General features: G+C 57.5%; 55 protein-coding genes, 1 tRNA gene, 1 rRNA gene and 1 pseudogene (1 of these 58 only partly in view). 34 read left to right on the plus strand and 24 right to left on the minus strand.

Going from position 1 to position 57,396, the window contains the following annotated elements; all coding sequences use genetic code 11:
* Nucleotides 1-185: 185 nt before the first annotated feature.
* From rrf to FJV47_RS06295, 7 genes are all read left to right on the plus strand, one after another.
* Nucleotides 186-302, plus strand: a 5S ribosomal RNA gene (gene rrf / locus FJV47_RS06270).
* A 174-nt stretch (nt 303-476) separates the two neighbouring features.
* A complete protein-coding gene (locus tag FJV47_RS06275) occupies nt 477-2,450 on the plus strand; it encodes a M13 family metallopeptidase (protein WP_159611151.1) in 1,974 nt (657 codons plus the stop codon).
* Between the two features lie 71 nt (nt 2,451-2,521).
* Nucleotides 2,522-4,081: a lysine--tRNA ligase gene (lysS, locus tag FJV47_RS06280; protein WP_159611153.1), complete on the plus strand. Its 1,560-nt coding sequence runs from the start codon at nt 2,522-2,524 to the stop codon at nt 4,079-4,081.
* A gap of 2 nt (nt 4,082-4,083) precedes the next feature.
* Nucleotides 4,084-4,251, plus strand: a complete 168-nt coding sequence (locus FJV47_RS16445; RefSeq protein ID WP_200831964.1) for a hypothetical protein — start codon at nt 4,084-4,086, stop codon at nt 4,249-4,251.
* Between the two features lie 139 nt (nt 4,252-4,390).
* On the plus strand, nt 4,391-4,711 hold the full coding sequence (locus FJV47_RS06285; RefSeq protein WP_159611155.1) for an Lsr2 family protein: 321 nt from the start codon (nt 4,391-4,393) through the stop codon (nt 4,709-4,711).
* Nucleotides 4,712-4,979: 268 nt separating this feature from the next.
* Nucleotides 4,980-7,493 (plus strand): ATP-dependent Clp protease ATP-binding subunit, encoded by a 2,514-nt coding sequence (locus FJV47_RS06290; protein WP_159611157.1) that lies wholly within the window; start codon nt 4,980-4,982, stop codon nt 7,491-7,493.
* 92 nt (nt 7,494-7,585) lie between these two features.
* A complete protein-coding gene (locus tag FJV47_RS06295) occupies nt 7,586-8,050 on the plus strand; it encodes a hypothetical protein (RefSeq protein WP_159611159.1) in 465 nt (154 codons plus the stop codon).
* A gap of 5 nt (nt 8,051-8,055) precedes the next feature.
* Here FJV47_RS06295 and FJV47_RS06300 read toward each other — a convergent pair whose 3' ends face one another.
* Nucleotides 8,056-9,282 carry an MFS transporter gene (locus tag FJV47_RS06300; RefSeq protein ID WP_200831965.1) on the minus strand — a complete coding sequence of 409 codons (1,227 nt, stop codon included), beginning with the start codon at nt 9,280-9,282 and terminating at the stop codon, nt 8,056-8,058.
* A gap of 127 nt (nt 9,283-9,409) precedes the next feature.
* Here FJV47_RS06300 and FJV47_RS06305 point away from each other — a divergent pair, with 127 nt between their 5' ends.
* On the plus strand, nt 9,410-9,922 hold the full coding sequence (locus tag FJV47_RS06305; protein ID WP_235026374.1) for an amino-acid N-acetyltransferase: 513 nt from the start codon (nt 9,410-9,412) through the stop codon (nt 9,920-9,922).
* 3 nt (nt 9,923-9,925) lie between these two features.
* On the opposite strand, the gene FJV47_RS06310 is transcribed toward FJV47_RS06305, so the two are convergent.
* Complete coding sequence (locus tag FJV47_RS06310; RefSeq protein WP_159611163.1) at nt 9,926-10,726, minus strand: DUF1206 domain-containing protein; 801 nt, start codon at nt 10,724-10,726, stop codon at nt 9,926-9,928.
* A 13-nt stretch (nt 10,727-10,739) separates the two neighbouring features.
* On the minus strand, nt 10,740-11,648 hold the full coding sequence (locus tag FJV47_RS06315) for an A/G-specific adenine glycosylase (protein ID WP_159611165.1): 909 nt from the start codon (nt 11,646-11,648) through the stop codon (nt 10,740-10,742).
* An 86-nt stretch (nt 11,649-11,734) separates the two neighbouring features.
* Between FJV47_RS06315 and FJV47_RS06320 the strand changes: the two genes are divergently transcribed.
* Nucleotides 11,735-12,340 carry a hypothetical protein gene (locus FJV47_RS06320; RefSeq protein ID WP_159611167.1) on the plus strand — a complete coding sequence of 202 codons (606 nt, stop codon included), beginning with the start codon at nt 11,735-11,737 and terminating at the stop codon, nt 12,338-12,340.
* 4 nt (nt 12,341-12,344) lie between these two features.
* On the opposite strand, the gene disA is transcribed toward FJV47_RS06320, so the two are convergent.
* From disA to FJV47_RS06335, 3 genes are read right to left on the minus strand one after another with little or no spacing between them, the layout of a single operon-like run.
* The gene (gene disA / locus FJV47_RS06325; protein ID WP_159611169.1) at nt 12,345-13,418 is read right to left on the minus strand and encodes a DNA integrity scanning diadenylate cyclase DisA; all 1,074 of its coding nucleotides are present in this window, start codon (nt 13,416-13,418) and stop codon (nt 12,345-12,347) included.
* A 34-nt stretch (nt 13,419-13,452) separates the two neighbouring features.
* The gene (gene radA / locus FJV47_RS06330; RefSeq protein ID WP_159611171.1) at nt 13,453-14,847 is read right to left on the minus strand and encodes a DNA repair protein RadA; all 1,395 of its coding nucleotides are present in this window, start codon (nt 14,845-14,847) and stop codon (nt 13,453-13,455) included.
* A 35-nt stretch (nt 14,848-14,882) separates the two neighbouring features.
* Nucleotides 14,883-16,025, minus strand: coding sequence for an aromatic acid exporter family protein (locus FJV47_RS06335; RefSeq protein WP_159611173.1), 1,143 nt, complete (start codon nt 16,023-16,025; stop codon nt 14,883-14,885).
* A gap of 217 nt (nt 16,026-16,242) precedes the next feature.
* On the opposite strand from FJV47_RS06335, the gene pstS reads away from it, so the two are divergent.
* The 6 genes from pstS to FJV47_RS06365 all read left to right on the plus strand — a co-directional run bounded on the left by pstS (nt 16,243) and on the right by FJV47_RS06365 (nt 21,300).
* A complete protein-coding gene (gene pstS / locus FJV47_RS06340) occupies nt 16,243-17,358 on the plus strand; it encodes a phosphate ABC transporter substrate-binding protein PstS (RefSeq protein WP_159611175.1) in 1,116 nt (371 codons plus the stop codon).
* A 97-nt stretch (nt 17,359-17,455) separates the two neighbouring features.
* The gene (gene pstC / locus FJV47_RS06345; protein ID WP_159611177.1) at nt 17,456-18,391 is read left to right on the plus strand and encodes a phosphate ABC transporter permease subunit PstC; all 936 of its coding nucleotides are present in this window, start codon (nt 17,456-17,458) and stop codon (nt 18,389-18,391) included.
* The gene (gene pstA / locus FJV47_RS06350) at nt 18,391-19,533 is read left to right on the plus strand and encodes a phosphate ABC transporter permease PstA (protein WP_159611179.1); all 1,143 of its coding nucleotides are present in this window, start codon (nt 18,391-18,393) and stop codon (nt 19,531-19,533) included. The genes pstC and pstA overlap by 1 nt, the downstream gene beginning before the upstream one ends.
* A 45-nt stretch (nt 19,534-19,578) precedes the next feature.
* The gene (pstB, locus tag FJV47_RS06355) at nt 19,579-20,358 is read left to right on the plus strand and encodes a phosphate ABC transporter ATP-binding protein PstB (RefSeq protein ID WP_159611181.1); all 780 of its coding nucleotides are present in this window, start codon (nt 19,579-19,581) and stop codon (nt 20,356-20,358) included.
* 215 nt (nt 20,359-20,573) lie between these two features.
* Complete coding sequence (locus FJV47_RS06360; RefSeq protein WP_159611183.1) at nt 20,574-21,047, plus strand: hypothetical protein; 474 nt, start codon at nt 20,574-20,576, stop codon at nt 21,045-21,047.
* 55 nt (nt 21,048-21,102) lie between these two features.
* The gene (locus FJV47_RS06365) at nt 21,103-21,300 is read left to right on the plus strand and encodes a helix-turn-helix transcriptional regulator (RefSeq protein ID WP_159611185.1); all 198 of its coding nucleotides are present in this window, start codon (nt 21,103-21,105) and stop codon (nt 21,298-21,300) included.
* Here the strand turns inward: FJV47_RS06365 and FJV47_RS06370 are convergent.
* The 4 genes from FJV47_RS06370 to FJV47_RS06385 all read right to left on the minus strand — a co-directional run bounded on the left by FJV47_RS06370 (nt 21,297) and on the right by FJV47_RS06385 (nt 25,123).
* Nucleotides 21,297-22,325 carry an inorganic phosphate transporter gene (locus FJV47_RS06370; protein WP_159611187.1) on the minus strand — a complete coding sequence of 343 codons (1,029 nt, stop codon included), beginning with the start codon at nt 22,323-22,325 and terminating at the stop codon, nt 21,297-21,299. The genes FJV47_RS06365 and FJV47_RS06370 overlap by 4 nt on opposite strands.
* Before the next feature lie 5 nt (nt 22,326-22,330).
* Entirely contained in the window at nt 22,331-22,945 is a 615-nt protein-coding gene (locus FJV47_RS06375) for a hypothetical protein (RefSeq protein ID WP_200831966.1), read from the minus strand.
* A gap of 238 nt (nt 22,946-23,183) precedes the next feature.
* Nucleotides 23,184-24,359, minus strand: coding sequence for an MFS transporter (locus tag FJV47_RS06380; RefSeq protein WP_159611189.1), 1,176 nt, complete (start codon nt 24,357-24,359; stop codon nt 23,184-23,186).
* Nucleotides 24,360-24,457: 98 nt separating this feature from the next.
* A complete protein-coding gene (locus tag FJV47_RS06385; RefSeq protein WP_159611191.1) occupies nt 24,458-25,123 on the minus strand; it encodes a hypothetical protein in 666 nt (221 codons plus the stop codon).
* A gap of 160 nt (nt 25,124-25,283) precedes the next feature.
* Here FJV47_RS06385 and FJV47_RS06390 point away from each other — a divergent pair.
* A tRNA-Lys gene (locus FJV47_RS06390) sits at nt 25,284-25,356 on the plus strand.
* A gap of 67 nt (nt 25,357-25,423) precedes the next feature.
* Here the strand turns inward: FJV47_RS06390 and FJV47_RS16690 are convergent.
* The 10 genes and pseudogenes from FJV47_RS16690 to FJV47_RS06440 form a co-directional block, all read right to left on the minus strand.
* Nucleotides 25,424-26,086, minus strand: a pseudogene (locus tag FJV47_RS16690) (nucleotidyl transferase AbiEii/AbiGii toxin family protein).
* Nucleotides 26,017-26,244, minus strand: coding sequence for a hypothetical protein (locus FJV47_RS16450; protein ID WP_200831967.1), 228 nt, complete (start codon nt 26,242-26,244; stop codon nt 26,017-26,019). Before FJV47_RS16450 ends, FJV47_RS16690 begins: the two are co-directional and overlap by 70 nt.
* The gene (locus FJV47_RS06405) at nt 26,241-26,777 is read right to left on the minus strand and encodes a hypothetical protein (protein ID WP_159611197.1); all 537 of its coding nucleotides are present in this window, start codon (nt 26,775-26,777) and stop codon (nt 26,241-26,243) included. Before FJV47_RS06405 ends, FJV47_RS16450 begins: the two co-directional genes overlap by 4 nt.
* Nucleotides 26,778-27,174: 397 nt before the next feature.
* Entirely contained in the window at nt 27,175-27,765 is a 591-nt protein-coding gene (locus FJV47_RS06410) for a dienelactone hydrolase family protein (RefSeq protein WP_159611199.1), read from the minus strand.
* Between the two features lie 20 nt (nt 27,766-27,785).
* The gene (locus FJV47_RS06415) at nt 27,786-28,037 is read right to left on the minus strand and encodes a hypothetical protein (protein WP_159611201.1); all 252 of its coding nucleotides are present in this window, start codon (nt 28,035-28,037) and stop codon (nt 27,786-27,788) included.
* Between the two features lie 75 nt (nt 28,038-28,112).
* Nucleotides 28,113-29,717, minus strand: coding sequence for an ABC-F family ATP-binding cassette domain-containing protein (locus FJV47_RS06420; protein WP_159611212.1), 1,605 nt, complete (start codon nt 29,715-29,717; stop codon nt 28,113-28,115).
* Between the two features lie 217 nt (nt 29,718-29,934).
* Nucleotides 29,935-31,167: an MFS transporter gene (locus FJV47_RS06425; RefSeq protein ID WP_235026375.1), complete on the minus strand. Its 1,233-nt coding sequence runs from the start codon at nt 31,165-31,167 to the stop codon at nt 29,935-29,937.
* A gap of 90 nt (nt 31,168-31,257) precedes the next feature.
* Nucleotides 31,258-31,959, minus strand: a complete 702-nt coding sequence (locus tag FJV47_RS06430) for a demethylmenaquinone methyltransferase (protein ID WP_159611214.1) — start codon at nt 31,957-31,959, stop codon at nt 31,258-31,260.
* Nucleotides 31,960-32,018: 59 nt separating this feature from the next.
* Complete coding sequence (locus FJV47_RS06435; protein WP_159611216.1) at nt 32,019-32,990, minus strand: SRPBCC family protein; 972 nt, start codon at nt 32,988-32,990, stop codon at nt 32,019-32,021.
* 11 nt (nt 32,991-33,001) lie between these two features.
* A complete protein-coding gene (locus FJV47_RS06440) occupies nt 33,002-33,340 on the minus strand; it encodes a helix-turn-helix transcriptional regulator (protein WP_159611218.1) in 339 nt (112 codons plus the stop codon).
* Nucleotides 33,341-33,488: 148 nt separating this feature from the next.
* Here FJV47_RS06440 and FJV47_RS06445 point away from each other — a divergent pair, with 148 nt between their 5' ends.
* The 6 genes from FJV47_RS06445 to FJV47_RS06465 all read left to right on the plus strand — a co-directional run bounded on the left by FJV47_RS06445 (nt 33,489) and on the right by FJV47_RS06465 (nt 38,669).
* Complete coding sequence (locus FJV47_RS06445; RefSeq protein ID WP_159611220.1) at nt 33,489-34,709, plus strand: transcriptional regulator; 1,221 nt, start codon at nt 33,489-33,491, stop codon at nt 34,707-34,709.
* A gap of 342 nt (nt 34,710-35,051) precedes the next feature.
* Nucleotides 35,052-36,575, plus strand: coding sequence for an aldehyde dehydrogenase (adh, locus tag FJV47_RS06450; RefSeq protein WP_159611222.1), 1,524 nt, complete (start codon nt 35,052-35,054; stop codon nt 36,573-36,575).
* A gap of 91 nt (nt 36,576-36,666) precedes the next feature.
* Nucleotides 36,667-37,698 carry an alcohol dehydrogenase AdhP gene (gene adhP / locus FJV47_RS06455; protein ID WP_159611224.1) on the plus strand — a complete coding sequence of 344 codons (1,032 nt, stop codon included), beginning with the start codon at nt 36,667-36,669 and terminating at the stop codon, nt 37,696-37,698.
* 20 nt (nt 37,699-37,718) lie between these two features.
* Nucleotides 37,719-37,841 carry a hypothetical protein gene (locus tag FJV47_RS16695; RefSeq protein ID WP_255474746.1) on the plus strand — a complete coding sequence of 41 codons (123 nt, stop codon included), beginning with the start codon at nt 37,719-37,721 and terminating at the stop codon, nt 37,839-37,841.
* Between the two features lie 3 nt (nt 37,842-37,844).
* Entirely contained in the window at nt 37,845-38,258 is a 414-nt protein-coding gene (locus FJV47_RS06460) for a DUF779 domain-containing protein (protein WP_159611226.1), read from the plus strand.
* Between the two features lie 9 nt (nt 38,259-38,267).
* Nucleotides 38,268-38,669, plus strand: coding sequence for a VOC family protein (locus tag FJV47_RS06465; protein ID WP_159611228.1), 402 nt, complete (start codon nt 38,268-38,270; stop codon nt 38,667-38,669).
* Here the strand turns inward: FJV47_RS06465 and FJV47_RS06470 are convergent.
* The gene (locus FJV47_RS06470) at nt 38,666-39,298 is read right to left on the minus strand and encodes a TetR/AcrR family transcriptional regulator (RefSeq protein WP_235026376.1); all 633 of its coding nucleotides are present in this window, start codon (nt 39,296-39,298) and stop codon (nt 38,666-38,668) included. The genes FJV47_RS06465 and FJV47_RS06470 overlap by 4 nt on opposite strands.
* Nucleotides 39,299-39,347: 49 nt before the next feature.
* Here FJV47_RS06470 and FJV47_RS16570 point away from each other — a divergent pair, with 49 nt between their 5' ends.
* Genes FJV47_RS16570 through FJV47_RS06480 form a run of 3 tightly spaced genes read left to right on the plus strand, consistent with a single transcriptional unit; the run spans nt 39,348 to nt 41,275 of the window.
* On the plus strand, nt 39,348-39,548 hold the full coding sequence (locus FJV47_RS16570; RefSeq protein WP_235026377.1) for a hypothetical protein: 201 nt from the start codon (nt 39,348-39,350) through the stop codon (nt 39,546-39,548).
* Nucleotides 39,549-39,569: 21 nt separating this feature from the next.
* Nucleotides 39,570-39,896: a DUF308 domain-containing protein gene (locus FJV47_RS16575; RefSeq protein ID WP_235026378.1), complete on the plus strand. Its 327-nt coding sequence runs from the start codon at nt 39,570-39,572 to the stop codon at nt 39,894-39,896.
* On the plus strand, nt 39,893-41,275 hold the full coding sequence (locus tag FJV47_RS06480) for an NAD(P)/FAD-dependent oxidoreductase (protein WP_159611230.1): 1,383 nt from the start codon (nt 39,893-39,895) through the stop codon (nt 41,273-41,275). Before FJV47_RS16575 ends, FJV47_RS06480 begins: the two co-directional genes overlap by 4 nt.
* Here FJV47_RS06480 and FJV47_RS06485 read toward each other — a convergent pair.
* Nucleotides 41,252-41,932, minus strand: a complete 681-nt coding sequence (locus tag FJV47_RS06485) for a GntR family transcriptional regulator (RefSeq protein ID WP_235026379.1) — start codon at nt 41,930-41,932, stop codon at nt 41,252-41,254. The genes FJV47_RS06480 and FJV47_RS06485 overlap by 24 nt on opposite strands.
* Nucleotides 41,933-42,041: 109 nt before the next feature.
* Between FJV47_RS06485 and FJV47_RS06490 the strand changes: the two genes are divergently transcribed.
* The gene (locus FJV47_RS06490; RefSeq protein ID WP_159611232.1) at nt 42,042-44,873 is read left to right on the plus strand and encodes an FAD-binding and (Fe-S)-binding domain-containing protein; all 2,832 of its coding nucleotides are present in this window, start codon (nt 42,042-42,044) and stop codon (nt 44,871-44,873) included.
* Between the two features lie 128 nt (nt 44,874-45,001).
* Nucleotides 45,002-45,811, plus strand: a complete 810-nt coding sequence (locus FJV47_RS06495) for a nitrilase-related carbon-nitrogen hydrolase (RefSeq protein ID WP_159611234.1) — start codon at nt 45,002-45,004, stop codon at nt 45,809-45,811.
* Between the two features lie 33 nt (nt 45,812-45,844).
* On the opposite strand, the gene FJV47_RS06500 is transcribed toward FJV47_RS06495, so the two are convergent.
* Complete coding sequence (locus tag FJV47_RS06500) at nt 45,845-47,305, minus strand: HNH endonuclease (protein WP_159611236.1); 1,461 nt, start codon at nt 47,303-47,305, stop codon at nt 45,845-45,847.
* 76 nt (nt 47,306-47,381) lie between these two features.
* The gene (locus FJV47_RS06505) at nt 47,382-48,965 is read right to left on the minus strand and encodes a PucR family transcriptional regulator (protein WP_159611238.1); all 1,584 of its coding nucleotides are present in this window, start codon (nt 48,963-48,965) and stop codon (nt 47,382-47,384) included.
* Nucleotides 48,966-49,062: 97 nt separating this feature from the next.
* Between FJV47_RS06505 and FJV47_RS06510 the strand changes: the two genes are divergently transcribed.
* From FJV47_RS06510 to FJV47_RS06540, 7 genes are all read left to right on the plus strand, one after another.
* Entirely contained in the window at nt 49,063-50,556 is a 1,494-nt protein-coding gene (locus FJV47_RS06510; protein WP_159611240.1) for an amino acid permease, read from the plus strand.
* Nucleotides 50,557-52,227: an NAD(P)/FAD-dependent oxidoreductase gene (locus FJV47_RS06515; RefSeq protein WP_235026380.1), complete on the plus strand. Its 1,671-nt coding sequence runs from the start codon at nt 50,557-50,559 to the stop codon at nt 52,225-52,227.
* Between the two features lie 211 nt (nt 52,228-52,438).
* Complete coding sequence (locus FJV47_RS06520; RefSeq protein ID WP_159611242.1) at nt 52,439-52,594, plus strand: hypothetical protein; 156 nt, start codon at nt 52,439-52,441, stop codon at nt 52,592-52,594.
* Nucleotides 52,595-52,818: 224 nt separating this feature from the next.
* Nucleotides 52,819-54,018 (plus strand): RtcB family protein, encoded by a 1,200-nt coding sequence (locus tag FJV47_RS06525; RefSeq protein ID WP_159611244.1) that lies wholly within the window; start codon nt 52,819-52,821, stop codon nt 54,016-54,018.
* Nucleotides 54,019-54,089: 71 nt separating this feature from the next.
* The gene (locus FJV47_RS06530; protein ID WP_159611246.1) at nt 54,090-55,412 is read left to right on the plus strand and encodes a TIGR01777 family oxidoreductase; all 1,323 of its coding nucleotides are present in this window, start codon (nt 54,090-54,092) and stop codon (nt 55,410-55,412) included.
* 164 nt (nt 55,413-55,576) lie between these two features.
* Nucleotides 55,577-57,229, plus strand: coding sequence for a thiamine pyrophosphate-binding protein (locus tag FJV47_RS06535; protein ID WP_159611248.1), 1,653 nt, complete (start codon nt 55,577-55,579; stop codon nt 57,227-57,229).
* 41 nt (nt 57,230-57,270) lie between these two features.
* On the plus strand, nt 57,271-57,396 hold the 5' end (the start) of the coding sequence (locus FJV47_RS06540) for an endonuclease/exonuclease/phosphatase family protein (RefSeq protein WP_159611250.1). The gene runs 951 nt beyond the window's last position; the window shows 126 of its 1,077 coding nt (coding positions 1-126); the start codon lies at nt 57,271-57,273; the stop codon falls past the right edge of the window.

Genomic DNA, 57,396 nt, shown 5'->3' on the forward strand with positions numbered 1-57,396 from the left:
GCTGACCTGTACTAATAGGCCGATGACTTTCAACACACAATAAATATAATCAGTAATAACAAAATTGTTTATGCTGTTCGCGTTCACTATGCGGTTACGAGACAACAACTCGACAACCACAAAACACAAGACGTTTTAACACCGAAAAACACATTCACCAAGTGGTTTGTGTGCTTCGTGATTGTTACGGCGGTCATAGCGTGGGGGAAACGCCCGGTCCCATACCGAACCCGGAAGCTAAGGCCCATTGCGCCGATGGTACTGCACTCGTGAGGGTGTGGGAGAGTAGGTCACCGCCGGACTTAACTTAATAATGTGTGGTTTGAGGCCCTGGACACAGTAGTGTTCAGGGCCTCACCCGTTTAACGTAGCTTTAAGCCGTCCGCGCACCCACGGTGCTCGAGGGTTTTATCGTCGGAGAACTGGCTACAGTGTGTAGTAGATAGAACAAGGCCTACTACACAGGGAGCCCCGCTTTGACTACCGAGACAACCAGCCCGCTGCGTTACCGCGACGAATCGGTTCGTCCGCAGGACGATCTATACCGTCACAGCAACGGCAAGTGGTTTGAATCTGCCAGTATCCCTGGTGACCAAGGGCTTTATGGTTCGTTCATGGAATTACGTGACCAGGCCGAAGAGGCGGTTCACGCCATCATCAAAGAATCAGTCAAGGCCTACGAGTCTGGTGAGAAAACCGACGGGGCCACCAAGCGCATAGCCAATCTTTACGGTTCATTCATGAACGAAGCAGCGGTCGAAGAACGCGGTGCCGAACCGATCGCCGGCTATCTAGATGCCATTTCTGTCGTGGACTCACCTGAAGCACTGCTGAAGCTCTCCGGCACTTTCTACCGCAAGGGCATCAGCGGCTTCATCGAAATTGGAGCAATGAATGACGCGGGAAACCCAGAACGCAACCTGCTGACCTTCTTGCAGGGCGGACTCGGCCTGCCCGACGAGTCCTACTACCATGATGAACAGCTGGCCGAAACCCTCGCTGACTATCAAGAGCACCTAACACGTTTGCTGACCCTAGGCGGTAGCAACGATGCCGAGCAAGCCGCGACCGGCGTCGTAGCCCTCGAGAAGGCTATCGCCGAATTCCACTGGGACCGCGTGAAGGTTCGAGACGCTCAGGCCCGCTATAACCTCATGTCCGGCGATGAGCTGTTCGCACTCTTTGACGGTCTGAAGATTTGGCTGTCCGGGGCTGGAATTGACCCTAAGTACTACGGCGAAGTTGTCGTGTGGCAGCCAAGCTATCTTCAGGGTCTCACCGGGTTGCTTTCTTCCCAGCCACTCGAAGCCTGGAAGAACTGGTTGCGCGTTCAGGTGCTACGGTCCTTTGCACCGTATCTGTCCAGCGACTTCGTGAACGAAAACTTCTCTTTCTACTCCGCAAAGCTTGGCGGTGTGGAACAAATCCGCGATCGCTGGAAGCGCGGCGTTTCCTTCACCGAAGGGGCTGTGGGTGAAGACATCGGCCAGCTCTACGTGGCCAAAAACTTCCCGCCAGAAGCCAAAGATGCCATGGACCAGCTAGTTCAGCGGCTGACCGAGGCCTACCGGATCTCCATCTCCGAGCTGTCGTGGATGGGTGAGGCAACAATCGAAAAGGCACTGGATAAGCTCTCGAAGTTCCGTCCAAAGATCGGCTACCCGGATCAGTGGATTGACTACTCGTCCATTGCCACCGATGAGTTGGATGTTATTGCCAACCTGGCCGCAGCCAACGAGTTCGAGTTTAAGCGCGAGCTGAAGAAGATCGACGACGGAGTGGACCGTGAGCTCTGGTTCATGTACCCACAGACCGTCAACGCCTACTACCACCCACTGCTGAACGAAATTGCCTTCCCAGCAGCCATCTTGCGCCTGCCATTCTTTGATGTGGATCGCGATATCGCATCCAACTTTGGCGCTATCGGCGCGGTGATCGGTCATGAGATCGGCCACGGTTTTGATGACCAGGGTTCTCAGTATGACGGAACGGGGCAGCTGACCAACTGGTGGACCGATGAGGATCGCGCGGCTTTCGAAAAGCTCACCGGCAAGCTCGTGGAACAGTACAACGCACTCTCGCCAACCGAAGCTCCCGAACACCAGGTCAACGGTGCGCTGACCTTGGGCGAGAACATCGGGGATCTTGGCGGGCTGGGCATCGCTTACAAGGCCTACAAACTCGAGCTGGCAGCTCGCGGCATCACAGAGGATGAAGTGATCGACGGTGTCACCGGCGATCAACGCTTCTTCTACTCCTGGGCCGAATGCTGGCGTACGCTGATTCGTCCGGAAACCGCAGTGGTTCGTGTGCGTACCGATCCGCACGCTCCGGGTGAATTCCGTTGCAACCAGGTGCCTAAGAATCTGGCCGCCTTCCACGAGGCCTTTGGCACCAAGCCGGGGGATGGAATGTGGTTGGATCCAGAAGACCGCGTCGAAATCTGGTAGACCGCAACAAGAGATGAACGAGAGCACCGGCAAACATCGCTTTGCCGGTGCTCTGCTGTGTAAGTCTGATCATGAACGGCTTCATACCGGCGCAATGGCACGTAGAATGGGTAATTGTGACTTCCGAAAATAATTCCGCACAGCCCATTGATACCAACGACCAGCGACAGGTCCGCACTGATAAGCGCAACCAGTTCCTGGCCAAGGGTGAGGAAGCCTACCCTGTGGGTGTGGCTCGCACCCACTCGCTGTTGGAAATCCGCGATAAGTACGAGCACCTTGAAGCCGGCGAAGAAACCGAAGACGTCGTCGGCGTTGCCGGACGTATCGTTTTCATGCGCAATACCGGCAAGCTGTGCTTCGCTAGCCTGCAGGAGGGCGGCCCGAAGGGCGAAGGCGTGCGCCTGCAGCTGATGCTTTCGCTGGCCAATGTAGGCGAAGAGCGTCTGGCACAGTGGAAGTCCCTGGTTGACCTCGGCGACCACGTTTTTGTTAGCGGCAAAGTGATTTCTTCACGCCGTGGCGAACTGTCCATCATGGCCGACAGCTTTGAAATGGCTTCCAAGGCCCTGCGCCCGCTGCCAGTGCTGCACGCTGACTTGAACGAGGCTACCCGTGTTCGTCAGCGCTACGCGGATCTGATCGTACGCAACGAAGCCCGCGAAATGGTCTACAAGCGTGCCGGAATTGTTCGCGCCGTGCGCAACACCCTGGAGAACCACGGCTACGTTGAGGTTGAGACCCCAATGCTGCAGCTGGTGCACGGTGGCGCTTCGGCTCGTCCCTTCAAGACTCACCTGAACGCTTTTGACCAGGAAATGACCCTGCGCATCGCTACCGAGCTATACCTCAAGCGTTGTGTTGTTGGTGGCGTGGACCGTGTGTTCGAAGTTGGACGTATCTTCCGCAACGAAGGTGTGGACTCGACCCACTCGCCAGAATTCACCACCCTGGAATGCTACGAAGCGTATGCAGATCAGTACGTGATGGCCGATCGCATGAAGGAAATCATCCTCAACGCTGCCGATGTGATCGGCGCTGGCCGCACCATTGAAACCCCGAAGGGCACGGCAAACCTGGACGGCGAGTGGCGTTGGCTCAGCGTCTACCCTGGCCTGTCCGAAGCTGTAGGCCTGGAGATCACCCCGGATACCGACGCGTCGGTACTGCGCGAGATCGCAGCCAAGCACGAAGTAAAGATCGACCCTGCCTGGGGCGCCCAGAAGCTGGTAATCGAACTCTTCGGTGAGATCGTGGAACCAACTTTGATCGACCCAACCTTCGTGTGTGACTACCCGCCGCTGGCGCAGCCATTGGCTCGTCCGCACCGTTCGAAGCCAGGGGTTATCGAAGCCTGGGACTTGATCATCGGCGGCATGGAACGCGGTACCGCTTTCTCCGAGCTGATCGACCCAGTGATCCAGCGCGAACGTTTGACCGAACAGTCCCTGATGGCTGCCGGCGGCGATCCAGAAGCAATGCAGTTGGATGAAGACTTCCTGCGTGCCCTGGAATACGGTGCCCCACCAATGGGTGGCATTGGATTGGGTATTGACCGATTGGTCATGCTCTTCACCAATGTCGGCATCCGCGAAACCATTCTTTTCCCATTGCTTAAGCCGGAGGCGTAGAAATGTTGTATGTCGAGGCAATTGTTCCCACAATCGGCCTGGCGTTGCTTTTCTGGTACGTGATGAAAGCTATTACCAACGCGGACCGAAAAGAACGCCAAGCCGAGGCGGAAGCAGATGCGCTTATTCAAAATCGTTCGGATTCTAATAATCCAACGAACGAGAATTAGGGTATTCCTGATAGAACCTTGTGAATGTGGATCGTAATTAGAATTATGCGATGCTATTTGTATAAGCTGGAACACTGAAAAGGACTGATGGCTTTATTGCTAGGTAGTTCAGTACATTCAAGCTCGGAGGAATCCACAGATGGCACGTCAGGTTCAAATCGCCCTGATTGACGATATTGATGGCAGCGAAGCAACTGAATCAATTGCATTCAGCATTGCTGGTCAGCACTTTGAAATCGATCTGAACGACGAACATGCCGCAGAATTCCACGCGGCTATCGATCCATACGTTGAAGCTGCGCGCTCGTCGAAGCAGACCGCAACCAGCGAGGCTCCAGCAATTCGCGCTTGGGCAAAAGAGAACAACATTAAGGTCAATGCCCGTGGTCGCCTTAATGCAGACGTTGTAGAGTCCTACAACGCTGCCATGCGTAAAGGCGGACGCAACCGCGCAAAGTAATTCGCAACGTTGGAGTTAGGCTTCAAAAGAGTCGGCACATTGAATGTGCCGACTCTTTTGTTTATAACGGTCACCGTGATTTATCCAAATAATTTGGTTGAAGACTGTATTGTTTGTGCAGCAATCAAAACTTCTGACTCGCAGGCCAACTCAGCGCGCCCAACACCTGTCTGGCAACCATTCGGGTTATCCCCGTGGCGAACAAGGGCGAATAACGAGCGCTTGATGCGTAGCATCGAATTATTGGTAAGCAAGGAGTGTGCCGAATATGTTTGAGAGATTTACCGACCGTGCCCGTCGAGTTGTCGTGCTCGCCCAAGAAGAGGCGCGCATGCTCAACCACAACTACATCGGCACCGAGCATCTGCTGCTCGGCCTAATCCACGAAGGCGATGGTGTAGCCGCCAAGGCGCTCGAATCGCTGAATATTTCGTTGGGTGCCGTACGTGAGCAGGTTCAGGAGATTATCGGTAAGGGCCAGCAGGCTCCTTCCGGTCATATCCCGTTCACTCCTCGCGCCAAGAAAGTCTTGGAACTCTCGCTGCGCGAAGCGTTGCAGCTGGGACATAACTACATTGGTACCGAGCACATCCTGCTCGGCTTGATCCGCGAGGGCGAAGGTGTCGCTGCTCAGGTTCTAGTTAAGTTGGGTGCAGACCTTGGCCGTGTACGCCAGCAGGTCATCCAGCTGCTCTCGGGCTACCAGGGTGGCAAGGAAACTGCTGCCGCTGGCGTGAGCTCGGGTGGACAGCAGGAAGGAACCCCTGCTGGTTCGGCAGTGCTGGATCAGTTTGGTCGTAACCTCACCGCAGCAGCCCGCGAAGGCAAGCTGGATCCGGTGATTGGTCGCGAGCACGAGATGGAACGCGTTATGCAGGTCCTCTCGCGTCGTACCAAAAACAACCCTGTTCTTATTGGTGAACCTGGTGTTGGTAAGACTGCTGTGGTTGAAGGTCTGGCTCAGTCGATCGTTCGCGGCGATGTACCAGAAACCATCAAGGACAAGCAGCTGTACACCCTAGACCTCGGTTCATTGGTGGCCGGCTCACGCTACCGCGGTGACTTCGAAGAACGCCTGAAGAAGGTGCTCAAGGAAATCCGCACCCGCGGAGACATCATCCTGTTCATCGACGAGATCCACACCCTCGTTGGTGCTGGTGCCGCCGAAGGTGCAATCGATGCTGCCTCGATCCTCAAGCCTATGCTGGCTCGTGGCGAACTGCAGACCATCGGTGCCACCACCTTAGACGAGTACCGCAAGAACATCGAGAAGGACGCGGCCCTCGAACGCCGTTTCCAGCCGATCCAGGTCAAGGAGCCTTCGGTCGAGCTGACCACGCAGATCCTGCGTGGCTTGCGTGACCGCTACGAGGCGCACCACCGTGTAACCATCACCGATGGCGCGCTGCAGGCTGCCGCAACGCTGGCTCACCGCTACATCTCGGATCGCTTCCTGCCAGATAAGGCTGTGGACTTGATCGATGAAGCCGGTGCCCGCCTGCGCATTCAGCGAATGACCGCACCTCCTGCCCTGAAGGAAATGGACGAGGAGATCGCCACAGTTCGTCTGGAGAAGGAAGCTGCGATCGATGCACAGGACTTTGAAGGCGCGGCCTCGCTGCGTGACAAGGAGTCCAAGCTGATCGAGGCGCGCAACGAGAAGGAAAAGTCGTGGCGCAACGGTGATATGGATGAAGTATCCGAGGTCACTGAAGAGCTCATCGCGGAGGTTCTTGCTAACTCCACCGGCATCCCGGTAGTGAAGCTGACCGAGGAAGAGTCCTCGCGTCTGCTGAACATGGAAGAGGAACTGCACAAACGCGTGATCGGTCAGGATTCGGCCATCAAGGCCATCTCCCAGGCGATTCGCCGTACCCGTGCAGGCCTGAAGGATCCAAACCGCCCAGGCGGTTCGTTCATCTTCGCCGGTCCAACCGGTGTAGGTAAGACCGAGCTGGCCAAGGCCCTGGCAGAGTTCCTCTTTGGTGAAGAAGACGCACTGATCACCCTGGACATGTCCGAATACTCGGAGAAGCACACCGTTTCCCGTCTCTTCGGTGCCCCTCCGGGTTACGTCGGTTACGAAGAGGGTGGACAGCTGACCGAGAAGGTTCGTCGTCGCCCGTTCTCCGTCGTACTCTTCGATGAGGTCGAAAAGGCCCACGCAGACCTGTTCAACTCGCTGCTGCAGATTCTGGAAGACGGTCGCTTGACCGACTCCCAGGGTCGTGTGGTGGACTTCAAGAACACCATCATCATCATGACCACCAACCTGGGTACTCGTGACATCTCCAAGGGTGTGATGACCGGCTTCCAGTCGGCCGCGGATACCAAGACCGGTTATGAGCGCATGCAGGCCAAGGTGCAGGAAGAGCTACGTCAGCACTTCCGCCCAGAGTTCCTGAACCGTGTTGATGACACCGTGGTCTTCCCGCAGCTGAACCAGGAAGAGATCGAAGAGATCGTCGACCTGTTCGTTGGTCGCTTGGCCAAGCGACTGAAGGAACGCGAGATGACCATCGAGCTGACCCAGGCTGCCCGCAGCCTGTTGGCACAGCGTGGTTACGACCCAGCAATGGGCGCTCGACCACTGCGTCGCACCATCCAGCGTGACATTGAAGATCAGCTCTCTGAGCGGATCCTGTTCGGCCAGATCGTGGCCGGCCAGAATGTCACCGTAGATGTTGAAGGCGAAGGAGCGGACCAGAAGTTCGTCTTCCGTGCCGAAGGCGGTCCAGGCCAGCTAGAAGGCGAGCCAGCACCGGCAGCGCTAGAAAGCTAAGTTCGAACCATAAGTAGCAACAAGCCGCGAAACCAGGTGAAACTGGTTTCGCGGCTTGTTGCATTTTGATCTGTACAACGTACGCTGAAGCTATGAAGCGAACTCTCACGGGCCGACTAGTAGCCGTCGCCGTCCTGTCAGTGATCGCCTACAGTCTGCTGTACTTCTTGACTCGACCGCTACTGCCAGAAGACTTAGCTAGACATGCCGGACCCGACGGAGTCGGTTACTCGCAGCTGTGGATCACCGTACTGATCATTGGTGCACTCGCTACGCTCTGTTTGAGTATTGGCATCATTGTCTATCGAGATTTTGTCTCGCTGGGCCATTGGTATCCCGGTCCCAAAGCGATAGCCGCGTGTTTCCTCGCTGCAGGCTTTGGAATCCTGGGCCTAGGAACGGCCATGATCTTAACCGTGCTGGGGCGAGAGGCCGAGGAGCTCGGATCTCAGCCCATAGCTATGGGACTGCTCGGGCTAGGTCTGGTCTTCGCAAGCTCGGCTGGCCTGTTGGCGAAGATGTTGCCACGAGCGAAGGAAGAGACCCTCAGCGACTAGCGGTGCTACTTGCGCCTCGCTGCCCGGATTACCAAGAACAAGCCCAATACGGTGCAGCAAAGGTATACACCGATCACGCTGATCCACCCTGCGGTGAACCCTCCAGCGGAACCCACGAGTAATCCCATTGCCAACGGCCCCACAGTGAATCCAGCAAATTGCCCCGCCGAGACGATGCCACTAGCGCTGCCCAAGCGGTTTGCAGGAACCGCGCGCAACAAACCCGCCATGAGCACCACCGAAACGCCTAGGGCCGAAGCTCCATGTAAGGTCACGGCAACCCATAGCAGTAATGCCGAGTGCAGATGTTCGGAAAGTAAGAAGCTGACCCCACCGCAACTAGCAAGGGTTGCCAGCAGGAGTAGCAGTTTCGGTGCGGGCACACCGCGAGCCATCATCCTGCCCCAACCCACTCGCGCGCTGACGCCAACCACGCCGGCCACGGCCGCGGTCAGGCCACCTGCGACCAGCGAGAAGTGCAGTTCGCGCACGGCAAATAGCGCCAAGTACACGTTGGTGGCCTGCACACCGACACCATTGATAAATCCAAAGAGGGTCAAGGTGTAAATGATGTAGCGGGCAGAGGGTGCTGCCGAGGCGATTGAATTCCCGGACTTCTGCTCGGTTCGTATTGCGGGGCTTGGTTCGCGAGCGGGCAGTAACGGAGTTGCTGCCAGGATACGCATGGCAAAAATTGCCAAGCCGGCTGCCAGAACTGCACCTGCCAACGAGGCCCCACGCCAGCCAATGACCGCAGCCAGCAGCGGGAACCCCACGCTACCAACCAATTGGGAGACCTGAACACCAGACTGTTTGATGCCGGTCCAGCCGATACGTTGTTCGCTGGGGACCCTTTGGACCAAAATACGATTGGTGACACCGTTAGGGAAGGATTGCGCGAAGCCCGAAACCCCGACTGCCACCAGCAATAATGCATAACCGGAGTCCACGCCAGCTAACCCTAGTGCGGCAGCAGTCGCTCCAAAAATGATCAACATCAACCGAGAGTCTGGTTGCCTATCAGCGAAGCGTCCAAACACGGCATTGCCGATAGCTGCGCATCCAAAACAGACGGTGGCCAGCAATCCAAACTGCGATTCGGTAATGCCTAGATCGCGAATCACTAGGTCGCTGGTTGCACTCAGCCCATAGTTGAGTAGGGGAGCGATGCCGACTGCAGATAAAAGGATGGCCAGCAGCCCAAACCCTGGGCGTGCTTCTTTGGCTGACATTCTCATCCTTAATCTGAGATAGGCGGTTCAAGCCTAAGTTTGTCACACGCTGCGAATAACGCTTCGTTCTATGACATATCTGGCACTAGCTTCAACTCAACCAACCAACGGGCATAGGATAAATCGGGTGAATACTTTTACCGTCCGTTCAGCAAAAACCAGTGATGTCTCGGCAATTCGAGAACTCGTTCGACCGTTAGCGGAAGAGCGCATTTTGTTGGACAAGGAAGCGGTTACCTATTACGAATCCATTCAGGAATTCGTTATGGCCCAAGACGCGGACGGAAATGTTGTTGGCTGCGGTGGATTACACGTGATCTGGGAAGATATTGCTGAAATTCGCACGCTGGCCACCTCCGCGCAAGTTCGTGGGCAAGGCGTCGGTCACCTGCTTATGGAAGAGCTCTTACGCCGTGCTAAAGCTGTAGGGGTATCACGGGTCTTCTGCCTGACCTTCGAAGTAGCTTTCTTCGAACGTCACGGATTTAGTGTCATGGCTGATCAAAGCGCAGTTGACCCCATTGTGTACCAAGAGATCTTGCACTCGCGAGATGAGGGTGTGGCCGAGTTCCTCGATTTGGCCCGCGTGAAACCTAATACCTTGGGCAATACGCGCATGATCATTTCCCTTGATCAGTAGCCGCTAGTCCATCTGGTCATAGCGCGCCCGCAAGACTAAGTAGAGCGCGTAAATGACTAATCCGACGCCGATAGCGCCCAGAACTACCGGCCCGAAACTCTGATCGCGGATCGCTTTCAGCGCCCCGTCAATTCCGCTAGCTTCTTCGGGGTCCCCTTGTATCGTCGCGAGAACGAACAAAACACCTAGGGCACCAAGGACTAGGCCTTTGGCCGGGTAACCGATCATGCCGGTGTACTTGATGGTTTTGGAAATCTCCTTACTGCTGGAGTTTTCAAGATCCTTCAAGAACTTCTTGCGCACACCTTTATAGATGTAATAACAAGCCATACCGAGCAGGACCAGGCCAATTATTACCAGTACTGCACGGCCAGCGAAGGACTTCATCAGCTCTGAGCTGAGGCTGCTCGTGGTCTTTCCTGAATCGCTGGGATTACCTACGGCAAAACGGCCAAAGGTGAACCCTACGGCAAGAAAGACCACGCCAGTACCGGCAAATTTGAAGCGCTCACGCCACTGTTTTTCGGGCAGGAAGAGTTGGGCCAAAGACCACAGACCGAGCAAGAGAGCGCCAGCCGCGCAGATCCACAGCAACACGATGCCAAATGGCTGAGCGGCTAATGCGCGCATCGCACCACTTTGATCGGCTTGTGCCTGACCTCCTGAAGCGACAACAGCAGCGAGTATGCCCATAGTGGCATGTAGGATGCCGTTGGCGACAAACCCGAGGCGGGCTAAGCGTTCGAACCACGGGTGCCGGGCTACCTGGTGGGCAGCGGAGGCCGGATCAACGGAAGCGTTCATGCGCTAATCATAACTAGGACGGAAGGCGAATTCCTTCGTCATCACGCACGGCCAGTCCGTCCTTGAGCAGCCCGGCAAGCGCTCGTTCACGTTGCTCCAACTCAGCCTGCAAGCGTTCCAAAGCCACATAGGTATCGTGTTCTTGAATAGCGAGGTCCACCAGGAATGACTCTTGGGCCAGCGGCTCTTCATGCTCGCGAAGAATTGCCATGATCGCACCGCGCACCTGCCGGTCGGTGCCTTTCCATGCTTGACCCTTTGGAATGTAATGAGGGGCTGGTCGGCCGGCGGCGATCCAAGCGCAATGTTCAAAGACCGGACAGGCCTCGCATTTGGGGCTGCGCGCGGTACAGACCAAGGCACCTAGCTCCATGACCGAGACGTTCCAAAGATTTGCGCTGTCTTGATCTTCGGGCTGTACCTGGCGTGCGCGAGCAAATTCGCTGGCCCTTGGGCTCGGTTCAGGCAACGCCATACCGCCAAAGAGACGGGCATGAACTCGACGAATATTGGTATCAACCACCACGGTGGGTTGGCCAAAAGCGAAGCAGGCGATTGCAGCGGCGGTGTAGTCCCCAACGCCAGGCAGGGCGCGTAACGCCTCTTCGGTACTAGGCACTTCGCCGTTGTACTCCGTGGTGATTTCAATCGCCGCTGCGTGCAGACGCTGAGCACGACGCGGATAGCCCAGCCGGCCCCATGCCTTGAGTGCTTCAGATAGTGGTTCGGCCGCCAAATCCTCAGGTCGTGGCCATCGCCGCATCCACTCTTCCCAGACGGGCAAAACACGCACCACGGGGGTCTGTTGTAGCATGAATTCGCTGACCATAACCTCCCACCCACTTACGCCTTCACGGCGCCAAGGTAGATCCCGGGAGTTCTGGCGATACCACTGGTTGATCTTGTGATGGATTTGCTGCACCACACTACTGTAGCCAACGACGTGCACTCACCTCGATTCCCCTGCCATTACCGGAAACAAGAGCCGGAATGAATTAGCCTTAAGCTATGAGCAACGCACCCGGATCAAAGCCATCAGCCAGCGTCTATCGGCGTCGGCGCATTACTGTGGCGGTCATCGCCGTAGTGCTGATTGGCCTGATTATTTGGGGCATTGTTGCGGTAGCCGGTTTGCTCACTCCAGATCAACAGGGCGAATCGGCACCTGCACCCACGGCACAGTCCAGTTCAGCTGCTCCAAGCACTGAATCTTCCGAAGACGCTGCAAAGAAGTGCAAATCCGACGAGATCAAAATTACGGCGACCACCGATGCCAAAAGCTACGCAGCGGGTAAAAACCCGGTGCTAGTTCTCGGTATCGAAAACAAATCAAAGCGCGAATGCGAATTGAACGTTGGAACCAGCCAACAGGAGTTCCTGATCTCCAGTGGGGCGGACCGGGTCTTCTCCACCATTGATTGCCTGCAGAACCGCGAAGATGTCCCACTGACCTTCGCCGCAGGACAAAAAGAAGACGCACGGTTCACCTGGGACCGTATCCGCTCAGCCCCTGGATGCAAAGCAATCAATGCACAGCCGGGCCCCGGTACCTACAAGTTCACCGCTGCTATCGGAGAATTTGAATCCGAACCGGTGAGTTTTAAACTCGAATAAACTCTTAGATGTAGCGATCTAGTAGGGACGACTCGGCCATGCGCGCCAGTCCTTCACGGATTGAGCGAGCCCGTTGTTCGCCCACACCTTCGATCTCCATCAGAGCACTGGTCGAAGCAGCCATAAGCAACTGCAAGTTATCAAAGGACGCAACTAACCTGTCACCGATTGCTTTGGGTACGGTGCGGATCTGCGAAAGCAGGCGGTAGCCCTTAGGGGAGAGCTGATCATCTTGGCCGACCGTTCCTCGAGGGAACAGGATCTTAGCCAAACCATCAATGTCGATTAACTGAGCATCAGTGACTTCGTGAAGTTGTTGCAGCGCCAGATCAATATCCAACTCCGAGCCTTCTGCCTGAGCATAGTCACGTAAGAGCAATTGGTTGTCTACTTGAATTCCTGAGAGCAATTCTGCGTGCTGTGCCGCCAGTAGTCGGCCGTCGATGCCCAGTTCCAAAACGTAGCGGGAGATTTCCTCGCTGGTCCGACGCAGCATTTCGGTGCGCTGTAAAACAGCCAAAACTTCGCGGGCCGTTGCAACATCCTCGATCTCAGCAGCTGACAAAGAGCTGGTGACCTGGTCCAGGCGGTGACGGTAACGCTCTAGGGTAGCCACAGCCTGATTACCGCGAGCCAGCAGGCGTTCGGCAGGCTCAAGCACATGGCGCTCGCCGTCGGCATACAAGGTGATGGTCTGCATGGACTGCGAGACCGAGATGGTGGGGAACCCAGTTTGCACCGCAACACGTTCGGCCGTGCGGTGGCGCGTGCCAGACTCCTGGGTATCAATTACGGCGTCCGGCATCAGCTGCACACCTGCCTGCAAAATTTGGCGTGCATTGCCGTCAAGAATAATTGCGCCATCCATTTTGGCCAGTTCGCGAATGCGGGTGGGGCTGTAGTCAGCATTGATCCTAAAACCGCCGGAACTTAAAGATTCCACAACCTTGTCGTGGCCCAGCACAATCAAAGCGCCTGTGCGACCACGCTGAATGCGCTCAAGTCCTTGAGCCAGTTCTGTGCCTGGGGCAATCTGAGCCAAGATGGCAAGAAATTCTGGGGTGGGATTCGCTTTCACTTTGCGTCCTTTCAGCGGGCGGCAACACTCAAGTTTATCGTGTCGGCTTCTGTCGCTGAGTGAAGGCAATATCCAGTGCCTGGGCAATGTTTTCTACCTGGAAGACATGGATTCCCTCAGGAATGTTTTTTAGTGGCTCCGGCGTCGCTGGAGCCATGGCAAAGGAGAAGCCAAGACGTTGAGCTTCGGTGATGCGCCGCGAAATCTCTGGAACCTGACGAACCTCACCAGCCAAGCCAACCTCGCCGAAGGCCACAAAATCCTGAGGCAACGGGAACTCATTCATCGACGAAGCCAGGGCCAAAGCACACGCTAGGTCAGAGGCGGGTTCAGCAATTTTTACTCCGCCAACCGTTGCGATATAGGAATCCATAGAAGACAAGTCCATATGCGCACGAGCCTGCAATACCGCCACCACCATTTGTGCGCGCGCCGAATCCAATCCGCTGGTGGCTCGACGCGCGGCTGGCGCATTGCTGCGCGAGAGCAAGGTCTGCACCTCGGCGACCAGCGGGCGGCGCCCCTCGAGCGTCACGGTGATACAGGTACCAGGCACCGGGTTACGAGTACGGGTGACAAATAGTTTGGACGGGTCGGTCAAGGATTCAATGCCATCTTCATTCAAATCAAAGCAGCCCACCTCGTCGGTGGCTCCGTAACGGTTCTTTAGCGCTCGCAGGATGCGCAGACGTGAATGTTTCTCACCATCAAACTGGCAAACCACATCCACCAAGTGTTCAAGTAGGCGCGGGCCTGCCACGGAGCCTTCCTTGGTGACGTGGCCGACCATGATGGTGGACATGGCGCGAGTTTTTGCGGCATTGATAATCGAGGCAGCTACCTCTCGCACCTGTGAGACGCCACCGGCAGCACCGTCAACCTCAGCCGATGAAAAAGTCTGTACCGAGTCCAAAATCAACAGTTGCGGATCAATCTCTTGAATCTGGCCCAGTGCCAACGCAAGGTCAGTCTCTGCCGCTAGATAAAGAGTGTCAGCGATGGCGTTGATGCGTTCGGCGCGGGATTTGACCTGGGCGGCGGATTCCTCGCCGGTCAGGTACAACACCCGAAGTCCGGTTTGCGCTGCCTTGGCTGCCACATCCAATAGCAAGGTGGACTTGCCAACACCCGGCTCACCGGCCAACAAGATGGCTGCGGCCGGGACCAGCCCGCCACCGAGCACGCGGTCGAGCTCGGAAACTCCACTGGGCCTAAAAGCCGCTTCTGAACCGTCGATTTGAGCGATTGGCTTGGCCGGATGCGCCACCTTAGCGGCGGCAACGGTGCGTGCCGAGACGGTGCCAACCTCTTCAACGGTGCCCCACGCTTGGCATTCGCCGCAGCGTCCCACCCATTTGATGGTTGTCCAGCCGCATTCTGAGCATTTGAAGGTTGCTGAAGACTTGGTGCGCGTGGAGGTTTTGGCCATAGGCCAATGCTATCGACCTACACCGACAATTTTGTTCAGGACAGCTTTGGCAAGGCTGCGATGGCTTCGTCGTGGTTGCGTCCGGCCGATTCTAGAAGGTCAACGATCATCGGACGCAATAACAAGATCAAGCCCTCACCTTGTAGACCTTGAACACCCAAACTTTCGGGATCCAGCTGTGCCGCTGCACTCTCTAGTTGACGTATGGCGGCTCGTTCATACTTTTGTTGGCCGGCTAGAGTCTGCTCGCGTACCGAGTGAGCCAGCGAATTCACGGCTTCTGAAACCTCACGAAGTAGCGGAGCCAGAGCTTCGGCGCCTTCAGGGGTGAGGGCTCCATTACTGAGTACGGAGGATAACCGGCGGGCAAAAACGCGCAAGTTACGCGCGGTCCAGTCATAGTGGTTGAACCGTTCGGACAGGCGGTTCAGCTCATGTCGATGGCGGCGTCCGGTGGGAGATATCATCGCCAGTTCTTTGGACGCGCTGAAGGCCGACGGTAACTTATCCAAGTGTTTTTGGGTGGCTCGTGCCTTGATCAACGCGTGGAAGGCCGAACGTCGATCATCATCACGAATAGCCCACGAGCATTCCAGAATTGCTTCAGAGAGTTCTTTAAACAGATCGCTCAGCGCCGAGACCGGGGTCCTTCGCGGATCTGATGGCCACAGTACGATCACCAGGAGTGCCAGTAACGAGCCGGTTAGTGCGTCAATGGATCTGGCAAAGGGCCCATCCACACTTACCGGTAGAAGCACCACTAGGGCAGACTGCATGCCCAGCTGCGTGGAGAAGATCGCGCCAGAGTCAAGATAACGGGCCACCACCAAACTCAGCGACATCACTAAGGCAGCCTGCCAAATGCCTTGGCCAAACCAGTGCATTAGCGTATCGCCCAGCGCCACGCCCAAGGTGCAACCCAAAGCGACTTCGGCCGTTTTGCGGATCGTCGTTGAGGCACCAAATCCTAGGGAAATCAGGGCACTGGTGGCGGCAAAGATCGGTTGGGTATGTCCCCAGATGCTTTCGGCAATCCAGAAGGCGCCAATCGCACCCATGGTCATGCGCAAGATCCGTGGCAGAGAATTGCGTGCCCGCAGCAGTCCAGCGCGGTTGCGCGCCGCAAGGAAGCCAGAGACCCGTTGTGGTAGCGGCTTCGCTTTGCTCTTCAGTGCCATAAGGTCAGTCTCCCACGGACAAGGCTCGAAGCCGATGAAGTTGCAGGCATATTGCTTTGGTGAGCAGGATCACTGCCACCTGCACGAGCTGTTAACCCTTTGTTCACCTTCGCCGGGGGAACTGGTTACCTTGGCTCTTTAACGTCATAGGTGAAGCGGGGAAAGATCCGCTGAAAATTCTTACACACATCGTATTCAATATGGGGAGTGCAAACTCGTGAAGCTCAATCGCCTTGGCAGTGCAGCTGCCGTCCTTTCTGTCGCGGCAATCGCACTGACTGCTTGTGGTTCGGATAACCCGACCGCAACCTCGAGCTCGGATAGCTCCGCAAGCTCCTCGGAATCGGGTGTCAAGGGCACCCTGACCGGCATCGGTGCTTCCAGCCAGACTTCAGCAATGGAAGCTTGGAGCGCAGGCTTCAAGGCTGCCAACCCAGAGGCCAACGTGCAGTACTCGCCAGATGGCTCCGGCGCTGGCCGTAAGGCATTCTTGGCCGGTGGCGCACAGTTCGCTGGCTCGGACGCTTACCTGAAGGAAGACGAAAAAGAGGCGGCAACCAAGGTTTGTGGACCAGATGGCGCCTTCAACATTCCTGCTTATGTTTCGCCAATCGCCGTTGCCTACAACCTTGAAGGCGTCGACGAGCTGAACATGGACGCTGACACCATCGCCAAGGTGTTCAAGAAGGAAATCACCAAGTGGAATGATCCGGTGATCGCCAAGCAGAACCCAGACGCAACCCTGCCAGACAAGGAAATCACCGTTGTTCACCGCAACGATGAGTCCGGCACCACCGAGAACTTCGTTGAGTACCTCAAGGCCGCTGCCGGCGATGTCTGGAACTACGAAGTTTCCGGCGAATGGCCAAGCGACATCCAGTCGGAGAACGCTAAGGGTACCTCCGGCGTGGTTTCGACCACCACCTCCACCGATGGCGCCATCACCTATGCTGACTTCTCCGCTGTAGGCAAGCTGTCCACCGTAAACGTCAAGGTTGGCGACGAGTACACCAAGATCTCCGCTGATGCAGCTGCCAAGGCACTGGACACCGCAACCCCAGCAAAGGGTGCATCCGAAAACGACCTGGCACTGGATCTGAAGCGCGACACTACCGAAGCCGGTACCTACCCAATCGTCTTGGTTTCGTACCACATCTTCTGCAGCACCTACAAGGATCAGGCAACCACTGACCTGGTCAAGGCCTTCGGCCACTACGTAGTTTCCGCAGAGGGCCAGAAGACTGCCAGCGAGTCTGCTGGTAACGCACCTCTGTCGGCAAGCATCGAAGAAAAGGCCGCTAAGGCCATCGACGCAATCACCGTCGCTAAGTAGTAAACGGTGCGGGTGGTAACTCAACCACCCGCACCAGCAGTTCCCCTCCACCCCCTGCAGCATGTGCTGCATCACCCCTCTTGAAAAGGCTCTAGCCATGACTACCAATGCTTTAACAAGCAAGTCATCGACTTCAGGCCGCATGGGTGACAAGATCTTCTCCGGCGCAGCACTAGCCGCCGGCATCCTGATCCTGGTCACTCTCTTTGCGGTTGCAGTCTTCTTGCTGATCCAAGCGCTACCGACGTTCTTTGCCGATCCGGCAGAGGTTTCCGGTGGTCAAGGATTCTTCACCTACATCTGGCCAATCGTTGTCGGCACCGTGATCGCGGCAGCTATTGCGCTTCTTATCGCTACCCCAGTAGGCCTGGGCGTGGCACTGTTTATCTCGCACTTCGCTCCGCGCAAGGTCGCCGGCCCGCTGGGCTACGTCATCGACCTGCTGGCAGCAATCCCATCGGTCATCTACGGTGCCTGGGGCTACATGGTGCTGGCACCAACCCTGGTGCCCGGTTTTGAATGGCTTTCTAAGAACCTCGGATTCATCCCACTGTTTGAAGGCCCCGCCTCGCAGACCGGCAAGACCATGCTCACCGCCGGCATTGTGCTGGCCGTGATGGTGCTGCCGATCATCACCTCGCTGAGCCGCGAAATCTTCTTGCAGACACCAAAGCTGCATGAGGAAGCCGCCCTAGCTTTGGGCGCAACCCGCTGGGAAATGATCAAAACCGCAGTCATTCCATTCGCTCGACCTGGCATCATCTCGGCAGTCATGCTGGGCCTGGGTCGCGCACTGGGTGAAACCATGGCGGTGGCACTGGTACTGTCCACCGGCAACCTGATCCCATCGCTGATCAAGACCGGCAACCAGACCATCGCCGCAGAAATCGCCTTGAACTTCCCAGAAGCCTTCGGTCTGCGCCTGTCTGAACTGATCGCAGCCGGCCTGGTCCTGTTCCTGATCACCCTGCTGGTGAACATCATCGCCCGTGGCATCATCTCCCGCCACAAGGAATTCTCGGGGGCTAACTAATGAGTGCAACCACCACCAACCCTCGACATAGCACCGGAGGCACCCCAGTCCCTCCGGCGCGTAAACGCAATTCTTTGGCCAAGGGCAAACTGCCCAAGTGGGCTATCTGGGCCGTGGCTGCCGGCGCGATCATCATCGGCGCTGCAGCCTCCACGCTGACCGGCTTCAACATCGCAGCTTTCGCGATCTACTCGGCGATCATCTTCCTTGTTGCCGCCACCATCATCACTACCGTGGTGGAAGGCAAGCGTCGCGGTACCAACGCGATGTGGACCTACCTGATCTACGCTTGCTTCATCGTGGCGCTGATTCCACTGGCCTCGGTACTTTACACAGTGCTCGAAAAGGGCCTGCCAGGTATCAACAGCCACTTCCTGTTCAGCTCCATGAACGGCGTAACCGGCGCGGTAGATAACCAGAGTGTCAACGACGGCGCCCCAGTGGTCGGCGGCGCCTACCACGCGGTGATGGGCACCTTGCTGATCACCCTATGGGCAACCTTGATCTCGGTACCGGTGGGCATGCTCACCGCGGTCTACCTGGTTGAATACGGCCAAGGCAAGACGCTGTCCAAGGCCATCACTTTCTTCGTGGACGTGATGACAGGTATCCCTTCGATCGTGGCTGGTTTGTTCGCAGCAGCCTTCTTCGGCATGATCCTTGGCCCAAGTGCCCGCATGGGTATTGTCGCCGCCGTCGCGTTGAGCGTCCTGATGATTCCAACAGTGGTTCGCTCCACCGAAGAAATGCTCAAGATCGTCCCGAACGAACTACGCGAAGCTTCTTACGCACTGGGTGTACGCCGCTGGCGCACCATCTTGAAGGTTGTAGTTCCTACCGCGATTTCCGGCATCGCCTCGGGTGTCACCCTGGCCATCGCCCGCGTGATCGGTGAAACCGCACCAATTCTGGTCACTGCCGGCATCGCCAGCCAGATCAACATGAACGTCTTCGCGAACTGGATGTCCACGCTGCCGACCTTCATCTACTACCAGATCATGAACCCGACCAGCCCGACCAACGTCGATCCATCGGTGCAGCGCGCCTGGGCCGCAGCCCTGCTGCTGATCCTGATGGTGATGGCACTGAATTTGATCGCCCGCCTGGTCGCATCGATCTTCGCTCCCAAGAAAGGCCGTTGAGCTAAGGCTCCGGTTCTATCCACCCAAACTTTTCAAGGATAAATCATGGCAAAACGCATCGACGTCAACGATTTGAACGTCTACTACTCCAAGTTCCTGGCCGTTGAAGGCGTCTCGATCAACATCGAACCAAAGTCCGTCACCGCCTTCATCGGCCCATCGGGCTGTGGCAAGTCCACCTTCCTGCGCACCCTGAACCGCATGCACGAAGTCATCCCTGGCGGCCGCGTCGAAGGACAGGTGCTCTTGGATGGAGATGACCTCTACGGTGCCGGCGTTGACCCGGTAACCGTACGCAGCCAGATCGGCATGGTCTTCCAGCGCCCGAACCCATTCCCGACCATGTCCATCAAGGACAATGTGCTCGCCGGTGTGAAGCTGAACGGCACCAAGATCTCGCGCTCGGATGCCGATGATCTGGTGGAGAAGTCGCTACGTGGGGCCAACCTGTGGAATGAAGTCAAGGACCGTCTGGACAAGCCAGGATCCGGTCTTTCCGGTGGTCAGCAGCAGCGTCTGTGCATCGCCCGCACCATTGCGGTCAAGCCAGATGTGATCCTGATGGACGAGCCATGCTCGGCGCTGGACCCGATCTCCACCTTGGCTATTGAGGACCTGATCAACGAGCTGAAGAACGACTACACCGTGGTGATCGTGACCCACAATATGCAGCAGGCTGCACGTGTGAGCGATAAGACCGCCTTCTTCAACATCGCCGGCACCGGCAAGCCAGGCAAGCTCATTGAGTTCAACGAAACTTCAGCCATCTTCTCTAACCCAGAGCAGAAGGCCACCGAAGATTACGTCTCCGGACGCTTCGGATAAAGATTTCGGCTGCCGCCACCTTTTAGCGTAGGTGGCATCCGAACCGGAAGGGGGGTCTTCCGGGGATCCTGGAGGGGATCACCGCCAGCGGCGCATCGATAACGATGCGCCGCTGCGTTTTAAGTTCCTTAGAAATTTCATGTAAAGCACCCTTGACTGTAAAGAGCGCTTGTCTGTAAAGTGGGCTTTACATCAAGTCGAACGGGGAGCTGGACATGGACACAAAGGCTGTCGCTCAAAATAAATGGGGTCGAGCACGATTTGGCGGATCACAAACACTGCTTCTTCTACTCTCGATCTTGGGAGGCATTGTGATTTCGGCGGTGATCGCGTGCCTCATTGTTCAGTTTGGCCCAGAGGCCCCAGTTCAGCGCAAGGTGCTCGCAGCTGTCATTGCCGCGATCATCATGCTTCCTGTTGCATTCGCACTGTGTTGGCTAATCATGCTGGACAGGGACACGCTCGCGGGAGCGGTTAAAGATCCCGATTCTTCGATTGAAGGACGGTGGCTTGAGAAGGCTGGTTTCAGTACCTTAGGCGACATCGTGGCTGTCGCCGGACTGGCTGCTACAGCATTGACCATCTTCAAAGTTGATATTCCGGCCAGTAACGCGCTGCTTGTCGTAGTGGGCCTAGCATTTGTTGATATGGCTATTCGCTACCTGATGCTCAAGAAGGTGGACGGCTAATGTTCGTAGTGACTATTCACAACGGGCACCAACTGACTATGCGAACGGTTAGCTAGTGGAGAATAATCTCAGTGACTACCGCAAAGAACGCGGCCTATCTCAACAAGCCTTGGCCGACGAGCTAGGGGTATCTCGGCAAACCATTATCTCCTTGGAAAAAGGCCGCTACGATCCGTCTTTGCCGCTGGCCTTTAAGCTCGCCAGTCTCTTTGCCTGCCACATCGAAGATCTCTTTATCCCTGAGGAGAACTAGCTCCCGGCAAATAGCGGACGAGCCGCCAAGGTGAGTATGGCTCCACCAAAAACACAGACCACAGGGGTCAGCAACCAGTGCCAGACGACTTTATTCACGTTGCGCCAGGTGACCGATTCGAAGGCCTGATTTTTACCGGCACCAACAATACCGCTGGTCACCGCTTGCGTGGTGGACAGTGGCAGGTGCACCACCAAAGAACCAACAAAAAGCATGCCCGCAGCAACTCCCTGGGCGATCATCCCGCGCAACGGATCAAAGTTCACCAGACGCCGACCCAGGGTGTAGGTGATGCGCCAGCCGCCCAGTAGCACGCCGAAGCTCAGGGCCGCGGCTGCGGTGAGCTGAATGGCCACGGTCAGTGGACCTGGATCCATGAGGTTTCCGGTAATCAATACCAGGCTCAGCAGCGCTCCGGTACGTTGCCCATCTTGAAGGCCAAGGCCCAAAGCCACAGCTCCCGCAGCGACCGCCTGGCCTGCCTTGGAGCCCTCATTAACCGACCTGGAAGTGTTGTGGCGCAGGATCCACATCGCGGGGATGACAAGGAGGTAGGAAAGGGTAAAGGCAATCACTGAGGCGAGCACCATCGGGATAACCACCGAAGAGAGCAATAGGTCCCACACGTTCCGAGTGGATTCATCACCCATGATCGCTGCCGCGCCACTGCCGCCGGCCAACGCCGAGAGCAAAGCGTGGGTGGAACTAATCGGTAATCCGCGCCACCAACAGTAAACGCCCCAGGCACCTGCCGCTAGCAGCCCGCAGATCAGTAGTTTCAGGCCGGCCACACCTGAGGGAACGTTAATGTTCAGCTCCTGCACAAGTGTCACACTCAACCCGGAGGTAGCCATGGTTCCGATGAACGCAAAAATGGCTGCCAAGGTGACTGCAACGGCTGGACTTAGCGCTCGGGTGCGCACCGACGCGGCAACCGCGGTGGAAGCATCGCGCATACCGTTGAGCACGGCGTAGGCCAAGGTGAGGGCCACTGCAATTGTGGTGAGGACCGAAATGAGAGCCATTGGCCTTAGGACTCCTTGACCAGCACGCGGCCCAAGTGGTCGGCGAACTGGCGCAGGGTATTAGCGGTCAGCATCAGCTGGTCCGCCACCTGCTGGTGGCGATGAATGGTGCCAGCCTTGGCGAAGTTGGCGATCTCATTGCCCCACACCAGATGGGTACGAGACGCGCGCTTTGAGAACTGCAACATTTGCAACCAGGTGTCTTCCAGATCATCCAAGTTGTTCAGTCGCTGCACCGCCTCGGAAGCTAGCTCGGCCAGCTGCGAAATGAGCTCCAACTGCTCCGAAGAACGTTCCGAGAGCGGGGTAGAGCCCACGGTCATGATCAGCTCGCCGGTGCCACGCAAATGCTCCATGGTCTCGTGTAAAAAGCGTGAGAGGGCATACATATCTTCACGTGGCAGTGGGCTGATGTAGCTGGTTCGCAGGTGGGTGAGCACCGCGTGCACCAAATCCGAAGCTTCGGCCTCTGCCGTGGCCAATTCGCGCAATTGTTCGTTGCGCGTGTCTGGGCTGCCGATCATTTCCGCCACATTGGCCACGGAACCTTTAATCGTGATGGTCAAAGCGCAAAGCAGCTCAATGCCACGCGAGGCTGAGGGGAAGACACGGAACTTCACTTTTTGGGCGCACCATTCGGATCGATTGCTTTTGGTACCAACGCTGAACAGTTTACGGCGTGGAAGTTAACGACGTGGCCTTGAAGGTGCCGGACCGGGAACGCCTCTCGGCGGAAGGCCGCTCGAAGCGGCAGAATTTTGGAGCCCGGGGTTACCAGCGGCCCGACACCGTTACCTAGTTTTCTCGCCTACTGCCCCTGCTGTCAACCGCAAGAAGCGTTGCGTGTAATTTCTCACGCTAACGACGCAGATTCTTCTCTGCGCCGCTGAGGCACAACAGTGCGCAGCAGAACCAGATAGCTCCCGCCGGTCCCAATCCGGCGGCTACAGAACTTGAGATAACGGGTAAAGCCACTTGTCCGAGGCGGTTTCCCATCAGGCGCACGGCAAGTGCGGAGCCACGGTCCACGGTGGGAACCGAAGTAGAAATCATGGTCATGGTCATCGGCTGACCCAACCCCAAGAAGAAGCCACCAACCAACAACGCCAATCCTGAGGCCCACAAAACGTCGATGAATGTCGGAGCCAACGCGATAGATACACCGGAAATGTACAGGCTAGCCACCAGCATCTGGTGTCGGTCAAAGTGAGCGGACAGCTTCGGGATGAACAAGCGAGAGACTACCGAGGCGCAACCACGAATGGCCAAAAGCACACCAACTGCTGCTGGTGTGACGTCATGTTTCTCCGCAACCAGTGGCAGGAAGGCGGTGAGGATATCGAGCATTGACAGCAAGGTCAGCGACGCAAACATATGCGAAACCATGCCTCTGACCTTCAGGATCGAACCAATGGACGCGGTGGAGCGCTCTGGCCGGGCGCTACTCACAGACTTGGAAACACGAGGCTGGAAATTTGGAAGCAGGAACGGCACCGCTAATAAAGCTACGCCCACCCCGATCCACAAGGACAGGTTGATGTCGGCGATTCGTTGAGCCGAGTGCGCATCCGTACCGGTACCCAGCACCAATCCGCCCATCAAAGGACCCAGGAACTGTCCGGCCGCATACGCGGCGGTGAACCAACCGAAGCCTTTGTCTAGATCTTTATCGGGGAAGAATCGTGCAATGGAGGATTGCCCACCGATGGTGAAGACTAGGTGCCCCAAGCCCAACACCGCGCTGCTCAGGGCAACACTCAGGGCATTGGGGGAGAGATTGATTCCCACGCCACCTAGCGCGAGCAACGCTACGCCGGTGACCATAAGGAATCGGATACGCGAAATGCGTGAGCTCACCCGACCCAACAGCATGGCGGTAAATAGCGGCAAAATTGCGTAGGCGGCGGTCACCGCACCCACAGTAAAGGAGCCGGAACCAAAAGAAATGAGTTTATAGGTAGTAACTGGTCGAATGAGGTTCAGCGCCGCTTGGGACAGTAACCCGGTGGCAATCAAAACCACCAACCAACGCATGATCCCTGAAGAACTTGATTTCGATTCAGCGACCACACGTACCTGCCTAAAATTACTTGGTTAGTTCCTCATCTATCCTAGAACTGCGCCAAAGCAATTTAGTCCAAGGCATCTTGACGCCAAAGCCGTGCGCAAACTTCCAAATCATCTGCGGTCTTACTCAAGGCCCGAGCCTGTGCGGTTAATCTGGTTCCGCGTTCACTGTTGGACAGGTCCGCGGCATCAGCGTGCTCGGTCATTCCCAGTACCAACACACGGCAGTAAGCGGCCGTGCGCTCCAACGCGTGGGCGAAGTCCCCGTTGAACGCTCCAGTAAGAATGGAGCCAGTCATATTCTTCAGTTCCTCTGCCGTAGGAGGCTCGGCAACCCCTGCCACAATCCGCTCAACTTGGGCGCGTTGGGCTCCGGCTTGGAACCGCGCCGAGTGCACCTCCGGTTTGTTCATGGTCGCCGCGCGAACAGCATATAGACGCCATAAGGCCCCGGGCAATGAATGTGCAGGAGCTTCGCTCCACAGTTCGGCCAAAACTTCCAGGCCTTCGTCTTCAGCCACAGCGATCAGTCGGTTGGAAACTTCCGGGTCGTCATTGGCAATTCCGCGACGCACAAAGGCCTGGGCAGAAAGGTGCGCAGCTTCTGAAACCCGCGCCGGGTCTGCCCCACCTTCGTAGGGCTCAAATTCTTCCGGGGAGAAGGGGCGTGGTTTGTGATGTCGGTATCCGGCATCCTGGGCGACTTTTGATCCTGCGCGTGCACCTTTCATAGCTTCCAGAATACTCGCCGAACCTTGGTGCTTCGTTAACGAGTGCGCCGTCGCATAGCGCGCGGGATTCAGCCGAATCTAAGCTCACTCGACGCGCTCAAACCGCCGATTAATACTCACGCGGTTCTTTCGGGTAGTATGGATTTTGGCCTTGTGCCGTGCGCCTTTAGCTCAGTTGGTAGAGCACTGGACTTTTAATCCATTGGTCGCGGGTTCGACCCCCGCAGGGCGCACAAAACATGAAAATAGGATCCAGCTTGCTCCTGCAAGCTGGATCCTATTTTCGTCTTAGGTGCGGGACTAGGCGGGCCGGCTAGCCCGGCGTTGTTGTGGCTTGGTCGATGCGGGAGATACATCTGTTGCCACGTCGAGACCCTCGGCTGCTTCAGCGTAGAGTCCGTCCCAGTAGGGTCCTTCGGTGGCCGTCGGAGGCCATGTGTGGGCTTTGCGGTAGGTGAATAGGCGCAGGCAGGTTGCTTTGACTTGTGCAAGGTCTAATTGTTCGTGGGTTCCTAAAAGCTGCAGGTCCACAAGGTCCCTGGCCCGGTCGCCGCCGGGGATGGTGGAGGCGTGAATTTTCTGGGCGATCTGATGATCCGCAGGCATGACTGGCACAGGTGAGGGTTCCGGGAAGCCCAGAGAGGTGAACATATCGGTGAGGCCTGGTGCCAGAATCGGTTCAGGATTTTCGGCATCCCCGATTTCATTGTGTCCAAGTTCGAAGGGAACGGTGCATCAGGCTTTGCCCTTGTATGCGATTTTGATCTCGAAGGGTTTCATAACGTAGGCAGCTGGGACTCCTTCGGGTTTCGGCGGTTTCTTCTCTATTAGGCGGCCGGTGAAACCTTCCCATCCTTCAATGAGGCGCTCTTCGAATTCTTCGCGGAATTTTGCTAGCCCACTCGCGCGTGCCGCATCGAGGTCGCGGGTGAATCGTGTCGCAGTGCCATAGCGAAGCGCCATGGCACTGCCACCTTTGACGGCTCTTCAGGAAGGAGCTGTCCGACGATCACCAGAGCCATGGAAGTTTGACGGCGGGCAATAAGGAGATCTTCGCCTTCAAGATTCTTTATACGTTGCTTGAGCGCTGTCAGGTTAGCCGGAGCGGAGGGATAATTCATGGGGAAAGTTCCTTTCGCACGTGGCGCCATTCTGAAGTGGTAAGCAGCCCCTCAGCACGGGCTTGGGCTGCGGCGTCGCAGAGTCGTGACGCAGGAATTCTCCCGCGGCATTCCAGGATCGCGTCGGCAACCGGTTGGGAGCGGATCCCATGATAGTTGCTCACTTTGGTGCCTTCTGGGACTCGGACAAGATTGATGTAGCTGGGTAGAGCCCTGCGGATCCTTTGATGTGTTCCCACGGTAATTTTGCGTGGGTTCACGTCTCCTAGACCGAGAAGGGCAAGGACGGATTCCCCGCGTAAATGCGAATCTCCGCCAGCGCGCAACGTGGCTTCTGCGAACTGGTCATGTTCAGTGGGAGGGATGTCGGCGACCCGGTAGAGCCGATAGCCATAATGCTCCAAGCCACCCCTGGCGGCAAGTTTCGGCAGCTCTATAGCTGGAACACCAGCTTCTGCTGCATCGGCTACTGTGACATAGCCATGATTGTCATAGGCGATCTCTCGCAAGACGTCTCGGTAGCTTTGTTTCATGTCAATATTATACCGATATCGGTATAAAATTGACACCCGAATAAGCTGGGCAGCACGAAGGACAATACGGATTGAACTCTACTTCCCAGAAGCCGTCTAAAGCCTGCGAAGCTGACAAGCAGGACGCACGAAGACCAGTAGAACCTGCGCTCTACAGTTCACGGCAAACTCTCGCTACTTCGCCTGAAAGGATTTATGGAGCTACTGCGGGAACTTGGCGCTTCTATGATTCCCTTCAGGGAATTTCTTGCTGGGAGCAATCATGCGAGCATTTTTCTGAATGATCCTAGAAGTAGTAGCGAGCCAGATGCAGCTTGCGAGGACTCCAACGCCTATGTGAGGGTTATTGCCGTTGGTGAACAAACCACATCGTCAGGAACCTCAAGTTTCCCAGTACTTACACGTACGGCTCCAAGAACTTGATCACGCGTTCCATCACCAGTGCACGAGCCTGTAGATCATGTGACCGCAACGAGCTATCGGTAAACAGATGCTTATTACCCGGGTAGGTAAATAGCTGCGCTACTTCTTTGCCTTCGCCGTTAACGAAGTTTTGCGCGGACTCCAGATCGCCTTCCTTGGCGAAGAATGGATCCTCATCCATGCCGTGGATCTGCACCGGAACATTTTCTGGCCACGGACCGAAGCTCCATTCGGCGTCAACGTCCACAAACGATTCCAGTAAGACGGCGGCCACCGCTCCCGGGCGCTGTTGAGCGCACTGCTGAGCTAGCGCGGCGCCCCATGAAGTGCCAATGTAGACCAGATCCTCTGGCAGTTTGCTAAACAGCTTGTCAACGCGTTCTTGAATCTTGTCTTCGCTGAGCTTATTGGCCAAACGAATACCGGCGTCAAGATCCTTGGGTAGCTTGCCGGCAAACAGGTCCAAGGTGTGAACGGTATGCCCGGCAGCGCGTAGTTCGGCGGCCATAGCTTGGACACCGGGGGTGAGACCTTGGACGTGGTGGAACAAGACGATGGTTGCCATGAGCGTACTCCTAGAGGTTTCTAGCGTTCGTCGACGAGGTTGTTGATTTGCTGGGGCAAATGCTCCAAGGCCGCATCCCAGCCGGGCATTTGGCTGTTGATTTCTACGCTGTAGCCTTCAACTAGCATGAATTCGGCGCAGGTGAGGGCTTCCTGACCGGAGCCCGTTTCGTATATAAACGCGCGTTTGATGTCGCTCCAGAGCAAGGTGGCAGACTGGTCGATAACCAAGCCGGTCTTAACGACTTCGACGGTGCGCTGGGGGTAGGACATTTTCCACTTGCTTTCTCGATCCGTGGCGGTGTGCTTTGCTCAAGTCTAAACCTGTTGCACACCGCCAGTTGATGATCAAACCGGGTTGGCGTAAGACTTGCTTAGAGATCCATCGCCAGAGAGCTGAAGCAGGTAGTCCAGCCCCAGTTGCTCCAAGAACTGCTGGTCGTGGCTGACTACCAATAATGCTCCGCGGTAGGCCTGTAACGCCTCGGCTAGCTGACGCACACTATCGATGTCCAGATTATTTGTCGGTTCATCAAGTATGAGCAATTGCGCAGTTGGCTCGGCCAGCAACAATGTAGCTAGGTAAACGCGGAACCGTTCACCACCCGAAAGTAGCCCTAACGCACGATCGGCACTAGTCCCACGCAATAACAAGCGGGCCAGCATGTTTCTGATCTGCCCGCTCGTGGCCGAGGGAGCCACTGCCGCAACATTTTCCATAGCACTGAGCGTCTCGTCCAGACCCACCAGCCGTTGAGGCAAATAACCCACACGATCCAGAAACAGCTTCCCACTCAGCGGACCCTCGGTAACTGATCCCACGTGCATCTGGCTCAACAGGGTGCTCTTACCTGACCCATTGGGGCCGATCAGCCCCACTCGTTCCGGCCCCTGAATAATGTGCTGTGTGGTGCCAGAAGCGATGAGCGCAACCTGCTTGCCAGCCGGTAACTGCGGGTCGGCTAGTTCCAGATTGATATGCTCAACCTCCCGAACCATTCGGTCCGCGTCATCGACCTTGGCCTGAGCGTTCTCGACCTTCCCATCCAACTGGGAGCGCATCTTTCCCGCGTTCGCCTCAGATTTCTGTCGCAAACTATTGGCCAAAATTTTCGGCAGACCGCCACTTAATTGCTCAGCGCGGCCCTTACGTTTTGCGCGCGCCAATTTGGTCTCTGCCTCGACCCGCTGACGTTTTTCTACCTTTAAGGTGGCCTGCGCTGTTCTAGCTGCCTGTTGTGCCGCCAATTGCTCGGTTTCCAGCTGCTCAACGTAGGCGCTGTACGGTCCGCCAAAGACGCGTAGCTCGCCACCATAGAGTTCTACCGTGTGCTCCATCAGTTCAAGAAGCTCAAGGTCGTGGCTGACCACGATCACTGTGCCCTTCCAATCTCTAACCAGCTCGTAGAGCAGCTGCTTTGTCGGCTGATCCAGATTATTGGTGGGCTCATCAAGCAACGTGATTTCGTTGCCGGCGAGCTGCAGTCCGAGCACGGCCAGTAGCATTGCTTCGCCGCCAGAGAGCGTGCCCACCGTGCGATCCAGCGCAAGATCCTCGAATCCCAGTCGACCTAGTTCGGCCTGAATTCTGGCTTCTATATCCCAGTTATCACCCACCGCGTCAAAATCTGCCGGGTCAACGCTACCCGCTTCGATAGCCTTGAGCGCGCTCAAAGTCGTGTCCACACCCAGCAGTCGTGCCACGCTGGCATCACGTTCCACGGTGATCATCTGTGGCAGGTATCCGATGTGGGGTGTGGCATCGATCGACCCGCTCGTCGGTGTCAGCACTCCGGCAATCAGTTTGAGCAACGTAGATTTCCCGCTACCGTTACGGCCGGTCAGCCCCACAAGACCGGCAGGGAATGTACCGTCCAAGCTATTCAGGGCGCGCTGCCCGGTAGGCCATTCAAAACTGAGATTGTGCAGGGTTATTGGTGGAGTCAAAGACATGTAGTCCTCCCAAACGTAGGAGGCTGCCGACTGGCGGAATCAAAAACTGGCTCAACCCTAAAGGGAGCAAAAAGAAATGGATACCGTAGCCGGTAGCCGAAATGAACAGGGTGCGCCACGAAAGTTGGTCGCAGGGTCATTGGCTGGCTTAGTAGGTATCCACAAAAAGGAGCCTAGCAGGGTCATTCAAAGAACAGCAAGAGGTTTGAAATTCAGATCACTTGCGCTTGCGCGCCAACAGCCCGATAAGTAGTGCGCTGACAGTCAGCAGTAATCCGCCCCAGGCTACCGCTGGAACAACTCCGATGACGCTGCCTGCTAGGGCGATACCTAAGCCGTTTCCGGTTCTTAGGCCTTGACTGACCATGTTGAATACGCCCACGATCCGCCCGCGCTGCTCCTCGGGTGCGTTCAGTTGCACCATGGTTTGTTGCACTGTGGACGTGGTCAAATTTGCGACGCCGCCCAGAATCAACGCCACCACGGCCACCGCATAAATTCCGCTCAGACACACCATCATGGTGGTCAGTCCTACCAAGATGGTGGTGAAAGTTGCGGTGCGGATTCTTGGTTGTAGTTTGTTGCCTACTTCGATCAAGAAGCCGCCCACCACTGCGCCGACACTATTGGCAAAAAGCAGTACACCGTAGGCTAGGCCATCACCGGCACCGGTGGCAGCTCCGATGGCTGGCATGGCAGCCTGCATATTTCCACCGAGGAACAGTGCGCCCAAGGCCGAAAGCACCATCATGCTCAGCAATGTCCGATCCTGACGTACTGTGCTGAAAACAGCGGAGAAGTCTCGAAGTGACGTCGTGCGTATGACACCGGTATTCCGGCTGTGCCCGGTGTACTTGCTGCGCAACACCACGACGCACAGCGGCACATAAAACAGGATGTTGAGGAAGATTCCACCGGTCGGGCCGAAGAAGAACATTAAGCCGGTGCCTACCACCGGCCCACACAACATCCCGAGGCTACGGAAGGTGGCGTTGAGCCTAACGATATTGCCCAGCTCATTTTTCGGAGCGTAGTCATGAAGCAACATTTGCTCAGCAGGCGACCACAGCGCGCCAGCGCACCCATGTAAGACCAGCAACACGCAGGCCTGCCACATCACCAAGGAATCGGTCAAAAATAGTAGACCCCATGCCGCCGACACAAACATGAACAGCAGCTGACCGAGCAATACCAACTTGCGACAGTCGAAACGGTCGGCCAACGCACCAAAAGGAAGAGAGAACAGCAAAAACGGTAACCAGTGACTGATCACTTGGAAGCCCACCAAGGCAGGGGAATGGAATAATTCCCAGAGCATCCAGTAGGTGATGACGTGCTCGATATTATCGGCCATCATCGACAGCCCCGTGGTCAGCAGATAGGGTCGGGACTGCCGGTCGCGCAGCGCACCAAATCGACGTGGCGCCGGGCTATTACCAGTGATGGGCACGTGCGAGCGCTCCTAGTTCCTTTAAGTGTCTAAGAACTTTCGGCCCGCATCCACCAGGAAACGAGCCGAAAATCTAAAACTATAGAAGCTTTACTTCCATGCGCGGTGTACCGCCACGATGCCGCCGGTCAGATTGCGGTATTCCACATTTTTCCAGCCGACGTTGACGAACTTAGTGCCCAACGTTTCCTGATCTGGCCAGGACGCGATGGACTCAGCAAGGTAAGCATACGCGGTCGGGTTTGGTGAAACGAGGTAGCCCAGCGCAGGAATCGCGCGTGGCAAGAACTGCTGGTAAGCCACCTTGACTGGGGTGACGGTAGGGGTGGAGAACTCGGCGACGACGATGCGTCCGCCGGGCTTGGTCACGCGACGCAATTCCGAGAGCGCCTTCTCGGTGTCATCGATATTGCGCAGACCATAGGAAATGGTCACCGCATCAAAGGTATCGTCTTCAAAGGGAAGCTCATGAGCGTCACCGTAGACAAAGTCCAGTTGTGGGTAGCGCTTGCGACCTTCTTCTAGCATGCCGTTGGACATGTCGCAGGCGGTCACTTTGGCGCCAGCTTCGGCCAAAGGGACCGAGGAGGTTCCGGTGCCAGCTGCGAGGTCGAGAATGCGCTCGCCGGGCTTTGGCGCGATGGCTTCGGTGGTGATCTTGCGCCAGTAGTTCACAATGCCACCGGTCATCAAGGTATTGAGCAAGTCGTAGCGTGGAGCCAGCTTGTCGAACATGTCTTGAACCTGATTGGCCTGCTTATCCAGACCTGCGCGCGAATTATGTGAACTCATGGGTCTAAGTGTTTCATATTTGCGTGCGCCAAGGCGCCGGATGTGGGGCGAATCGCCCTCTAGAGAATCGATTCGAGCCTGTCGTAGCTGGCCTGCATTCCGTCGGTCATCCCGGTGGCGAGCACCATATCGCGGGTTTGCGCGTCGGGGTAGGTGATCAGTGTGGTCAGCAGGGTTCCACCCTCGCTGGGTGTCAGGGTGAGTTCGTTAACCGTCCCCGGATAATCGGTGTCGATCATTTGCTCGGTGGTCCGTTCGTAGGACTGTGGCAAAGACTCCAGCACCGTGCCAGTGAACCCAAACCCCTTCCCAGCATCGGTATCTATCGGTTCCCACCAGTACCGGTAGGTTTCGCCGACCGCCTGTGCCGTGAGACATTCGGTCATCTGCCAACCGTCGGGGCCGAGCATCCAACGCTTCATCAGTTGCTGGTCATGGTGAGCCTGCCAAACTTGCGTCATCGTCCCGCGCACCAAGCGGGTAATGCGCACCTGAGTGTCGGAGAGGATCTGCGCCTGAACGCTGAAAGTCTGTGCATAGTCGCGCAGATCGCTCAGAACCTGTTCGATTTGGCTCATGGCCGAACGAGTGCCATCGATCATGCCCATCGCCACGACCTGTTCCAGCTCCTCGACGGAGTCGAAGACTGCGGAAATGGTCAGTTTTGACCCCTCGGAGGTGGGATCAAAGGTGAAGACCATGCGGTTGAGCGGCAAGTCCGTATTCGGGGTCCCGTCCGCATGCGCAAAGCCATCACTGACTTCGAAGAACTTATGTTCTACGACCTCGTGCCAGAGCCAGTAGCCGTGGAATTCTTCGCCCTCTGGCGAGGTCATATGGTAGTTGGAGCGGCCGCCGACAGTAGCGTCGTGGCGGGTGAAGGTTGCCGGACATTCAACCGGGCCCCAGAACTTTTCCAGTTGCCGGGCATCAAGATAGGCGTCCCACAAGCGGGATACCTTGACCGGAAATTCTGCATGGACGGTCAGCGAAAGTTCGTCGGTGTCTTTCACAACGGATGTGACAGGCATGGGAATGCTCCTTATTTGTCCCCATCGGCGAGGAAATCGTCGAGCCGGCTGATGCGCTGGCGCCAGATCTCCTCAAGGGAAGAAAGTAGTTCTTGTGCGTGCCGGATGGTGTCCGGCTGCCCGCGAACGATACGTTCACGACCACGTGCGATTTTGCTGACCAGACCGGCGGCTTCCAGCGCTGCGACGTGTTTCTGAACTGCCGCAAACGACATGTCGTAACTTGCCGCAAGTTCCGAAACGCTCACCTCGGCGCGAAGCGTTCGCCGCACGATATCTCGTCGTGTGGCGTCGGCCAAGGCGCGGAAGACCTTGTTTGCCTGTTCTTCGCTCAACTCATATACAACCATTTGGTTGTAGGTTACGCCTGTTTGAACGATTTGCCAACCCTGGATACTGCTTAAGATGCGTGGAAAGCAGCTCTTCTCAAGCCTGCACTCTTCGCCTAGTCTTGATGGAACTGCCAAGAATCATCTTTTCAACGATGCAAGGAGGGGCATGAGCGCGTCTGCCATCGACTGGTCCAACGCTTCACGCCGTGCGCAGGAAGCTCGCGAACTGCTCTCTTCGCAGGACGCTGGACTCAGCGAGCTCCCCTTGCGTAACGACGTTCGTGAATCCTGGAAACGTTCACTGGCTCAGACTGCGTTGGTGCAGGGTCCTTCGGTACTTAGTGGCGATCGACTGCGGTTGACCCGAGAGCGCAGCGAACTCCAGCGGATCTGGCCCGTATTTGAAAAGCTCCTAGTCCCTGCGGCAACCGATGCCAATCTTCTGGTCGCACTAGCTGATGCCGGCGGCACCTTGTTGTGGGTGGCAGGCAGTAATTCGGCGCTCAGCCAGGCCGAGGGCGTGGGTTTTATGGCAGGGGCGGACTGGGCCGAAGAAACGGTGGGAACCTCCGCGCCTGGCATGGCCGTGGCCACCGGCGAAGGATCCCAGGTCTCCGGTGCCGAGCACCTCTATGAGCGTGCGCAACAGTACAGCTGTTCGGCCGTTCCCATTCGCAATCCGCGTACCGGCCAGGTAATCGGGGCGGTGGACCTGACCGGTGGGCCAGATGCTATTGCCATGCACTCGATGCCGCTGTTGCAAGCTGCCGTAATGGCCGCGGAAACTCAATTACTGCTTCCCGGCGCAGGGGTGGTTGCTGACCCGGACTACCTCGATTTGGGTCGGCCCGATGGGGCGCATTTGGGATCTCAAGCGATCTCACTGCGTCACGCTGAAATCCTGACTCTCCTAGCCCAGCACCGAGATGGATTATCAAGCGCCCAGCTTGTTGACGAACTTTTTGAGCGTCCAGATTCTGCGGCTGAAGGTACCGTGCGTGCGGAAATGGTTCGACTGCGAAAGGTTCTTACTTCCTCGCCTGGCCGCTCGCTGACTTCTCGCCCCTACCGCCTGCAGTGGGAACTGCAAACCACCCTCGGGCGCCTGCGACGTGCACTGGAAAAGGGTGATATTGAATCAGCGTTGCAGTTGTATACCCCAGGAATGCTGGAGCGCTCGCAGGCCCCGGGCATCCTCGCATTGCGTTACCGGGCCGAAGCGGCACTACGTGAATTAGTGATGGACCGTGGTAGCGCCCAGCAGCTATTGAACCTCGGCCGCCAACTGGAGGATTCCAACCTCCTACGCGCCGCCCTGCGTGAGCTTCCGCCTAGCTCTCCGGCCCGCTCGCTGATCGTTGCCGAGATTCAAGAGCTCGAAGCTTAGTCGAATTTTCTGTCGCTAGTTATCGCAAAAGCGATAGAACTGCGCCTCTTTTTCGCAACTCACGCTGCGTTCACCATGAGCGGTACTGGGAAAGTTGCGGAGTCGTTGAAGGAAAGTCCCGTCCTTGCAGGCAGATTCCAACCGAACCCAGCTAGGTACTCATCGAGGGTTTTGAGACCTTTCCCGCCAGGCTTGCACCCCGCCCTGATCCCGGATTGTCACTCAGGGCCATGGGCTCAAAACTAAGGTTGCAACCTACCTGCAACGTTCATGTGACTAGAGTCACACTCAAGACACTGCGAGGAAGAGCTCGCGGCATCAGTCACTGACAAAGGAGTCATCATGGGCGTTTACGCTAATCCCAACACCGAAGGCGCGCTGGTCAACTTTAAGGAGCGCTACGAAAACTACATCGGCGGTGAATGGGTCGCCCCAACTAAGGGAATGTATTTCGAAAACGTCACTCCGGTCACCGGCAAGGTTTTCTGCGAGGTAGCCCGCTCCACCTCCGAAGACATCGAGCTAGCACTGGACGCCGCCCACGCTGCGGCCCCGGCATGGGGCAAAACCAGCCCGGCCGAACGTGCAGTCATCCTGAACAAGATTGCCGACCGCATCGAGGAAAACCTCGAGCTGATGTCGGTGGCCGAAACCTGGGACAACGGTAAGGCAATCCGCGAATGCCTTAACGCCGACATGCCTTTGGCTGTCGATCACTTCCGCTACTTCGCCGGAGCAATCCGTGCCCAGGAAGGTAGCCTTTCGCAGCTGGACGATGACACCACCGCCTACCACTACCACGAACCACTAGGCGTGGTCGGCCAGATCATCCCGTGGAACTTCCCAATCCTCATGGCCGTGTGGAAGCTCGCCCCGGCGCTGGCCGCAGGAAACGCGGTAGTACTTAAGCCCGCCGAGCAGACCCCGGTCTCCATCCTGGTGCTGATCGAGCTCATCGGTGATCTACTGCCAGCCGGTGTACTAAATATTGTCAACGGATTCGGCGTAGAAGCCGGAAAGCCATTGGCGTCCAACAAGCGCATCCGCAAGATTGCCTTCACCGGTGAAACCACCACGGGCCGGTTGATCATGCAGTACGCTTCGGAAAACCTGATCCCGGTCACCCTGGAGCTGGGCGGTAAGTCGCCAAACATCTTCTTCGAGGACATTGCCGCGAAGGACGACGCCTTCTACGACAAAGCCCAGGAAGGGTTCACCCTCTTCGCCCTGAACCAGGGCGAAGTCTGCACCTGCCCATCGCGTGCGCTGATCCAAGAAAGCATCTACGACCGTTTCATGGGTGACGTGGTGGCCCGCACCAAGGCCATCAAGCAGGGGAATCCGCTGGATACCGACACCATGATGGGTGCCCAGGCCTCGAACGATCAGCTCGAAAAAATTCTCTCCTACATGGACATCGGCAAGGCCGAAGGTGCCAAGGTACTGCTCGGCGGTGGACGTGCGGATCTGGGCGGGGAGCTCTCTGGCGGCTACTACGTGCAGCCGACCATCTTCGAAGGCACCAATGACATGCGCATCTTCCAGGAGGAAATCTTCGGCCCGGTGGTCGCGGTGACCAAGTTCAAGGACTACGACGACGCGATCGAGATTGCCAACGACACCCTGTACGGCCTGGGTTCAGGTGTCTGGAGTCGCAACGGCAACGTTGCCTACCGTGCAGGCCGCGCCATCCAGGCCGGTCGAGTCTGGGTCAACCAATACCATGCCTACCCGGCCCACTCGGCCTTCGGCGGCTACAAGTCCTCGGGCATCGGACGTGAGAACCATTTGATGATGCTCGATCACTACCAGCAGACCAAGAACCTGCTCGTCTCCTACTCGGAAGACAAGCTCGGCTTCTTCTAAATCGATAAAGCACCAAAAACCAAAAGGTGCGGGGCGACTCTAGCGACATCACCACCCCGCACCTTCGATTCTCTTGCAAAGGACAAAGTACATGAGCACGATGAAAGCTGCAATAGTCAAAGGTTTCGGAGACGAACTTGAGGTCGAAGACGCCACCATTCCCGAGCCAGGCCCGGGGCAGGTGCTGGTCAAATTGATCGCCTCAGGCGTCTGCCACACCGACTTGCACGCCGCCGAGGGCGATTGGCCGGTCAAGCCTAATCTTCCACTGATCCCGGGGCACGAAGGGGTCGGCACCGTTGAGAAACTTGGCCCGGGGGTCACCGAAGTTGCCGTGGGTGATTTGATCGGCAACGCCTGGCTGGCTAGTGCTTGTGGGCACTGTCAGTATTGCCGCACCGGCTGGGAAACCCTGTGTGAAGAACAGTCCAATGGTGGCTACTCGGTGGATGGTTCCTTCGGTCAGTACATGTTGGTCGACGCCCGCTACGCCGCTCACATCCCCGAAGGCTCGGACCCGCACGAGATCGCTCCGGTACTCTGTGCCGGGGTAACGGTGTACAAGGGATTGAAGATGACCGAGGTGAAGCCCGGACAATGGGTGGCCATCTCCGGCATCGGCGGCCTGGGGCACATCGCGGTGCAGTATGCAGTAGCCATGGGTATGCGCGTGATCGCCATCGACGTTGCCGATGACAAGCTCGCCCTAGCAGCCAAGCACGGCGCGGAGATTACGGTTAATGCCTTCGCCCAGGACCCTGCTGAGGTGATTCAGGAAAAGATCGGTGGCACCCACGGTGTGCTGGTCACCGCGGTACACCCCAAGGCCTTCGGCCAGGCTATCGGCATCACTCGACGCGGTGGAACCATCGTGTTCAACGGGTTGCCTGCCGGGGACTTCCCAGCCCCAATTTTCGACATTGTGCTCAAGGGTCTGACCATCCGTGGTTCGATCGTTGGTACACGTCAAGACATGATCGAAGCGCTGGACTTCTACGCGGCCGGCAAGATCAAGCCGACCTTCCACACCCGTCCGCTGGAAGATATCAACGCGGTCTTTGACGAAATGCGCCATGCCAAGATCGATGGCCGCGTGGTCATCGACTACACCGGAACAAAGTAGCCACAGGCGAACGCCCGAGCATGGCTGCCAGCACGTACTGGCGGCCAGGCTCGGGCGTTCTGCTTTCCCCAGTATTTCCGCCAACCGTGGACTACATGGCTCAATTGGAGGACACTGGTGGCAACGACTTCACGCAGGAGTGAATCATGAGCACCGTAACTGAAACCCGTGCGAGCATCGACGGCGAAAAATTCTCCCGCATCGCATTTACCGCCGAGGCGATCGAGCTGCTGCGCAAACTCTGGGGGATTCATGGCCCGTTGATGTTCCATCAATCCGGCGGCTGTTGTGATGGTTCCTCGCCGATGTGCTATCCGGCAGGTGAGTTCCGCACCGGGGGCTCGGACATTCTGCTCGGGGTGCTGGCACTTGAGGATGCCCAGGGCCAAGGGCTGGGTGAGATCGAATTCTGGATGTCCAAGGAGCAGTTTGAATACTGGAAACACACCAAACTCACCGTCGATGTGGTGATCGGTCGTGGCTCGGGCTTCTCCGTTGAATCTCCGGAAGGCAAACGCTTTTTGATTCGCAGCCAGATTATCGAATTCCCCACCAGCTAGGAGCCCTTCGTGCGAGGTCCCAAGGTTTATATCCACTTTCCGGGAAATGCCCGAGAAGCACTGAACTTCTACGCGCAGATCTTCGGCGGAGAACTTGCCCTGTACACGCGCGAGGAGTTTAACCGTACCGATGGTGACCCGCAGGGAATCGCACACGGAGAACTCAATGGTGTGGTGTGCCTTGGTGGTGCCGATGCCTCGGCGGGCGATCAGCCACTACGTGCCGAAGGCATGATGCTTTCGTTGCTGGGGACCGATGAACCGGCGGTGCTACGCGAGTGGTTCGAAAAGCTGGGCGTGGGCGGGGAAGTGATCGACCCGCTGTCCGCAAAACCGTGGAACGCTACCGATGGGCAGGTGCGAGATCGTTATGGTGTGCACTGGCTGATCGGCTTTGAACCAGAAAACTAGGCAATGGCAGCCGAGAGTACCGTGCTGAACGCTTCTGCTAGCGCACCGGCCACCTCGGCTGCTTCTCCCAAGTAGCCATTGACCATGGCGCCGTCGCGCAACAGCATCAACTGGCGTGCCACCTGCGCAGGGTATTCGGCCCCAGCATCACTGGCAATGGCGGCGAATTCGTTAAGCATCCAGCCGCGGTGCGCGTCCACCACTTCGCGCACGGGATCGCCGGCGTCGAAATATTCGGCGGCCGCGTTGATGAACGCACAACCACGGAACCCTGGTGCGCAACTGGCCGTCCCGATTCCGGCGGCAACTGCTTCGAGCGAGCCGAGCGGATCCTTCGGGTTGTGCATGGAGGAGAACCAGCTACTTTCCTGCTGGGCTTGCGCCTGCAAGTAGGCAACGACTAGCTCGTTCTTGTTGCGGAAATGGCGGTAGAAGGTCACCTTGGTGATGCCCACTTCTTCAATAATCTTGTCCGCGCTGGTGGCTCGGATACCCTGCGCATAAAAGAGCCGATTGGCTGCATCGAGAATCCTTTGACGGGTCGGTGTGGCCGTAGTTTTGGCTGGCATAACAACCTTTCGGATCTTCGAGTGCTTGCGCTGGTATACGAAGTAGTCTACCTTAAGCATGTAGACGAACTAGTTACTCTACACAGTTCACGGGCCAGAAAGAAGAACCATGAGCTACGCCCACAAACTTCGTTCCCTCTATTTCATCCGCTTCGCCTTCGCCATAATCTGGGTAGGTGTCATGTTCTCCACGGTGGCCATGTCCACCGAGCCAAGCGCATTGCTCACCGGGTTGCTGGTGCTCTACCCGGCCTTCGACGCGGGCGCCGTGCTTTGGCAACTGCGCGCAGATCCTGATGCCGATCGATAAAAAATCATCGAATGGATCTCGGTGGCGCTCAGCCTCATCATCGCTATCGCGCTGGGGGTTAGCTCCTCAGCCTCGGTATCCTCGGCGCTCGCCGTCTGGGGTATTTGGGCGATCGTCGCCGGTATCCCGCAATTGATCACCGCAATCCGCAACCGCAAGGCCGGAGGTCAGGTCGCACAAATGTTTTCCGGCGGCATCTCGGTACTCGCCGGTACCAGCTTCATCCTCCAGGGCCTGAAGGGCGAGGCATCGATGAGCGGTGCGGCAGGCTACGCAACCTTGGGCGCGATCTTCTTCCTGATCTCCGCCATCCGCCTAAGTGTCAAGCTACGAAAGGTTAACGCATGAACGACTTCGATCTGATAGTGATCGGTGCTGGCCCCGTTGGAGAAAATATCGCTGACTACGCCACCCGTGGTGGCCTGCGGGTGGCGATCGTCGAGTCCGAACTGGTCGGCGGAGAATGTTCCTACTGGGCCTGCATGCCGTCCAAAGCCCTGCTGCGTAGCGGACAGGCGCTTCGCGCGGCGCGACTAGTTCCCGGTGCGCGCGAGGCAGTTACCGCAAAACTTGATGCTAGCGCGGTCTTTGCTCGACGCGACTCTTTTACCAGCGGGTGGAAGGATGACGGGCAAGTTTCTTGGTTGGAATCTGCTGGAGTTACCTTGATCCGTGGCCGTGGGAAGCTGCAGTCTCCCGGCCGCGTGCAGGTGGATGGTCTAACCTTTAGCGCCACAGCGGTGGCGCTGGCCACCGGCTCTGTTCCTACGATGCCGGATATTTCTGGGCTGGCCGAAGCTGCTCCGTGGGGAACGCGGGAAGCCGCCGCGGCACATCATGTACCTCGCCGGCTGGTGATCTTCGGTGGCGGCGTGGCCGGGACCGAAATGGCCTTCGCCTATTCATCGCTGGGATCGAAGGTAACGCTGATATCCCGCGGAGCGATTCTTGGCAAGGAAGAACCCTTCGCAGGGCAGTATGTTTCTGCCGCCTTGAAAGAAGCCGGGGTTAACTTGCTTGTCGGGGTGTCCGCCACCAAGGTGGCTCGCGACGAGCATGGGAATGTACATATCGACCTTGACGATGGAATCCAGCTGAATGCCGAGGAACTTCTTGTTGCCACCGGTCGCATTCCTGCCACCTACGGATTGGGGCTTCAGGCGCTCGGAGTAGATAGCAACCTCGAAGTTGATGACACCATGCTCGTCACCGGGACTGATTGGCTCTATGCCGCAGGAGATGTCAACGGGCGCGCACTGCTCACCCACCAAGGAAAATATCAGGCACGCGTCGCCGGTGAGGCCATCGCTGCACGTCATCATGGCGCCGCGCTGGCAACTGATCGCTGGGGCCGGCATGCCGCCACCGCCGATCACCATGCCGTCCCTAGAGTGATCTTCAGCGATCCGGAAGTGGCAGCGGTCGGCCTGACCGAAGCCCAGGCTCGAGCAGCTGGGGTAAATTTGAGAACCGTCGCCTACGACATTGGCCACGTAGCCGGCGCGAGCCTTCATGCCCAGGGGTATACCGGACGCGCACAGCTGGTCATCGATCAGGATCGTTCGGTGATTGTTGGTGCCACATTTGTGGGCCAGGGCGTCGCGGAACTTTTGCACTCGGCGACCATCGCCATCGTTGGTGAAGTCCCACTGGAACGCTTGTGGCATGCGGTGCCGGCCTACCCGACGATCAGCGAAATATGGCTAAGGTTGCTGGAGGCTATCTAAATGATCCGCGAGTCGCGCGCTGGCATTCTCCAGATGAGCAGCCAACACTGCTGCAGCACCTTCAGCGTCACCGGCGGCGATCAAATCTAGTAACCGAGCGTGCTCGTCGGCGATGTCTTTGGTGTTCAGCAGCGTCGCATCCTGCACCTGGGTCATGCACAAGCGAATTTCGTCGCTGAGCTGGCCGTAGATCGCACTAGTACGACTAGAATCCAGGGCCTGTACCAAGGCGGTATGAAAGCGAACATCGGGATCAACGATCTGGACCGGCGACGCCTGGCTCAACGCAGTAATTTCCGCGTTGGCTTTCCGCGCGGCATCGGGAACCTGCCCGGTGCTGGCCACTAGGCGCACCGCTTCGGCTTCGATAATGGCGCGGGTGCGGTAGATGTCCCGGGCATCGGCCGAGGATAGGCGCGTGACCCGGGCACTTTGATGTGCGTTGCGGGTTAATAGCCCGCTGGCCACTAGGTTTTCCAGCGCGGCCTTAGCGGTGGGGCGGGCCACTTTGTAGTGCGAGGCGACGTCCACTTCGCCTAGCGGCATGCCCGGGGCTAGCTCACCGCTAAAGATTCGGGCGCGCAATGAATTGATGACGGCCTGCACCACCGAAACTACGCCTAAACGGGCCGCCACATCAATCCTTTCGAGCTTCAAGAAAATAACCGTTCAAGTATCCCATGAAACGTACTAAGATGGGGTGTGTACTTGTTAGACAATTTTCTTTTTGCGCAGTAATTAACTGCCAGACGCACAGGAGCGCACCATGGTTTTGAGCACGCCAGCACTCGGTGAACCGAAGGTATCATCGAGCATCCTTGACCTCGTGAGCGATGCGGGACGCGTCAAAACCCGCTCCATCGACCGCGTCGCTTATGCCTCCGATGCCTCGCACTACCTCTACACCCCACAGGCGGTGATCCTGGCCAAGGACGCCAGCGAAGTTGCCGGCTTGTTGCGCGCGGCCGCCAATAACAACCAACCGGTCACCCTGCGCTCCGGGGGTACCTCACTGGCCGGCCAAGCCAGCGGTGATGGGCTGATGATCGATGTGCGCCGCAACTTCCGCGACATCCAGGTGCTCGATAACGGTGCGCGGGTGCGCGTGCAACCTGGCGCTACCGTCCGCCAAGTGAACTCCCGCTTGGCCGTTTATGGCACCAAGCTCGGTCCGGATCCGGCCAGCGAGGCAGCCTGTACCATCGGTGGCGTGATCGCCAACAACTCCTCTGGCATGGCTTGCGGCACTGAGTTTAATACCTATCGCACCCTAGAGTCGATGACCTTCGTGTTGCCTTCGGGCACCATGATCAATACTGCCGATCCGGACGCCGACCGCCAGCTGGCAGCAGCAGAACCAGAGCTGGTCGCCACCTTGGACCGCCTAAGTGAACGTGTGCGCAATAATCCGGCCTCGGTGGCCAAAATTCAAAAGCATTTCGCACTGAAGAACACCATGGGTTATGGCATCAACGCCTTCCTTGACTTCGAGACACCGGCCGAGCTGATGGCCCATCTGATCATCGGCTCCGAAGGCACCCTGGCCTTTGTCGCCGAGGCGGTTTTCCGGACTGTGCCGATTCGCAAGCTGGCCATCGCCACCCTTGCTGTGTTCGACAATCTAGATTTGGCCACCCGTGCGCTGCCCGAACTGTTAGATTCCGGTGCGGCCACATTAGAGTTGATGGACTCAACCTCGCTTCGCGTAGGCCAAGAACTGCCTGGTGTCCCTGATGCCATTATGGGGTTTGACGTCGAGCAACAGGCGGCGCTACTGATCGAATACCACGCCGATAACGCCGAAGAGCTTGCCGGACTACAAACCGCAGGCCAGCGTCTTTTGGACTCGGCCGCCTTGCGCGCCCCAGCGATGCTCACCCAAGATGCAAAAAATCGCCAGGCCGCGTGGAAATTCCGCAAGGGCCTGTATGCCTCGGTAGCCGGCGCCCGTGCAACGGGCACTACCGCGCTGCTCGAAGACGTCGTCGTCCCGGTTCAAGCGCTGGCCGAAACCTGCGATAGTCTGCAGGGTTTGTTCACCGAGTATGGCTACGAAGATTCGGTGATCTTCGGCCACGCCAAGGATGGCAACATCCACTTCATGCTCACCGACCGTTTTGAGGGCGACGCAGCGCTGAACCGCTACAACTCCTTTAACGACAAAATGGTCGAGCTGATCCTATCCAAGGACGGAAACCTCAAGGCCGAACATGGAACCGGCCGCGCCATGGCGCCATTTGTCCGCGCCCAGTACGGGGACGAACTCTACGAAGTGCACCTAGAACTTAAGCGCGCTTGCGACCCGCGCCTGATGATGAATCCGGGTGTGATCATCGACGAAGACCACGCCGCACATATCCGGAACATCAAGCTCAATCAGACCATCGAGGTGGAAGCCGATCGCTGTGTGGAATGTGGTTACTGCGAGCCAGTTTGCCCATCCAAGGACCTGACCCTCACCCCGCGCCAGCGCATCGTGGTGCGCCGTGCTATCGCCAAGGCTGAGGCTGAAGGCAATACCGAGCTGGCCACTGAGCTTGAGCGGGACTACGAGTACAACGGAGTGCAAACCTGCGCTGTGGACGGCATGTGTGTTACCGCTTGCCCGGTGGGTATCAATACAGGTCTGCTGGTCAAGCGTCTACGTCGTGAGGATGCGCATCCGGTCCTCGCCGCCGGCTTCAAGGCCGCAGCCAAGGGTTGGGGGCCGGCCACTCGTGTTGGTTCGATGGCGTTAAGTGTTGCCGATAAGTTCCCCGCTCCGCTGGTTCGAACAGTCACCGATGTCGCCCGCAAAGTGGTCAGCACCGACGTCATGCCACGCTACGACGCGGATCTTCCCGCAGGTGGCAAGGCGCGCAAACCGTTGGCTGGCAACTTGGGCGCGGCCGACACCGAGCCGCTGGCCATCTACCTACCAGCCTGCGTGAACTCGATGTTTGGTCCGGCCGGTGACGGCGAAGGCGTGGCTTCTGCTTTTACCAAGCTGTTGCATGCTGCCGGCGTTTCGGTTTTCGTTCCAGAAGGTATCGAGTCCACCTGCTGTGGCACCCCGTGGACTTCCAAGGGCTACGCCGATGGCCACGAAGCGATGGCAGATCGGGTGCTAGATGAAGTGCGCTCAGCTATGCCGGGCAAAAACCTTCCGATCATCTCCGACGCTTCAAGCTGCACCGAGGGCTTCGCGCATACCTTGGAGGAACACGGTTATGAAGTGGTCGACCTGCTGGCCTTTACCTCAAAGCACCTTCTGGACAAGTTGCCGGCAGTCGAAAAGATTTCCTCGCTCACCTTGCATCCCACCTGCTCGTCAACCCAAATGGGGCTGAATCCGGATCTGCAGAAGATTGCTGAGACGGTGGCACAAAGTGTGAATATTCCTGCGAACTGGGGCTGCTGTGCTTTTGCGGGGGACCGCGGCATGCTGCATCCGGAACTGACTGATTCGGCTACCGCGCGCGAAGCTGCGGAGGTCCGCGAGCTAGATGCGCAGGCTCATGCCTCGTGCAACCGCACCTGCGAACTAGGGATGTCGCGTGCCACCGGTAAGGAATACCGCCACGTGGTAGAACTCCTTGCCGACGCCGCTAGCAATTAACTGCGGCTTTTGCTTGTGGTGCGAAAAGTACTCTTCCGAGCGGCTTCGGTACCAAATACCCTAGTCGCATGAAGCTGTGTTCAGAATAGGGTTAATCCTATCCATCAACTATGTTCGGAGGGAGCCAGATGCGCATCGCTGTAATGCAGGCCGAAGCAAAGGTCTTAGGGATTGAGCGTAATCTCGACGCCATAGATCAAGCTGCGCAGCGTGCTGCCGCGGATGACGTAAAAATCTTGCTCACACCCGAGCTTTTTACTGTGGGCTACGCGCCCTATGTCCTACGTGATTCACTTGATGTGTCCGCATTGCCTGACGTGCGTGAGCGGTTGTCCCGCATTGCTGCACAGCACTCGATAGCCCTGGTCTATTCACTTCCTGAGGTTACGGACAACGGTTGGTTGATCACCTCTACTTTTGTTGATCATCAGGGTGAGCAGCTAGCTCATTATCAAAAAGTGCAGCTCTTCGGCCCTGAAGAACATGAGGTGTTTATCGCCGGAACCAACCCTCCGGCGTCCTTTGAATATCGAGGAACGACGCTGGGCATGGTGATCTGCTTTGACGTGGAATTCCCAGAAGTTGTCCGTGAAGCTTCCCGACGTTCGGTGCAGCTGTTGCTTGTTCCTACCGCTATGGGACGGGGATATGAGCAAGTTTGTACTCGTTTGATCCCGACCCGCGCCATGGAGAGTCAGCTTTTCATCGCGTACGCAAACCACAGCGGTACCGAAGCCGGGTTTGAACTCGCGGGGACAAGCGTGATCGCTGGTGCTGACGGCAGCATATTGGCCCAAGGCGGTCCTGATGCGGAACTTCTTGCGGCAGACATTGATGTGAGTACGCTAGCTACGATCAGAACTGAAGTGCCGTACTTGGCTGAAGCCAGAGTAGACCTTTACGCGCAGTGGTCCTCGGGTACTTCCGCAGGTAAGTAGCGCACGGAAGTACCGCAAGGAGCCAGTGAACCTTTATGCTGCTTTGGTATCTGGTGACCGAGGTGGGTTCAAGTTTGATTTGAGGTCTTTGAACCAATTGGAGTCAGCCATCAGTTGCGGGAATGATTTGTGCACGTATCCCGTGGCCGGTGGAGCGGTAGATTTATAGGTTGTCGATGAGCCAGGGCACATGAGCATTGAGTGTGGGCCTTTGAGCATCGTAAATTCGTACCAACCAGTGGCTTCTTTGGCTTTGTTGCACACCTCGCAACGACCAAGGCGATTCCAAACGCTGGTCTTTCCTCCCCGCGCATACTGCTTCACGTGGTCTGCTTCTTCGACAATTCCGTCGCAAAATGGAGTCCGACAATGTCGGTCTCTAACTCTGATGAATTTCTTGAGCTTCTCCGGGAAGATGCGCGCCTTAGAATCCATAGCTATCAAATCCTGGTCGCCAGGTGCCGTGTAGATCCTAGCGAGTTCGGTGCGAACTTCGATTTGTTCAATATGTTCCGGAGTGAGTTTTGCTTCCATTTCTTCGAACGTCAGTTCGTTCACGATTTGATGGCCGCTGATCCATTCACGGACTTCCTGCGCCGGCATGTATCCGTAGCCTTCGAGGAATGCAGGCTCTCGTTCACCTTGGAATAATGCGCGATCAGTCATGATGACCCCAACCTGCAAATTGATTGGAGTCTTCGAGGGTGCATCGACGACCATATAACCAGTGAGAAGATCCGCTCTGATCTGATCCAGAGTGCGCTCGTCGCCCTTTCTCTTGAGCTTTCGAGATTCTTTGTAGATGTAGTTCTTCAGCCCCATTCCGCTAATCAATGGGAGCTGGGCCGATAGCTTTACGCAACCTGTCTCCTTGTCGACAAACATCCGAGCGAAGCGGCGTTCTTCGACAGTCTTATGGTCCTTGGAGACAGGGTCGGAATTGAAAGAGAGAATGAAGTTGCGGACAGTGTCCTTGATTCGGTTGCGCCCCATACCCTCAAACATGTTTGGGTTGGCGGCGAAGAGCTCATCAAATTCCGTGCGACGCTGAGCTTTGATGGTCTGCAGTTCGTTGAGAATAGTAAACATGTGGGCCTCGGTGAATTCACCACGTGAGAACGCAGTCGCTAAATTTGGGGTGTCTTCCATGAGGACACGGCAATTGACTAGGTAATTGCGGAAGCCTTTAGGAGACTGCTTGCGGGCAACGGCCACACTGGAAGCAGCCCCACGGGTTTGGTCATCAAGATTGACGCCGCGATCTTCATGATCACGGACAAACTCTTTTTCTACTTGGTAAGACAGGCAGGCCTTCTTGTAGTCGGCCGAAGAGGTGAGGCCTTCAAGCGCTTCAATAGCGTGCAGGCACTCTGCTTTACTGCCGTGGTCTTCAAGCCACGTCAGGTCATCTTGCAGCTGAAGTACGTGGGACTCAAAATCCTCGTACGTTACTGCTGAGTCTAGGCCACCTCCGCGCGCCTTTGCTTCGGACATATTCTAATTATAGTTCTTTTATTCGAAAATGTCTTCGAATACTGTGGAAAAGATTGTTTTGATTTCGCTGGGCTGTTTAGTTCATGGAGAGAAAAGTTAAGGCGAGGTAGAGCTCTTGTCGAACATCTGCTCGGTTTAGGTCCTTGTTTAGCACCTCACCGATGGAAGCGATGTGGCGACGCACAGAATTGCGGTGCAGGTCAATGTTCTTCGACGCCTGATCCCAGGATCCGTTTGCATCAAGCCAGCCCCGTAGAACTTCTAAATACAGATCGCGACGGACTTCGGGTAGATCGAGGATGGGAGCCAAACTCTGGCGAGCGAGTTGCTTGCCGGCCTGCATGGGCAAGAGCGAGAGGAAAGAATGCGAGACTAGTTGGGCGTCTAGGCTTCGGTGCTCCTCGCGCATGCGCGGCAGCAACCCAGTGGCCTGAGCCCGCAGATCGCCGATCTTCTCGCCGAGTCGATGATCCACGGGGACCGGCGCGCTGAAACCGGCGAGGTAGCCCGAGGCTTTGAGGCGATCGAACATGGGTTCAGTGGGCTCGGCGTGGGTTAGGGCGATGAAATGATTCTCGCGCTCGGCAACCAGTCGGGTATCGAGCAACGCCTGCAGATTTGCCAAGTGGAAGCCGGATTGCTTGGGGTTGGAGTGCTCCAGCTCGGTGATGACCGCAATACGAACCGGGGAGCGGGTGCGCTCGCCGAGGGAAAGGTTGAGCAAGGGCAACACCGAGTCATCGAGCGCGACGCGTGAACCAAAGAGTAGCGCTGCAGCCAGCTGGGTGGAGGCCGAAGAGCTAGCGGCACGTTCGCGCGCGAGAACTTCGAACAGATCCAGCGCGGTGGTGATCAGGTTGTGGTCGAAGGCCGAGGGGGAATGGGCGAACCCGACCGATAACACTCCTAACAAGGGTGCGCGGTTACCGGCGGGCAGGGCGGCGCGGATCGGGAAGGTGAGGAAAACCAGTTGATCTTCGTGGTGCATCGTGAATTGCTGGCTGGTGCTGGCTTCGGCGAACAGCTTGGAGGTGAGCGCCTCGGAGATCTCGGCGCTTTCGGCCAGGGTCATCTGGTGGCGGATCTGGCCTTCGACGCCGAGCAGTCTCACGCTGGCTTTCAGGCGCTGAGACAGCGTGGACACTAGCTGACTTTCGGCGTCCGTGTGGGTCAGGCAACGCATTAAGGCGCGGTTGGCCTCAGCGTTGGCGCGAAGTTGTGCTGCGCTGTCAGCTTCGGTGAGCTTGGCAAAAGCGACGCCGATCGCGGCAAAAGGTACGCTGGCCGGGATTTCTAGCAGGGGCAGCTGGTATTGGCGGCAGGCATTGAGCACGGTGACCGGGATCGAAGTGAAATACGGTTCCAACCCAAAGCCCAGGGCGCTGACCTTGGCATGGGCCAAGCGTGCGATGAAGGCATTAACCTGCTTCGCATCATCAACACGCCCCAGGAGTGGGAAGCCACTGGTGAGGATCATTTCCTCGTCCATCAGGTAGTCGGTGGGGTCGTCCATATCGCTGGCTTCGACCCAGCGCAGTGGGCGGTCGCCGGCGTCGTGAACTAGGGTAATTTCCGGAGGCAGCTGGCGCAGGAAGCGAGCTAGGGTGACGCCCGGGGTGTCGGCGTCCGTTGTGTTTAGCTGCGGTGCAAAATGTCCCATAGAGAAATATTTTAGTTCAAAACTTCTACGCTGAGAGCCGGATCACAGACCTAGGCTTGTAGGCGGAAGAAAATTAACTGTGCACTAAGGACCCGAGATGAATAGCACGAGTACAGCCAGGCGTCAGCCAGCCACGGGCCTCGGTCCCCAGCTGCGACGGCGCAAGTCGATCTCGCAGATGATCTCCGAGAGCGAAGCCAACTCACCGGGAGGCACCCTACGCCGAACCTTGGGCATGTGGCAGCTGACCATGATCAGCGTCGGTGCCACCCTGGGCACCGGCATCCTGGTGATCCTCGGCGCTACCGTGCCGGTGGCCGGACCGGCCATCTGGATCTCCTTTGTGATCGCCGGCGTGACCGCACTGCTCTCGGCGGTATCCTATGCGGAAATGGCCGGAATGGTGCCTGTGGCGGGCTCCAGCTACTCCTATTCCTATGCGACCATGGGCGAAGGTATCGCCTGGATCTGCGGATGGTGCCTGGTGCTGGAATATGCGGTCTCCGTGGCCGCGGTGGCGGTGGGCGCCGGCGAATATGTCAACGAAGCACTGCGCGCCTTTGGCCTGGGGCTACCCGACGCGCTGGCCGGAGGGCCTGCTGAAGCTGGAGTGGTGAACCTGCCCGCGCTGATCGTTGTGGTGCTGGCGACCTTGCTCTTGGTGCGCGGCGCGTGCGAATCGGCCATCGTGAACACCGTGGTGGTCATCATCAAGGCCGGCATTCTCGTATTCTTCTCGATCGTGGCCTTCAGCGCCTTTGATGCCGGCAACTTCCAGCCGCTGCTGCCCATGGGCGCAGCCGGGGTGACCGCGGCGGCCTCCAGCGTCTTCTTCTCCTATATCGGTTTTGACGCTGCCTCCACGGCCGGCGAAGAAGCTAAAAATCCTAAGCGCGATCTGCCCCGAGCGATCATGCTTTCGATGCTGATTGTGACCATCGCCTACGTTTTGGTGGCGGTGTCCGCGGTCGGCGCCCGAAAGTGGACCTGGTTTGAAGGCTCGGAAGCGGCGCTGGTGCAGATCGTCGGCGAAATCACCGGCCAGCCGTGGTTGGTGCTTGTCTTCGCGGTGGCCTCGGTGCTCGCGATCGCCTCGGTGGTGCTCACGGTGCTTTATGGGCAGACCCGCATCCTGCTCTCGATGTCGCGTGACGGGCTGGTCCCGGCGGCCTTCGGTAAGGTGTCGGCGCGGACCGGAACCCCGGTAATCGGCACTTTGATTACCGGTATTCTGGTGGCGATCACCGCTGGCTTTATCCCGCTGGGCGCGCTGGCCGACGCCACGAGCATCGGCACCCTGTTCGCCTTTGCGCTGGTGGGCATCTCGGTGATGTATCTACGCCGCAAGCAGCCACTGGCCCCGCGTACCTTTAAGGTGCCCTTGTACCCGATCACCCCGATTTTGGGCGTGCTCGCCTGCGTCTTCTTGATGTCTCAGCTCTCTTGGCACACCTGGCTGGTCTTCGGGATCTGGATGCTGGTGGGCATCGGAATTTACCTCGGCTACTCACGGCGACGCTCGGCGCTCGGGAAGATGAGCAAGCAGGAATACATCAACAGCCACCAGACCAAACTACCCCAGGATTCATAAATGAACGACGCACAACCAATCACCATGCTCAACCCGGACTTCCCGTTCAGCTACGACACCTATCTGGAAAATCCGGCCGGGTTGGGCGCTATTGACCCAAAGCTTTACGGCACCGAGGTGGCCGTGATCGGCGCCGGGCTTTCCGGGTTGGTCACCGCCTACGAGCTGATGAAGCTGGGCCTGAAGCCGGTGGTGTATGAGGCCGATCAGATCGGCGGTCGCCTGCGTACCGCAAGTTTCGCGGCCGCACCGCAGATCACCTGCGATCTGGGTGGCATGCGCTTCCCGGTCTCCAGCAAAGCGCTGTACCACTACATTCACCTGCTGGACTTAGATACCTACGACTTCCCTAACCCGCTGGCCGAACCTACCGACTCCACGGTGATCGAACTCAAAGGGCAGAAAATCTACGTGGAAGACCCGGCTGACCTGCCGGTCTTCTACCAGGAAGTGGCCGACGCGTGGAAGCAGGCGCTGCGCGAGGACGCGCACTTTGAACAGATGCAGCAGGCCATCCGCGAGCGCGACACCGCGACGATCAAAAAGCTGTGGGACTCGATGCTTGAAGAGTTCGACGAGGAAAGCTTCTACGGCTTCATCGCCAACTCCAAGGCCTTTAAAGAGGCCGGATTTGAACACCGCGAGGCCTTTGGCCAGGTGGGCTTCGGCTCGGGCGGTTGGGACACTGACTTCCCGAACTCGATCCTAGAAATCCTGCGTGTGGTCTACACCGACGCCGACGATTACCACCGCGGTATCACCGGGGGAGCAGCTAAGCTGCCCGAGGCCCTGTGGAACCATGCGCCCGAAAAGATGGCGCACTGGCCTGCGGGAACCTCACTGTCTTCGCTACACGGCGGTGCCCCGCGTGGCGCTGTCTCCAAGGTCTACCGCACTTCCACCCCCGGGTTTGACGGCGCGAACACCATCGAGGTGACTGAACGTTTTGGTCGCACCCAGGAATTTGGTGCGGTGGTCTCCACCGTGCAGTCCTGGTTGCTCTCCACCGGGATCGACACCGATGAGGAACTGTTCGCCCCGGAACTGTGGACCGCGATCGAGCGCAGCCACTACATGCAGTCCTCCAAAACCTTCGTGATGGTCGACCGCCCATTTTGGAAGGATCGCGACCCGGTCACCGGCGAGCACCTGATGTCGATGACGCTCACCGACCGACTGAATCGCGCCACCTACCTGCTGGATAATGGTGAGGATCAGCCGGCGGTCATCCTGCTCTCCTACACCTGGAATGACGATGCGCTGAAGTGGCTCTCGCTCTCGGCGCAGCGCCGCATGGAACTGATGCTGCATTCGTTGGAGAAGATCTACCCGGGCGTGGATATCCGCAGCCATATTGTGGGTCAGCCGATCACCGTGTCTTGGGAGTCCGATCCGAACTTCATGGGCGCGTTTAAGGCCAACCTGCCCGGCCACTACCGCTACCAGCAGCGCCTGTACACCCACTTCGATCAGCAGGACATGGCCGCCGAACACCGCGGCATTTTCCTGGCCGGCGACGATGTTTCGTGGACCGCTGGATGGGCCGAAGGCGCAGTGACCACCGGGTTGAACGCCCTGTGGGGCGTCGTGCAGCACCTGGGTGGAAGCGACGCGCAGGCCAATCCGGGCCCGGGTGCGTTCCTGGCCGAGTTCGGCCCGAAGGTGCTGTAGTTAGACGTTGGCGAACAAACCAAAATCCCGCACTGTGAATGTGCGGGATTTTTGGGTTAAAGCACTGCGGTCGCGTTGGTTGTTATTACAAGGGCGAGGCGAAAGCCGGAAGATTTCAGAATAATTTGGTTTCGAGTGGTATTTTGCTCGAAAGTACTTTATTGTAAATAGGGTAATTGTCGATCGCGAATAATCCTGAAGGAGGGTGGCGGTGTTGAAGAAGAATGCTCAGCAAACTCTGAATGAGCAGCAAGCCACCAGCTTCCAGTATTTGTTTAGCGGTAAGCGCGAGACCCAGCATCAAAATGAGCTGGAACTCCGCAAACCGCGCACATATCGACTCTTACCCGCAGAAAGTAGCGGATAAATCACGCTTTGACCTCACCAGTTTCGAACTGAGACTGGATCTCAACCTTTGAAGGAAGGCTGGGGTGAAGAGGTGGGCGGAACCTTCGGGGGTCGATGAACTTGGTTCATTGGCTCCCTTTTTTATTTTCCATTCAAATGCATTGCATGGGATTAATTGGCGCGCCAAATAACGGAATTGGACGCGAAATAACTCGAATATAAGTTTCGAGAGAGGGATAAATCATGATTCGTTCAACAGCGTTCCCAGTAGCGCTGAGCGACAGCCGTGACCGCGTGAAGATGTGGGCCGCGGAGGAAGAAGTAGAAGTCGAAGCACTGGCCCAGCTGCGCCGGGTCGCGCAGCTGCCCTGGGTGCACGGCGTGCGAGTTATGCCCGATGTGCACGTGGGCAAGGGCGCAACGATCGGCAGTGTGATCGCGATGAATCAGGCGGTCTCACCCTCGGCGGTCGGCGTGGATATTGGTTGTGGTGTGGCCGCGGTACGAACCAGCATTCGGGCGGATCAGTTAGCCGATCTGGAGTTGCTGCGCGCCAATATTGAGGCGACGATACCGGTGGGCTTCAACGCGCACGATGAACTGCCAGATCTGCGCAGATTCGGCATGGAGACTGGGGTGGACGCGCTCTTTGGGACCTTTGAGTCGCTGGACGAGAAGGTGCACGGCTTGCGCAACAAGGCGGTCGGGCAGTTGGGGACCTTAGGCGGTGGCAACCACTTCTTGGAATTGTGTTTGGACCAGGACGATCGGGTGTGGATCACCCTGCACTCCGGATCGCGCAACATCGGCAAGACCCTGGCCGACCGGCACATCAACATCGCCAAGTCCTTGGGCCACAACCAGGGATTGGTTGATCGCGAACTGGCAGTGTTCATTGAGGGTACGCCACAGATGGATGCGTACAAGCATGATCTGTGGTGGGCACAGGAATATGCGGCGAAGTCTCGTGCGCTGATGCTCGCGCTATTCAAGGATGCGGTGGTGCGACACTTCGAGGGGCTCGACGTTCTCTTTGATGCGCCGATCAACGTGCACCACAACTACGTGAACGAGGAAATGATCGACGGACAGCGACTGCTGGTCACACGTAAGGGCGCGATCCGCGCCGGGGCCGGCGACCTGGCGCTGATTCCAGGGTCCATGGGCACCGGCTCCTACATTGTGCGTGGGCGCGGGAACCCGGGATCGTACTTCTCGGCATCTCATGGTGCGGGCAGGCGGATGAGTAGGACCGCGGCGAAGAAGAAGTACTCGGCGCAGGATCTCGCGGCGCAGACTATGGGTATCGAGTGTCGTAAGGACGCTGGCGTCGTGGATGAAATTCCCGCCGCGTACAAGGACATTCACCAGGTCATCGAAGCGCAGAAGGATCTGGTGGAGGTCGTCGGGCACCTGCGCACCATCCTGTGCGTCAAGGGGTAGGTGTGGCGTTCAACCTGATACTTTGCCGATAGTTCCTAGGAGAATGATCGGCAAGGTGTCAGGCTTGAGCCATGCCTATTAACCACGAGTCAGTAATCAACGTGCCAATTGAGCAGGTGTTTGCCTGGCACGAGAATCCCGGGGCCATGCAGCGTCTGTTGCCACCATGGCAACCGGTGACGGCGGTTAGCGCAGCTAAATCGCTCAAGGACGGCAGAGCAGTGCTAGGTTTGCCGGCCTGGGTGCGCCTGCGTGCCGAACATCAGGCGCAGCATTACGTGCCGCAACGATTGTTTGTTGATGAACTGCGGCTACCTGCAGCCCTGAGCTGGAGACATGAACATCACTTTGAGCCGCTGGATTCGAATCGCACTCGGGTCAGTGACAGCGTAGAAACCAATCTGCCTGCCACGGCGGTCCAGCGTTTGCTTGAGTACCGCCATCGGCAGCTCGCTGAAGACCTCGCCGCCCATCAGGCTGCCACGCAACGCGGGGTGAAGTCCCAAAAAATCGCAGTCACCGGGGCCAGCGGGCTGGTGGGAAAAGAACTGTGCGCCTTCCTTGAAGCCGGTGGGCATCAGGTGATCAGGCTAGTGCGTCGCAGTGCTTCCGGTGCCGGTGAACGGACCTGGAATCCGCAGGACCCCTCGCACGAGTCGCTGGCCGGATGCGACGCAGTGATCCATCTGGCCGGGGCAAGTATCGCTGGCCGGTTCACCGAAAAGCATCGACGGAACATTGCACAAAGCCGGATCGAACCCACCCGGAAACTTGCGGTGGCTGCGGCTCGGGCAGGGGTGCGGGTATTTATCAGCGCCTCGGCCATCGGGATCTATGGGGCCCAGGCCGGGCCGAGCCTGCTGGATGAAGATGCTAGTGGAGGCGATGATTTCCTAGCCGAAGTAGTTCGTGATTGGGAAGCCGCCGCGCGCGAACCAGCATCGGGACAGATGCGACGAGTGCAGGTACGAACCGGGCTGGTGCAAAGCCCACGAGGCGGCACCTTGGGGCTGCTTAAACCGCTGTACCAAGCGGGGCTCGGCGGGAAGATCGGCAACGGCGAGCAGTGGCAATCCTGGATCGGGCTAGATGATCTGCTCGATATTTACTACCGCGCACTGTGGGATGAGAATCTTCAGGGGCCGGTTAATGCCGTGGCACCAACCCCGGTACGCAATCGCGAATATTCGGCGACGCTGGCTGCGGTGCTACACCGCCCCGAGATTCTTCCGGTGCCCGCCTTTGCTCCCGGGATCTTGCTGGGAAAGCAGGGAGCCGAGCTGTTGGCCTTGGCCAGTCAACGCGTAACGCCTAAAAAACTAACGGATCTAGGGCACAGGTTCCGTAGCGAAGAGCTAGCAGACGCGTTGGGTCATTGCTTGGGACGATCGTGATCTAGCGCTACGGGCCGTTCATACCTTATGATCAGTGAGTCAGGAGTCACATTTTGTGGTTTCCGGCGCTCTCAAAAGGGGCGATACCCGTTGCCAAGATGCAACTGGTAACGGCAGACATATATGGAATTTTCTTCAGCACCATTCTTTGAAAAGAGTCCATAATGTCTAGCGTTTCAGCTGCCATTGCCTATGCCCTTAAACCAGTAGCCCCACAGATTTTCGGACTGATGGGAAATGGTAACGCCCACTTCCTTGACGCCGCTGTTCGCACCGGCTTTGACTACACCGCGGTACGCCACGAGTCGGCCGCCGTGGCAGCTGCCGATGCGTACTTCCGGATTTCCAACAAGCTGGCCATCGCCACCACCACCTACGGTGCGGGCTATACCAATGCAGTGACCGCACTGGCCGAGGCCGCTGCCGCCGGTACCCCACTGCTCTTTGTCACCGGTGATGCGCCGAGCACGGGACTGCGCTCCTGGGACGTGGATCAGGCCGCGATCGACGGTGGCGTTCGCGCACCACGGTATGTGGTGAGCCGGCAGAATCCGGGGCACACCGCGCTAGAAGCCGCCGCTCACGCATTGCGCGAGTCGACCCCGGTAGTGCTGGCCATTCCCTATGACCTGGCTGCGGTTCAATGCGTTGAAGACTCGACGCCGGACTTCGCTGATTTTTCGAGCACCCCGCCGGCGCCTCAGCTGAACTCCACACAGCTAAGGCAGATCGCCGAGCAGTTAGAAGCTTCGCAGCGGACCCATATTCTCTACGGTAAGGGAGCGATCGACGCCGCGCAGCAAATCACCAAACTGGCTCGCAAGCTTGATGCAACTACCTCGGGCACCCTATTGGCCCGAGACTTACTGGACTACGAATTTGATTTGGGCATCACCGGCGGATTCGCCACCGAGGTGAACGCGCAGATCATCGCGCAGGCCGATACCGTGCTAGTTTTGGGCGCCTCCCTGAACCAATTCACCATGCGCTTTGGCGCGTTGGTTAGCGATTCGGCGATGCTGATCCAGATTGATCTGGGCCCGGCCGCCACAAACCCGCGGGTGAACTACTTCGCAACCGCCGATGCATCGCTGGCCGCAGAAGACCTGCTGGGCGCTGTGCAGCCAGCGGTAAGTAGCTGGTGCTCGTCGCTGGATCTGAGCCAGTTGCGTCACCGCCCGGCCGGCGATGAGATCGCCGAAGATTCAGCGTTGGATCCGCGTCGGGTGGCTAGTGAGCTGGAAAAGATTCTGCCCAGCAAGCGTGTACTAGTCCAGGACGGTGGGCACTTCATCGGTTGGGGCCCCATGTATTGGTCAACTACTGGCGCCCGTTCGTTGACCTGCGTGGGCACAGCGTTCCAGTCCATCGGGCTGGGGATTGCCTCGATGATAGGTGCCGGCGCCGCGGCCGAAGGACGCACAGTTGTCCTGGCTGCCGGTGACGGTGGGTTCCTGATGGGGCAGGCCGATCTGGAGTCGATCATCCGTACCGTAGCCAGCGGGGTGATCGTTATTTACAACGACTCCGCCTACGGTGCCGAGGTACACCAATACGGCTCGATCGGCTTGCATGTTGACCCGATGCTGATTCCGACCGTCGATTTTGCCAGCATCGCCCGTTCAATGGGTGCCACCGGGGTGCGGGTAGAGACGCTCGCGGACTTCGAAGGTGTGAGCAATTGGGCAGCTCAGGGTGCGCAGGGGGTTTGCCTAGTTGACGCCCGCGTGTCCACGGGGGTTCGGGCCCCTTATATGGAAGAGATCTTGGCGGCTAACAAGTTGGCGGCCGCGACGCTGGCATTACAATCCGATTAAGGTGCTGGAAAAGTGGCTGGGGTACGGCGTAGGGTTGATCCGTGCGAAAGATTCTAGTTGGAGCAGCAGGCCTGAGCCTCGGGGCGCTTTTTGTGTTCCCCGCAGTCGCCGCCTCGGCTGTACCAACTGGCCCGACGGATGTCGCCGGTATCCCAGCCCAAGCATTG

Origin of the sequence: Glutamicibacter sp. JC586 (genome assembly GCF_009805585.1) — a bacterium.
Lineage (GTDB): Bacteria > Actinomycetota > Actinomycetes > Actinomycetales > Micrococcaceae > Glutamicibacter.

Bases quoted from the DNA above. Each gene is read 5' to 3' on its own strand.
- lysS (WP_159611153.1), top strand. From the start codon at position 2,522: ATGAACGGCTTCATACCGGCGCAATGGCACGTAGAATGGGTAATTGTG.
- FJV47_RS16445 (WP_200831964.1), top strand. From the start codon at position 4,084: ATGTTGTATGTCGAGGCAATTGTTCCCACAATCGGCCTGGCGTTGCTT.
- FJV47_RS06285 (WP_159611155.1), top strand. From the start codon at position 4,391: ATGGCACGTCAGGTTCAAATCGCCCTGATTGACGATATTGATGGCAGC.
- FJV47_RS06290 (WP_159611157.1), top strand. From the start codon at position 4,980: ATGTTTGAGAGATTTACCGACCGTGCCCGTCGAGTTGTCGTGCTCGCC.
- FJV47_RS06295 (WP_159611159.1), top strand. From the start codon at position 7,586: ATGAAGCGAACTCTCACGGGCCGACTAGTAGCCGTCGCCGTCCTGTCA.
- FJV47_RS06300 (WP_200831965.1), bottom strand. From the start codon at position 9,282: ATGTCAGCCAAAGAAGCACGCCCAGGGTTTGGGCTGCTGGCCATCCTT.
- FJV47_RS06310 (WP_159611163.1), bottom strand. From the start codon at position 10,726: ATGAACGCTTCCGTTGATCCGGCCTCCGCTGCCCACCAGGTAGCCCGG.
- FJV47_RS06320 (WP_159611167.1), top strand. From the start codon at position 11,735: ATGAGCAACGCACCCGGATCAAAGCCATCAGCCAGCGTCTATCGGCGT.
- radA (WP_159611171.1), bottom strand. From the start codon at position 14,847: ATGGCCAAAACCTCCACGCGCACCAAGTCTTCAGCAACCTTCAAATGC.
- FJV47_RS06335 (WP_159611173.1), bottom strand. From the start codon at position 16,025: ATGGCACTGAAGAGCAAAGCGAAGCCGCTACCACAACGGGTCTCTGGC.
- pstC (WP_159611177.1), top strand. From the start codon at position 17,456: ATGACTACCAATGCTTTAACAAGCAAGTCATCGACTTCAGGCCGCATG.
- pstA (WP_159611179.1), top strand. From the start codon at position 18,391: ATGAGTGCAACCACCACCAACCCTCGACATAGCACCGGAGGCACCCCA.
- pstB (WP_159611181.1), top strand. From the start codon at position 19,579: ATGGCAAAACGCATCGACGTCAACGATTTGAACGTCTACTACTCCAAG.
- FJV47_RS06360 (WP_159611183.1), top strand. From the start codon at position 20,574: ATGGACACAAAGGCTGTCGCTCAAAATAAATGGGGTCGAGCACGATTT.
- FJV47_RS06370 (WP_159611187.1), bottom strand. From the start codon at position 22,325: ATGGCTCTCATTTCGGTCCTCACCACAATTGCAGTGGCCCTCACCTTG.
- FJV47_RS06380 (WP_159611189.1), bottom strand. From the start codon at position 24,359: ATGCGTTGGTTGGTGGTTTTGATTGCCACCGGGTTACTGTCCCAAGCG.
- FJV47_RS06385 (WP_159611191.1), bottom strand. From the start codon at position 25,123: ATGAAAGGTGCACGCGCAGGATCAAAAGTCGCCCAGGATGCCGGATAC.
- FJV47_RS16450 (WP_200831967.1), bottom strand. From the start codon at position 26,244: ATGAATTATCCCTCCGCTCCGGCTAACCTGACAGCGCTCAAGCAACGT.
- FJV47_RS06405 (WP_159611197.1), bottom strand. From the start codon at position 26,777: ATGAAACAAAGCTACCGAGACGTCTTGCGAGAGATCGCCTATGACAAT.
- FJV47_RS06410 (WP_159611199.1), bottom strand. From the start codon at position 27,765: ATGGCAACCATCGTCTTGTTCCACCACGTCCAAGGTCTCACCCCCGGT.
- FJV47_RS06415 (WP_159611201.1), bottom strand. From the start codon at position 28,037: ATGTCCTACCCCCAGCGCACCGTCGAAGTCGTTAAGACCGGCTTGGTT.
- FJV47_RS06420 (WP_159611212.1), bottom strand. From the start codon at position 29,717: ATGTCTTTGACTCCACCAATAACCCTGCACAATCTCAGTTTTGAATGG.
- FJV47_RS06430 (WP_159611214.1), bottom strand. From the start codon at position 31,959: ATGAGTTCACATAATTCGCGCGCAGGTCTGGATAAGCAGGCCAATCAG.
- FJV47_RS06435 (WP_159611216.1), bottom strand. From the start codon at position 32,990: ATGCCTGTCACATCCGTTGTGAAAGACACCGACGAACTTTCGCTGACC.
- FJV47_RS06440 (WP_159611218.1), bottom strand. From the start codon at position 33,340: ATGGTTGTATATGAGTTGAGCGAAGAACAGGCAAACAAGGTCTTCCGC.
- FJV47_RS06445 (WP_159611220.1), top strand. From the start codon at position 33,489: ATGAGCGCGTCTGCCATCGACTGGTCCAACGCTTCACGCCGTGCGCAG.
- adh (WP_159611222.1), top strand. From the start codon at position 35,052: ATGGGCGTTTACGCTAATCCCAACACCGAAGGCGCGCTGGTCAACTTT.
- adhP (WP_159611224.1), top strand. From the start codon at position 36,667: ATGAGCACGATGAAAGCTGCAATAGTCAAAGGTTTCGGAGACGAACTT.
- FJV47_RS16695 (WP_255474746.1), top strand. From the start codon at position 37,719: ATGGCTGCCAGCACGTACTGGCGGCCAGGCTCGGGCGTTCTGCTTTCC.
- FJV47_RS06460 (WP_159611226.1), top strand. From the start codon at position 37,845: ATGAGCACCGTAACTGAAACCCGTGCGAGCATCGACGGCGAAAAATTC.
- FJV47_RS06470 (WP_235026376.1), bottom strand. From the start codon at position 39,298: ATGCTTAAGGTAGACTACTTCGTATACCAGCGCAAGCACTCGAAGATC.
- FJV47_RS16570 (WP_235026377.1), top strand. From the start codon at position 39,348: ATGAGCTACGCCCACAAACTTCGTTCCCTCTATTTCATCCGCTTCGCC.
- FJV47_RS06480 (WP_159611230.1), top strand. From the start codon at position 39,893: ATGAACGACTTCGATCTGATAGTGATCGGTGCTGGCCCCGTTGGAGAA.
- FJV47_RS06490 (WP_159611232.1), top strand. From the start codon at position 42,042: ATGGTTTTGAGCACGCCAGCACTCGGTGAACCGAAGGTATCATCGAGC.
- FJV47_RS06495 (WP_159611234.1), top strand. From the start codon at position 45,002: ATGCGCATCGCTGTAATGCAGGCCGAAGCAAAGGTCTTAGGGATTGAG.
- FJV47_RS06500 (WP_159611236.1), bottom strand. From the start codon at position 47,305: ATGTCCGAAGCAAAGGCGCGCGGAGGTGGCCTAGACTCAGCAGTAACG.
- FJV47_RS06505 (WP_159611238.1), bottom strand. From the start codon at position 48,965: ATGGGACATTTTGCACCGCAGCTAAACACAACGGACGCCGACACCCCG.
- FJV47_RS06510 (WP_159611240.1), top strand. From the start codon at position 49,063: ATGAATAGCACGAGTACAGCCAGGCGTCAGCCAGCCACGGGCCTCGGT.
- FJV47_RS06515 (WP_235026380.1), top strand. From the start codon at position 50,557: ATGAACGACGCACAACCAATCACCATGCTCAACCCGGACTTCCCGTTC.
- FJV47_RS06525 (WP_159611244.1), top strand. From the start codon at position 52,819: ATGATTCGTTCAACAGCGTTCCCAGTAGCGCTGAGCGACAGCCGTGAC.
- FJV47_RS06530 (WP_159611246.1), top strand. From the start codon at position 54,090: ATGCCTATTAACCACGAGTCAGTAATCAACGTGCCAATTGAGCAGGTG.
- FJV47_RS06535 (WP_159611248.1), top strand. From the start codon at position 55,577: ATGTCTAGCGTTTCAGCTGCCATTGCCTATGCCCTTAAACCAGTAGCC.